Genomic DNA, 56047 nt, shown 5'->3' on the forward strand with positions numbered 1-56047 from the left:
CCGCCACCGGCACGCCCGCCTCCTGCTCGCGCAGGATCCCGATAATCTGTTCTTCCGTGAACCTTGATCGTTTCATTCGTCCGTCCCTTTCCTGGGGCGGACTCTAGTTATTTCTGGAGGAGTTTCAGGGGGGCACGTCAGCTGGAACCTAGCCCATCTTCCAATTCTCTGATCTGCCGACTGATCGTCGATTCCCGGACGCCAAGTTTGGCGGAAGCCTTTCGGAAGCTTCCTTGCTCTGCAGCTGTGACGACATAACGCAGATGCCGAACCTCGATATTGAATTTGGGCGTGACCACAACGCATAGACCGGCGGTTAGATGGTTAAGGCCGCGCGAAAACCTCCGTACATGCCGGTCTAGCCTCCAACATCAGACGATTTTCGAAACTTGAGTTCGTAAAGGTAGGCTCAACGCTTAGGCGATTGAGTGTAAGCATGGGATATTGTTTTTATCCGTATATATAAAAACGCTGTAGGAAATGCGTCGTCTCGTTTGTTCGCGGCATCCTAGCCATCAGTTGTTGATCGTGCGGTGATCAGACCGATCTGGCAGGAGTGGGAAAAGCGCTTTTAGCCGCGAGACAGTTATTTTGAGCCTTTACACCGTCCTTATGCGTGCGCGTAAAAACTCAGCACTACCCTTACATGCAACGCAGTAAATGCCTGCCGGCAATCCAACCTCAAAATGGAGCCGGTATGCATGCTGCACAATCATCCTACTCATAGATCCGGACCCCAATCACGCGGGCCCGTAGTCGACGAACGCGCGCCGATCATCACGGCGCGGCCCCCGATTTGCCGGTCAGTTGGGAGGGGGCAGCCATGACCGCATCGTTCATGACCGGGCTCGCCGGCCTCTGCGCCATCGGTCTTTTCGCCTATCTGTTCTACGCCCTCGTGAAGCCCGAGCGCTTCTGAGCCTGGAACGGACATCCGCAACAACAAACACCAGGTAGCAAACATGGGCGACCTCGCATTCGTAGCCGTGACGCTCGTCTTCTTCGCAATCACTGCAGGGTTCATCGTAGCCCTGGATCGAATTTGAGGACGCTCGCATGACACAAGACATCACTCAATTCATCCTCATCCTTGCAATCATGACCGGCTTGGTCGTGGTTCTGGGCAAATGGATGACACATCTATTCACGAGCCCAGGCCACAACATCCTGGAGCGCGGCACCTATGGTATTCTCGGTGTCGACCCCGAGGAGAAGATGTCCTGGACGCGCTATGGCATGGTGCTGGTGCTCAGCAATGCCGCTATGTTGCTCCTGGGCTACTTCATTCTTCGGATTCAGGATTTCCTCCCCGGCGATACGCTCGCGCGCGCCGCTCAAACGCCCGATCTGGCTTTCAACACGGCAGCGTCCTTCACGACCAACACGAATTGGCAAGCTTACTCCGGCGAGTCGAGTCTCTCGAACTTCTCGCAGATGGCCGCCATCACCTTCCTGATGTCGATCAGCGCCACGACGGGTGTTGCGGCGGCCGGCGGATTCATCCGCGGACTCAGCCGAAAGACGACCGCTGATATCGGCAATTATTGGGTCGACTTCACGCGCGTTCTGTATCGTCTGTTTCTGCCGCTCTGCTTTCTCATGGCTCTCGTCTATGTCTGGCAGGGCATGCCGCAAACGCTGAGCGCGGACGCGATCGTCACGACCCTCGAAGGAGTCAAGCAACAGCTAATCCTCGGACCGGTGGCGAGTTTTGAAACGATCAAGCACATCGGTACAAACGGTGGTGGCTTTTACGGGATGAACGCCGCGCATCCCTTCGAGAATCCGACACCTCTCACCAACACGCTGCATATCCTGAGCATGCTGTTGATCCCGTCGGCCCTCACTTACACCTTCGGTGCCATGATCCTTCGGCGTCGTCAGGGCTGGGCGTTCTTCGGCGCCTTCCTGGTGATGTTCGTCGGCTTCCTGACTCTGGTCTACAGTTCCGAACAGGCTGGCAATCCGATGCTGGCTTCCATGGGGGTCGATCAGGCCCAGACAGCCTTCCAGGGTGGCGGCAATATGGAGGGCAAGGAGCTTCGCTTCGGCATCGCTCAGACCAGCATGTTTGTGACAACGACGACGGCGGCGACGACCGGTTCCGTCGACTCCATGCACTCATCGCTGACACCACTCGGCGGATTCGTTCCCATCGCGCAGATGATGCTGAACAATGTCTTCGGTGGCGACGGCGTGGGTCTCATCAACCTCGTCACCTATGCGATCCTGACTGTGTTCCTGGTCGGCATGATGATCGGGCGGACGCCAGAATTCCTCGGCAAGAAAGTCGAGGCGCGCGAGATGAAGTACGTGATGATTGCGATCCTCGCGCATCCGCTAAGCATCCTAGGCTTCACTGCACTCGCCTGCGTGCTGCCTTCCACGCTCGAAAGCCTTGCCAATATGGGGCCACACGGCTTCAGCGAAGTGCTCTACGCCTACACATCGGGCACGGCTAACAACGGTTCGGCTTTCGCGGGCCTCAACGCCAATACGCCGTTCTTCAACACGACGATTGGTTTCGCGATGCTGATCGGCCGCTTCTTCACCCTCCTGCCGATGCTCGCCGTCGCCGGCGTGATGGCGGCCAAGAAGACGGTGCCCGAAGGACCTGGCACGCTGTCGACCGCAACTCCCCTGTTCACCGGGCTCCTGGTGTTCGTGGTGTTGGTTGTTGGCGGACTGACCTTCCTGCCGGCGCTCGCGCTCGGCCCGATCGTCGAACATCTGCTGATGCTTGCTGGCACGACATTCTGAGGATCCATTCATGCGTAACGAACAAACCATCATCCACTCGCCCGCGCCAGCGTCGCAATCGGCGTTCAAGGGTATCACGCGGCCGGTCCTGGCCTCTTCCGTCTTCTTCATGCTGGTAACTGGCGTCGCCTATCCTTTGGCGACAACCGGTGTCGCCAACATCCTCTTTCCTGATCAGGCCAAAGGGAGCCTGATCGTCAGAGACGGAAACGCGGTCGGCTCGCGCCAGATCGGCCAGTACTTTACCAAGCCGGAGTATCTCCACGGCCGGCCAAGCGCGACGTCAGGAACGGACCCCAGCGATCCGTCGAAGACCGTCGATCAGCCGTACAACGCCGCCCTGAGCGGAGCGAGTAATCAAGGCGCAATCAGCAAGAAGCTGCTCGATGCCGTTGCTGAACGCGCAAAGGCTTATCGGGACGAGAATGGGTTGGCCGCGGATGCTGCGGTGCCCGTCGACGCCGTCACAGCGTCGGCCTCTGGACTTGATCCTGATATTTCTGTCGCCAACGCCCGTCTTCAGGCGCCGCGCCTTGCCAAGGCCCGCGGGCTAACGACCGAACTGATGCTGCAATTCGTGGATCAGCACACCATGGGGCGACAGTTCGGTGCTCTCGGCGACCCCAGGATCAACGTTCTCGAATTCAATCTCGCGCTTGACGCGGCTCATCCAGCCCGCCCTGCCGCTCAATAAGACATAGGTGTCATAATGTCCTTAGTAGAGACAAACGCGCCGCAAGGCGCTGGTGTGGGCGGAACCCTCAAGCCCGTCTCCTGGGCCTCTGTCATTGGCGAAGCGTTCAGAAAGCTGTCGCCGAGCGTCCAGCTGAAAAACCCCGTGATGTTCGTGGTCTATCTTGGCAGTATCGTTACGACGCTGCTGTGGATCCAGGCGTTGACCGGAAAGGGTGAGGCTCCCGCGGCCTTCATTTTTGCGATCGCAGCCTGGCTCTGGTTCACGGTCCTTTTTGCCAATGCCGCAGAGGCGCTCGCTGAGGGACGCGGTAAAGCGCAAGCCGATGCATTGCGGGCAACACGCCAAAGGGTGATTGCCCGCGTCTTGAAAGAGCCAAACCGGCAGAGCGAATCGTGGCCTTCTCCGAGCGACGAACTCGCTCTTGGAACCTACGTTCTGGTCGAAGCCGGCGAGATCATTCCCGCCGACGGTGAAGTGGTTCAGGGTGCTGCCTCGGTCGACGAATCGGCGATCACCGGCGAATCCGCGCCAGTGATCCGCGAGGCGGGCGGGGATTTCTGTTCGGTCACCGGCGGTACGCGCGTTCTCTCCGACTGGATCATCGCGCGCGTCACGGCGAAGCCAGGCGAAGCCTTCCTCGACCGCATGATCGCCATGGTCGAAGGCGCCAAGCGCGGCAAGACCCCCAATGAGATCGCCCTCACGATCCTTTTGGTGGCGCTCACGCTGATCTTCCTTCTTGTTTGCGTGACGTTGCTGCCATTCTCGAGCTTCAGCACAATCATCGCTGGGGGAGGTTCGGTCGTCACGATCACGGTGCTTATCGCACTGCTTGTCTGCCTGATCCCGACCACCATCGGCGCATTGCTGTCGGCGGTTGGCATTGCAGGCATGAGCCGAATGATGAAGGCTAATGTACTCGCGACCTCCGGCCGGGCCATCGAGGCGGCGGGTGACGTCGATGTGCTGCTACTCGACAAGACGGGCACCATCACACTCGGGAACCGGGAGGCTACCAAATTTCTTCCCGCCCCGCGCATCGACGAGCGCGCGCTGGCCGACACCGCCCAGCTTGCGTCGCTTGCCGACGAAACGCCGGAGGGCCGATCGATCGTGGTATTGGCCAAGAACGCTTTCGGCATCCGTGGTCGTGAGCTTCACGGAGCCGAAGCGATTGCATTCAGCGCTCACACGCGGATGAGCGGCATCAATATCGACGGTCGCCAGATTCGCAAGGGCGCAGCCAGCGCGATTCGGGCTTATGTCGAGTCAATGGGCGGCGTGTTCCCCCAGGAGGTCGCAAGAATCGTTGACGAAGTATCCCGGCGAGGCAGCACGCCGTTGGTCGTCAGCGATGGGGTCACCGTCCTCGGCGTCATCGAACTCAAGGATATCATCAAGGGCGGTATCAAGGAGCGCTTCGCAGAACTGCGTGGCATGGGCATCAAGACCGTGATGATCACGGGCGACAATAAGCTGACTGCGGCCGCCATCGCGGCCGAGGCCGGTGTGGACGACTATCTCGCCGAAGCCACGCCCGAGGATAAACTCCGCCTTATCCGCGAGTATCAGGCGGAAGGACGGCTCGTCGCGATGACCGGCGACGGCACCAACGATGCTCCCGCACTGGCGCAGGCTGACGTTGCGGTGGCCATGAATAGCGGTACCCAAGCCGCCAAGGAGGCCGGCAACATGGTCGATCTCGACAGCAACCCCACAAAATTGCTGCGGGTTGTCGAGGTCGGCAAGCAGATGATCATGACCCGCGGCGCCCTGACAACATTCAGCGTCGCCAACGATCTTGCCAAGTATTTCGCCATCATCCCGGCCGCCTTCGTTGCGACCTATCCCCCGCTTGCGGCCCTGAACGTCATGGGCCTCCACAGCCCAGCATCGGCGATCCTGTCCGCGGTGATTTTCAACGCGCTGATCATCGTGGTCCTGATCCCGCTGGCGCTTAAGGGCGTCCAGTACCGGGCTGAACCGGCAGCGCGCCTGCTGAGCCGGAACCTGCTGATCTACGGATTGGGCGGGATTATTGTGCCGTTTATCGGTATAAAGGTGATCGATATGCTCATCACACCCTTCTTTTGACGGGTCACTCGAAAGAGGCAAGAAACTGGCTTGAGGTTAGGCGCTCAATCATGGTGGATCAGCGACCCGATCCCGACGATCTGCTGGAGGTCGTGAAGGATCAAACCCATCGTTCCAAACGCGGACAGCTGAAGATATTCTTCGGTGCCTGCGCCGGGGTGGGCAAGACCTTCGCGATGCTTCAGGCGGCACGCCAACTCCAGGCTGATGGCGTCCCGGTCGGGATCGGGATCGTCGAGACGCATGGTCGCAAGGATACGCAAGAGCTCCTAGAGGGCCTTCCTGTTCTGCCGCGCAAAACCATGAGCGGCAATGGCAGGCCCACCACCGAATTTGATCTCGATGGCGCCTTGGTATCGGGATACAAGCTCCTGGTTGTCGACGAACTGGCTCATACCAATGTCGCCGGCAGCCGCCACGCCAAACGCTGGCAGGACGTCGACGAACTGCTCGATGCAGGCATCGACGTCTATACTGCTCTGAACGTCCAGCACCTCGATAGCCTGAATGATATCGTCGGTGGCATCATCGGGGTTCGGGTGCGGGAGACCGTTCCCGACCGCATCTTTGATGCAGCGACCGACGTCGTCCTCGTCGATCTGCCGCCCGATGACCTGCTGGCGCGCATGAACGCGGGTAAGGTCTATCTGCCAGTCTCGATAGAGCGTGCGCGGCAGAATTTCTTCCGGCGCGGCAACCTGATTGCCCTGCGGGAACTGGCGCTGCGGCGCGTCGCCGATCGGGTCAACGCCGATGTGCGGACCTACCGTGTCTCCCATGCGATCAAGTCCGTCTGGCCGACCCAGGAAATGCTGATGGTGTGCGTCAGCGCCGACCAATCACAGGAGCGGTTGGTGCGCGAAGGCGCACGACTCGCCCAGCGCTTGCAAGCCAAGTGGATCGTTGTCCATGTCGATAGGCCCTATCAGGGCGACGACACCAGCTCGCGAGAGTCACTGTTGAGCATCGCCGCCGTTGCCCAGGCTGCCGGCGCCGAATTTGCCAACGTGCCTGGACAGGATGTCGCCGAAACCCTGCTGGACTACGCGCGCAAGCGCAATGTTACGAAGCTTATTGTCGGAAATCCGCACGGTTGGCGATTCATACCCTTCCGGTCGCGGCTTCAGGAGAGGATCGCCCGCGCAGGCCCGGAAATGGGTGTGATCCTCCTCAACCTGGATGATGTTCCTCGCGCGATCAAACGCAAAATCACGGATCAGCCAGACGGCTATGCTCGCGGGCTTGTCATTGCAACGCTCGCCTGCGGCGTGACAGCGGCGCTCGCGGCCTGGCTGCTCCGGGTCTTCGATCCATCCAACGTCGTCATGTTGTTTCTGATGACAGTGATTTTTGTCGCGATGCGTCTCGGTCGCGTCGCCGGCGCCTGGGCGGCCCTGTTGTCTGTCGCGTGCTTCGATTTCTTCTTCATCGAGCCCAGGTTGTCGTTTGCGGTGACGGATACCCAGTACCTCTTCACCTTTGCCCTGATGCTTGTCGTGGCCGTGGTCATCAGCCAGCTCGCCGCGCGCATGCGCTCCGAAGCCAGGGTTGCTCGTGCTGGTGAACGCCGCGCCTCTGCACTCGCCCGGATCGCGCGTGAGCTGTCCAGCGCCATCAAGCTCGAACAGGTCGTCGCGATCTGTCGAGATGCAATCACGCCCCTGTTCGGCGCGCAGGTGGTTCTCCTCGTACCCAATGAAAAGGAAAGACTCGTTGCGACGCAGGATGCGGGCCTCATCGACCTGTCGGTGGCTCAATGGACCTTTGATCACGCCCAGGAAGCAGGGCTCGGAACGCAGACCTTGAGCGCTGCCGATGCCCTGTACCTCCCGCTGAAGGCATCGATGGCCACCCGGGGCGTGCTCGCCATCCTGCCAAGCGGTTCCCCGATATCCAACGATCCGGATGACCGCCGCCTCCTGGACGCCTGCTGTTCAACCATAGGGCTGGCCCTGGAACGTATCCACTTCGTGGACGTCGCCCAGGACACTCTGGTTCGCATGGAAGGCGAGAAGCTTCGCAACACACTCCTTTCGGCGGTGTCGCATGATCTCAAGACTCCCCTCACTGCGATCCGCGGCCTAGCCGAAACGCTTGAGCACGCACAGGGGCTTCCCGACGAGGATCGCAGCGACCTCGCCAGATCCATCAGAATGCAGGCCGATGAACTCAAACGGCTTGTAAGCAATTTGCTCGACCTGGCACGGATGCAGAGCCAGGGCGTGCGCCTCAACAAAGAATGGCATCCGCTCAGCGAAATCGTCGGCAGCGCACTTGCGCAGTCGACCTCTTTTCTAAAGCCGCGGACCGTGCGGACCAATTTGCCGGTCGATCTGCCGCTCGTCGAGGTCGATGCGACGCTCATCGAGCGCGTCCTGATTAACCTCTTCGACAATGCCGCCAAATATACGCCGCCCACGACAACGCTCATGGTTCGCGGAGGAGCATCGGGCGATTCAATCTATTTGGTGGTCGAAGACGACGGCCCTGGCCTACCCACGGCCAATCCGGAAGGACTTTTCGAGCCGTTCGCAAGGGGGCAAAAGGAATCGTCCATCGCCGGGGTCGGTCTTGGCCTGGCGCTGTGCCGCAGCATCATCTCCGCCCACGGAGGCACTATTCGGGCGCAAGCGCGAAAACCGCACGGTGCGGCTTTCGAGATCCAATTGCCATTAGGTACGCCTCCCGAATTCGAGAGTGAGATAGCGAATGATCAAGCCACGTATCCTGATCGTTGAGGACGAAGCCGATATCCGCCGCTTTGTCCGCATGGCGTTGGAGAAGGAAGGCATGAACGTCTTCGAGACGACCACAGCTGAGGAAGCGCGTCTGAATGCGGGAAGTCGTAAGCCGGACCTCATGATCGTCGACCTCGGCTTACCCGACGGAGACGGCAAGGCATTAATTCGCGAGGTTCGAGGTTGGGTCTCCGCTCCGATCGTCGTGCTCTCAGCCCGAGAGCAGGAAACAGAGAAGGTCGAAGCGCTGGATGCCGGAGCTGATGACTATCTGGTGAAGCCCTTCGGCGTGCCCGAGTTGCTGGCTCGCGTGCGCGCGCAATTGCGCCGCTCGAGCACGGTATCAAATGGAGCAGCCGCTTCTCCGGTTGCGAAGTTCGGCAAAGTCTCGATCAACCTCGCAACCCATGAAATCACTCGGGCAGGCGAGCCTGTGCACCTGACGCCGAATGAATTCCGTCTGCTCACGGCGCTGATCCGGGGACACGGCAAGGTGCTCACCCACAGGCAGCTCCTGATGGATGTCTGGGGACCGGGCTATGCCGAGCGTTCCCATTATATCCGCATCTATATGGCGCAGCTGCGCCAGAAGCTGGAGGAGGACCCGTCACAGCCAGTGCATCTCATCACCGAGCTGCAGGTCGGCTATCGTCTCTCCGGTCTGGAAATTCCAGAGGCTGGTTGACGCTCCACGGTATTGATTGGATCCCCCGATGTCGCGACCTGACAAGCGGGGAAACATTATGAGCGCGAGGGGGTCGTTCGCAAGTATCGACCGAGGACTGTCGTGCTTCAGGGACTCAATTCTGCTGCCATTTGTCCACCCCCCCCCACACACACAAACAATAGCGGATCCAAATCAGTCTCTTCTACGGCCTTTACAAATTTCGATAAAACAGAACGCAACCCTGACATCGACGTCTCTATGTTTCTCGTTGCCAAACTGATTAAAGGCAGGAGAAATATGATGTTTTCACGCCTCGGGCTATTTTACTACATGAACCCTCAGGCCCAACCGCATGATATACCCGAACTCAAAATGCTGGCTCACCTCGGAGTCGTGATTGCTGTCGCAATCGGACTGGCGGCGGCAATAATCCATTTTTCGGCTTGATCCGCAACTCATCGGGGGAGCGCAGCACACACCGCAAATAGAAGCGGAATCCATCGCAGCCGCTCCTGTAGCCTGATCCGCTTTCCTTCTCCCTGTAAGGGCATCGCAACAATGGCAGCCACCCCACGCGGGAGTGGCTTCGAGACCGCATCGTTTGGCCGACATCGAATGGAAACCAGCGCGCGTCCTCCAGCGAAGGGACTTGCGACAAGTCAACCTCCTTGGCCATGAATCCCTCTAGACTTCGCGATGTCATGATTTGAGAATAATCTGTTCATTTCTCGCACGCTCGCCGCCAATCGAGGGAGAAACGCACGGTGTATCGCAGTAACGGCAATTTCGAAGCGTATGCCCGTCCACTCAAGCCGGAGGGAGTCGGCGGCAAGAGGGCGTATTTCGTCGGTGCAGGGCTCGCTTCCTTGGCCGGCGCGGCTTTTCTGGTACGCGATGCCCAGATGCCCGGAGAAAACATCACCATCCTCGAGGAGCTTGGCCTGCCCGGCGGCAGCATGGATGGCATCCTCGACGAGCATAAGGGCTTCATCATCCGGGGCGGCCGTGAGATGGAGGCACATTTCGAGACGCTATGGGATCTATTCCGCTCCATTCCTTCACTCGATACGGCGGATGCGTCCGTCCTCGACGAGATGTACTGGCTTCACAAGAAGGATTCGAGCATCAACCCGTGCCGCGCGAGCGAGGATCGTGGGCAGCCCGTTCCCCATATGACAGAGCTGACGCTGACGCCGAAAGCGGTCGAGGAAATGCTGAAGCTTGTCCTGACGCCGGAAAGCGAACTCGACGACAAGCGCATCGACGAGTGCTTTGGCGATGAATTCTTCGCCTCCAACTTCTGGCTCTACTGGGCCACAATGTTCGCGTTCGAACCGTGGGCGAGCGCCATGGAAATGCGCCGCTATATGCTGCGTTTTGTCCACCACATCGCGACGCTGGCTGATCTCTCCTCGCTGCGTTTCACGCGTTACAACCAATATGAATCGCTGATCAAGCCGCTTGTCGCCTGGCTCGGCAGCAGGGGTGTCCGCTTCCAGTACGAAACGCAGGTCGAAAATATCGAAGTCGAAAAGACCGGCGGCAGCAAGGTGGCCCGACGCCTCGTCATGACCACTGCGGGAGAAAGGAAGACGATCGATCTCACTGAGAACGATGTGGTGTTCGTAACCAATGGGTCGATCACCGAGTCCTCAACCTTCGGCGATAATGATCACCCCGCGCCGATCGAAACCGGTCATGGTGGCGCGTGGACGCTTTGGAAGAACCTCGCCGCGCAGGACGCCGCGTTCGGCCGGCCGGAGAAATTCTGCGAGAACATTCCGAAGGCGAACTGGACAATCTCGGCGACAGTCACGCTGCTCGACGACAGGATCGCGCCCTATATCGAAAAGATGACGGGTCGCGATCCCCGCGACGGCCGCATCGTGACCGGAGGTCCCTGCAACTTCAAGGATTCGAACTGGCTCTACGGCTACACCATGAGTCGCCAGCCGCATTTTAGGACACAAGATACGAGCCAGAAGCTCGTGGTCTGGCTCTACGGCCTGTTCTCCGACAAGCCCGGAAACTTTGTGAAGAAGACGATCCGCGAATGCACTGGCGCCGAGCTGTGCGAGGAGTGGCTCTTTCACATGGGGGTTCCGGTCGAGGAGATTCCGGCGCTGGCGCGGCGGTCCGCGAGCACGATTCCCTGCAACATGCCCTACATCACTTCCTACTTCATGCCGCGCGCGAGGGGAGACCGACCGCTCGTGGTGCCAGACGGCTCGAAGAACCTCGCGTTCATCGGCAATTTCGCCGAGACTGAGAGGGATACGGTATTCACCACCGAATATTCGGTGCGGACCGCGATGGAAGCCGTTTACACGCTTTTCGGTGTTGATCGCGGCGTGCCCGAAGTCTTCGCGTCATCGTTCGATGTGCGCGTGCTGCTGAGCTCGCTCTACTATCTCAACGACCGGAAGAAGCTCCATACGGTTCAGCTTCCGTTCATGACGCGATTGCTCGGCAAGGTGGCGCTGAAAACGATTGAGGGCACCTATGTCGAAGAGTTGCTGAAGGACGCGAAGCTGGTGTGAGCAGTGGGTATGTTCAGGTTCTGAGCCCGATACGGGCTCAACCCCTCCGAAACATAGGCCTAGAGCATACGCTGCAGTGTCTGGTCCTTCAGCTTGAACTGGTGCCAGAGCGCCGCGATCACGTGTCCGGCGATCAACGCCAGAAGCAGGTTCATGACCAACCCGCCATGAACGAGGCGAGCGATCGCCCGGAGTAAATCGCTACGCCCTGTCAGCGAGGGGATGACCACGCCAAAGAACAAAACCGGGTCTCGCTTCGACATCGCGCGCGCGATGCCCGCCAGCGGCAAGACGATGGTGGCGATGTAAAGGAGGATATGGCCGGCCTTGGCGGCCACGCGCGTGGCCGGCGTTCCCTGGGGTGGTGGAGCGGGGTGGTTCAATCGCCAGACGAGACGAGCGATCGAGAAACCAAGGACGAGAAGTCCGAACGACTCATGCGCGGACAAAAGCCAACTGCGCGATGGCGCTTCACATGGCACCGCTTCACGCAACCAGTCCGTAGCGAACATCGCCGTTGACTTCGTTTTGCCGGCCAGACTGCCGGTGGCATCGATCGATGCAGACGGTCGATTGACTTCTACGGCAGCGCGACTGTCTTGGGAGCGAGCGGTCGCGGTTATTTGGACCAGCCCAGCCACCCATCACAAATCGCTGTCGCAGACCACGAGCCCGTTCCGGCCAGCATCCTTGCCGGTGTAAAGAGCCTTATCGGCCAAACGCAAAAGACGATCCCGGATCGCGATCGGGGGAATGTCTTGAGGAATTGTGGTCAGCCCAGCGATGCCTATGCTGACCGTCAATTGATGGAGCGGGTCATCGGCGTTTCGGACTACAAGATCGACAAGGGCACTCTGTATGGCGCGGCCGACGTGCTCTGCGCCCGCGATGGTGGTATTTGGCAGCACGATAACGAATTCGTCGCCGCCATAGCGTGCCGCGCAATCACCCGGCCTCCGGATTGCGGATTGGATAGCTCCCGCTACGACCTTCAGGCCTTCGTCGCCGGCGATATGGCCATGTCGATCATTGTATGGCTTGAAGCTATCCACATCGACAATGGCGACGGCGATCGGATGCTTCTCGCGTCGGCAACGGCGGATTTCGCGCTCGATGAATTTCTCTAACCCAAAGCGATTGACCAATCCAGTCAACGCGTCCGTTTCGGCTAATATCCTGATTTCCTTGTAGGAGGACAATAGGCTGTCGTTGGCTACGGCCAGTGCTGTCTCCAACTTCTTTTGCGCTGAAATGTCGGTGAGCACGGCGGCGATCGCAGAGGACTTTGTCTGCCCACCACGCGAAATGGGGGTCACGGCGAGGAGTAGCGTGCGACCCCTGAAGATGATCTCGCGATCTGGAATCGCCTGCCCGGAATCGAACAGGTGGAAATCTTGACGCACCATCGCAACCAAATCGGCCGGGCAGAAATCCAGCATCGACTTCCCGAAGAATCCATCGGATCGAGCATTGCAAAGATCTGCGTATTTGTGATTCACAGCGATGTAGCGCACCTCTCGATCGAGAAGGCAGGCCGCGACCGGAAATGACAAAAACACTTGTTTCAATTCATCAGCAGATAACCGATAAATCACCTAAGAAAATCTCCGAGTTACTTCTATTGGCCTACCTTTTTGGGCGCGCTGATGGATAGGTTTGGAGTTCGCGAATCGGGCGGGAGATAATCTCTTGGATGTAAATTTGGTGTATAGATTTAAGCCTCGGCACCGCCGTGATGCAAAATACCATGGCTTCACGTGGGTTCGGAAGCTGCGTCACCCTTGCCCCTTGAAGCCGATTGTCGGCCACAAGCCCGGCCGTGAGATCATCTGTATCTTGCAAGGCGGTTTATCGTCGTATCAGTTGGCGCGGAAGAGACAAGCGGGGCTTTAATTGTGGCGGTGGCAGTAGATTGGCCGCCCACTAGTGGTCAGATCGCAACGGATGAATCCCTGCAATGTCGCCAAAAATGGCGAATTCGAGCCAATCCGAAGGGAACCATCCGACTGAATCTGACCACTAGCGATAAAATGCCGACGGCGGTATCCCGAAATGCCGTCGGAACATGGCGGTAAAGGCGCTCTGGCTTGCGTATCCACAATCGAATGCAACATCAATGACGCGCTCGTCACTTGCCAATCTCTGGAGCGCAAACAACAGGCGGGCCTGCTCGCGCCACTGCGCGAAGGTCATGCCCGTTTCCTTGGCAAAAAGCCGGTGAACCGTCTTGGCTGTTACATTCAAGCGCTTGGCCCAGTCCCCGGCTGTCGAGGTGTCGGCGGGGTTCGCCTTGATTTCCTCGCAGATGAGTTTGACGCGCTTCTCAACCGGTAACGGAAGATGTAGCGGCAATACGCCTGACACGCGCACCTCATCCGCAAGCAAACCCATGAGGCGGCCATCCCTCCCTCCCTCCCGGTAATCGAGCGGTATCTGAACAGCCGCGACGATGAGCTCGCGAAGCAGCGGGGAAACCTCGATCACAGAGCTTCTCGTGGGAAAGCGCTGGATCTTCGCGGTGTCGACGAAAATGGTTCTGATCTTGACCTGACCCGACATCTTAACGTCGTGTTCCAGGCCGGCCGCCAGCCATAGTGCCCGGCTCGGCGGCACGACCCAAAATCCCTCCTCCGACCGCACGATCATGACGCCCTCGATCGCGTAGAGGAGTTGGCCGCGCGGATGCGCGTGCCAACCCGTCGTCATGCCATCCGGATAGTCGACCTCCATCGCGACCATTGCGCAACGCGTGTCGTGAAATTTCAGATGCTTGCGGGTGAGGTCGTCCATCATGTCCCAAATTCTACAGTTGTGGTCATATTGGAGCAATACGGACGATGGCGAGAGCGGTAATTTTGCCCTTCAAGACGGGAGTAAGATGATCGGAAATGAAAACCAAACTTGCCTATCTGTATCCATTCCTGGCTATCGTTCTGTGGTCGGGAAACGTCATCGTCTCCAGGATGTCCGCCCACGCTATCGGGCCGGAAGCGATCACCTTCTACCGTCTGCTGCTCGCGGTGCTTCTGATGAGCACGTTCGTAGCCGTACCAGCGTGGCGTAGCCGTGCCGTTATCTGGACCTATCTTGGCCAGCTCGCGATCCTCGGCTTTCTGGCGATGTGCCTGTTTCAGAGCCTCTCGTATCTCGCCGCGGAAACGACGACGGCGACGAACATGGCCGTATTCACGGCGCTGACACCATTGCTGACGGTGGCATTGAGCGCGATTCTATTGAAGGATACGCCCACGGTTGGCGTGGTCGCCGGCGGCATCCTGTCCCTGATCGGTCTCATTTACCTGATCAGCGGCGGTGATCCCGCTGCGATTGCACGAAACGGCGTCCACCTCGGCGATCCCCTGATGTTCGTCGCGGCGGCCGTCTATGCGCTCTACGGTGTATTGTTGAAACGCTGGAATCTGCCAGTCACTGGCTGGCAATCAACATACATGCAGGCGCTCTGCGCGCTCGCGATCATGTTTCCTGCCTTCCTTGCGACGCCTGCGTCCATGCGGTCGTTGAACGCCGAGACCCTGCCGTTGATCGCCTATGCAGGCGGGTTGGCTTCGGTCGTTCTTCCGTTCTTCTGGGTCCGTGGCGTCCACATCCTCGGGCCAAGCCGCTGCGCCCTCTTCATGTATCTGTTGCCCATCCTCGCTGCCATCGGAGCAATCGTTCTGCTGGGAGAGCCTGTCAGGGCATATCATGTCATCGGTGGCGGCATCGCGCTTGTCGGCGTGGCTTGTGCTGAAATGTTCCGCCGTCCCCTGCGTGGCGCGCCTCCCGTCGTCCCCGAGATCGCGGACTAACGAAGATGGAGAGCGTCGCCACCAAACATGACAACCGGGATGTTCTTCTGCGGATCGCGGAGGCGCTGGAGCGTCTCGCGCCTCCGTCCCGCCCATCCGGTCTCGAAGCTATCGCCGAAGGCTATTTGTGGCTGTCTGGCGAAACGCGACTAAAGCCCATCTCACGCATCTCGCGGATCGACGTTGATCTGCTCAAACGGGTGGACAGCCAACGGGAAATCCTGCTCGACAACACAAGGCGCTTTGCACGTGGAGAGCAGGCCAACAACGCCTTGTTATGGGGTGCGCGCGGCACGGGAAAATCATCCCTAGTCAAAGCGGTCCATGCTGCCGTGAACAATGAACTTCCGAAAGCACATGGCCCGATGGCGCTGGTTGAAATCCAGCGTGACGATATAGGAACTCTGCCTGAATTGCTGGCATTGCTGGAAGTGGCCAAGAAACAACGATTTATCCTATTCTGCGATGATCTTTCGTTCGACGCGGGGGAGGCGGCGTACAAGTCGCTAAAGGCGGTTCTTGACGGAGGCCTCGCGGGGCGACCGGAAAACGTCATCTTCTATGCCACGTCCAACCGGCGGCACCTGCTTGCCCGCGACATGATCGAGAACGAGCAAGCCACCGCTATCAACCCCGGTGAAGCGGTGGAAGAGAAAATATCCCTCTCGGATCGTTTTGGCTTGTGGCTCGGGTTTCACAATGTCGACCAGGAAGGCTATCTCGACATGGTTCTGAGCTACGCGGAACACCTTGGACTTGCCTTTGAGATTGACGACTTAGCGCGCCGCGCGCTTGAATGGGCGATGCAACGCGGTTCGCGATCCGGCCGGACAGCTTGGCAATTTATCCAGAGCCTGCCTACGAATCCACGAGTTCAGAAGACAGGCGATCGTTTGGCTCTCCCACCTATCAACGCTGAGGCTGCCGCAACTGATTGAAATGCTGCAGTGCTCGACGTGAACAGTGTGCACTATGAAGCCGCAAGGCGGGCATGCCATGCCTGAACTATCGAGGCAACGAAGTGGCACAGCAAAGTTCCGCGGATTATTAGTAATCCTACTTTGGGTCCGCGATTGAGCCGGCAGCAGTGAGGAATTCGACGAGACTGAACGGTGCCCGCTCGCCAAGGCAGAGATCCACGATTTCGTGCGCATCCGCGGCTGCGGTCGCACTGCGCGCGAACATCGCCGCCTCGTAAGCGGTCAGCGCGTCCTCAATATCGTTCGGGTGGGCGACTATGACTTCGCCAAGTTCTGCCCCGTCGAGCATGGCTAGGTTCGCGCCATCGCCAGCCGGAGGCGACAAATGCGCGGCATCGCCGAGGAGAGTCACACCCGGCTTGCGATCCCACCGGTGACCTGAGGGCAGCGCATTGATCGGCCGAAGAATTGGCGCTGTGTCGCCGCCAGTGATCAATGCGGTAAGCGCTGGAGCCCAACCTTCGAACTCCGCAGCAATCCGCGCCTTTGCGTCATCAGTGTTGCTGAAATCGATGCCCGCGAACCAGGAAGTGGGACGCATCAGTTGGACGTAGGTGTGGATAGTCGCCCCCGCCTCGCGGTGCGCCACGATCCCCTTACCAGGTGCGAGCGCAAACATCCCCCCGACACCTACCGCTTCAGCCGTTGCAGGGAAGCGCTCGTCGACATCGTGCAGGTAAGTCTCGACGAACGTCACACCTGTGTATGCAGGTTTTGCGTCCGAGAGCAGTGGCCGCACCTTTGACCAGGCGCCGTCGGCCCCCACAAGTACGTCAGTCTCTGTCGTTGAGCCATTGGTAAAAATGAGTGCATGGCGTCCGCCGCCAAGCGACTTGACCTCGTCGAGCTTCCATCCCCATCGAATGGTCCCGGGAGGCAGGGAGTTGATGAGAAGCCTCCGCAGGTCGCCCCGCAGCACCTCAGGTCGCCCACCGTCACCTTCGTCGGGTTGATCGAGCAGCACCTTGCCATGTTGGTCGAGCGCGCGAGTAGCCTCGCCACCTTTGTGAATGATCGTGCGGAACTCGTCCATCAGGCCGGCTACCTTGAGTGCGCGTTGTCCGTCGTGCTCATGGATGTCGAGCTGTCCGCCCTGGCTGCGGGCTGACGCGGAGGGCTCCGCCTCATACAGCGTGGCCGGAATTCCGTGCAGGTGGAGTACGCGGGCCAGCGTCAGTCCGCCCAGGCCAGCTCCGACGATGGCGACGGATTTGGACATGATTTTTGCCTCCGAGAGCATTGGAACAGCGTTCCATCTATCATGCCTTGGAACATTGTTCCAGTCGTAATAGGATTGCGTTATGCCCAAGACACCTCGCCAAACCACGCGACGCGCAGATGCGCTTACCAAGATGAAAGTGGTCCACGCCGCGATCGAGATCCTGGACGCTGGCGGAGAGGCCGCCCTGACCTTCCGGACGCTGGCGACGCGCCTAGCCACAGGCAGTGGGGCGCTCTACTGGCATGTCGCCGACCGGAATACCCTCCTTACAGACGCAACTGCAGATGTGCTTGCCCGCACCCTGTCCGACTTGCCCAAAGTAGACGAACCCGCGCCCGCTATCCGCGCCGTTGCGCTTGCGGTATTCGACGCAATCGATGCTCATCCCTGGGTGGGCAGCCATTTGTCCCAGGAGCCGTGGCATCGGGCCATTGGAGAAATCTTCGAACGCATCGGCGAGCAGCTTGAACCGCTGGGCGTTGCGGCCGATGCGGAATTCGACTGCGCTTCCGCGCTCACAAGCTACATTCTCGGCACCGCCAGCCAAAACGCGATCAATGCCACCCGACATCCCGGAGGTGTTGACCGTGAGACGTTCCTGGAATCGGTCGCCGAACGATGGATACAGGACAATCCCGGGCGACGTCCATTCATACGCCGGGTGGCAGCACAACTGCGCGATCATGAAGATCGACGGCAGTTCCTTGCCGGCATTGACCTCATCCTGTCCGGTGCCTGCTTGAGATGAAGTGTGCTCCCGACGTGGTTCAAACGCTGCCGTTCGGCAGCTAATTCATCATCATGCATTCGGCCGGAACCAGAAGCCGCAACAGACAAACGGGCCGCGCTATCGGCTTGCTCGGGTGGGCCACCTGTCCCGTGCGCGAGTACGGGTAGCGGGCTCAGAACTCGCCTCGATCATATTTTACCAAGACAATCTTGGAAGTTTGTCTTGCAAGATTGTCTTTGATTGTGTATGCTCCTCTCATGGCTGCGCACCCAGATCCTACAACAGAAATGGTCGTCTCTGACCTTCGGCTCGCGATCGGGCAGTTTCTGCGACGACTGCGCACCGAGGCCAATCCGAGCGAGCTCAACCTTTCTCAGATGAGCGCGCTGGCGCGTCTCGAACAGGGCGGCCCCACGACGACCGCCGATCTCGCGCGGCTCGAGTCGATGAAGCCCCAGTCAATGGGAAGCGTGTTGGCGAGTCTTGAAAGCGAAGGTCTCGTCAAGCGTCAGCCCCATCCGACGGACGGGCGGCAGGTCCTGTTCGCGCTGACCAAGAAGGGTATCGAGGAAAGACGTCAGCGCCAGAGCGCCAAACATGACTGGCTGATGGCTGCGGTCGGCAAGCTCGACCCGGAAGAACTGCAGATATTGGCCGCAGCGATCCCCTTCATCCGGCGGATCGGGGAATCCTGAATTCCGTTCGAAGCGGCAGCCGATCTGGCGCCGAGGCCAATCAAATCCGAACCAGAATGGAGGCAGAGATGCCTGTGACCAAACTTGACTCCCGAACGGCCCTCATAATCGTCGATCTTCAGAAAGGCATTGCGGCATTTCCTTGTTCGCACCCCGTCGGCGAGGTGGCGAAGAGGGCAGGCGATATGGCGGCGGCATTTCGCGCCCACGACCTTCCCGTCGTGCTTGTCAACGTCACTGGCGTTGCGCCAGGCAGGACAGAGCATGGGCATCCCAGCGGCGCGTTCCCGCCCGATTTCGCAGAGTTGATGCAGGAGCTGAATGTCCAGCCGAGCGATCACCTCGTATCGAAGCGGACCTGGGGTGCCTTCACCGGAACGGATTTGCAGTCCTATCTCGAGTCATCGGGCGCGACGCAGGTTGTCGTCTGCGGTGTGGCAACGAGCATTGGCGTCGAGTCGACTGCACGGCAGGCGCATGAGCTCGGCCTCAATGTCACGCTCGTCGTCGATGCCATGACGGATGTGAGCGCCGAAGCGCACGCCAATAGTCTGGAGCGGATCTTTCCCCGCCTCGGTGAGACCGGAACGGCACAAGAGATCATCGGACTCATCGACTCTGGGCGACAAGTGCATGTCAACGAGGGATGAAGACGAAGCGATCGGGCCGAGCAATGCAGACGGCGGCAGGCTCGACCCTTCGGTCTGGAAGATTTGTGCCGTTGCGTTGTTCGGTGGACTGCTCTCGCAACTCGACGCCACCATCGTCAACGTTTCTCTGTCCAATCTGAGCGCGGACCTGAACACCAGCTTCTCGACGATCCAGTGGGTCACGAGCGGCTACCTTCTCGCGCTCACCCTGATCCTGCCGCTCAACGGATGGCTCGTTGACCGCATCGGCGCAAGGGCGCTGTACCTCTGGTGCTTCGCGGCCTTCACCCTGTCCTCGACCCTGTGTGGTCTTGCATGGTCGGCGGGTTCACTGATCGGATTTCGTGTGCTGCAGGGCATCAGCGGCGGCCTCCTCGCACCCATGGCGCAGATGATGGTCGCACGGGCCGCCGGCAACCAGATGGCGCGTGTTGCGGGCTATATCTCGCTGCCCGTACTCCTGGCGCCGATCCTTGGGCCGGTCCTTGCCGGCGCCATTCTGCAATACGCATCCTGGCGTTGGCTGTTTCTCGTCAATCTTCCGGTGGGTTTGCTCGCTTTCCTACTGGCGGTGCTGTTCCTGCCTCGAGACGGACCGGAGACCACGCGTCGGAACCTGGACTGGCTCGGTCTCGCTCTTCTCTCTCCGGGGCTTGCACTGTTTCTCTATGGTTCGGAACGAACGGATCAGTCCGTGGGCCGTTCGGTTTTCATGGCAGGCATCGTGATGATCGCCGTTTTCCTCTGGTGGGCTCGGCGAAGAGGCGATCATGCGCTGGTCGACCTGCGGCTGTTCGGAAACAAGGTGTTTTCGACTGCTGCCGTCACCCAGTTTTTGTCGAACGGCGCCCTCTTCGCCGGCCAGATGCTCATTCCGGCTTTCCTGATCCAGGCCTGTGACCGCGCTCCAACCGAAATGGGCTGGATGCTTGCCCCGCTCGGGCTCGGAATGATGGTCACCTATCCGCTGATGGGAACGCTAACGGATCGGTTTGGTATCCGGCGCGTGTCCGCCGGAGGCGCGCTGCTGGCGTTCGCCTCCACATTGCCCTTTCTGTATCTCGCGTTGCACGGGTTCGATCTGGCCGTGCTGCTTGCAGCACTATTCTTCCGTGGCATGGGTCAGGGGGCCGTCGGGCTGCCCTCGCTGACCGCGGCTTATGCTTCGGTTCGACGGCGGGACCTACCCATGGCAACGACGTCGGCCAACATCGTGCAACGCCTTGGCGGTCCGACAATGACGACACTCTGTGCGACCCTGCTGTCATGGGAACTGGGATCACACGGTACAGACATCGCGGTTTCGCAGGCCTTTGCGGGAGGGTTCCTGATGCTCTGCATCCTCCACGCTCTGACCTTTCTGGCGGCGGTCAGGTTACCGATCCGGCTGGATGACGTGGCGTCCCGCGATGGCGCTTGAGACGGCTGAGGTCGAGCAACGGGCACCTTTACCGCCGCGTCTTCAATGCCTATGTTCATCACGCGTCGAAAAAGGTGGACCGGCGTGGTGAGCCTCGGTCAACTTTCCTCGTATGAGGAGAGTGTAATTCCAACCCGGTAGGGTCGCGGACCACGGCGAAGGCGGAGGTGTGCCGTTTTCTCGTCGGGTTTCTTGAGCGGAAGTTTCCTTAGCTGTCACGCCGCTATCGCGAAGTCGTCGACGAATTTCGACTCACGTCCTTGACCGTGCTCCGGCACGACAACACAAGGACGCACAACCGTGATACGCACTCCCGTATTGATCATTGGCGGCAGCCTCGTCGGGCTTTCGCAATCGCTTTTTCTTTCATGGCGCGGTGTTCCCGACATCGTCGTCGAGAAACATCGTGGCAGTTCGCTGCATCCCCGCGCCACTGGCTTCACCGAACATACGATAGAATTCTATCGAGCTGTCGGGATCGCCGACCAAATTCTAGAAAACCCACCCGGCGTAAGGCTGCGACGGGCCGCGTGGAGAGTCTGACATCTGCGCGGCGGGAATTTCTACCGAGAAGCCCCTTCGCGAGACTCCGATCGACCTCTGGCGCCGTGCCTTTGCCGTGAACGTGGAAGGCGTCGCGGTGCTGGGCGAAATGGTGAAGCGGAAAACCGGCTCTTAGCTAGAGCGCTAGAGCGCGGGCCTGTTTGGCCTGATCGCTTTTGAGCTTGTCCGCCATCCAGAGCAGCGCGCCGAGGATGGTAGCGCGATGATCGCCGGTCAGATCCACCGGCTTTGACGATGTGACCTCACGCAGGTATTTTATATGAGGCTTCTGCAAATGGCAGGTTGCACCCAATCTCGGTCAACGAAATAGCGTTGGGCATGTCCGAAAAGAACTGAATAAGGCCCATCAGTTGCCCGCCGGAACCGGACAACTCATGTCGCCTTCCTCGCACATGAGATAGCGTTCAAAGTCCTTGAGGCGGGACTGCGTCAGGCCATTCGCGCACAGCGCCGCGACCATTGGCGCCGCGCTTCCTCCGCCAGACGTCCGGAACGCACACTCCGCGTCGCGGAACTTCACCCAGTCCCGCTGCGCCTGAACAAGCAGCTTGATCGTTTCGGGATCATCCTTCAGGCGAGTTTCGATTTGCCTGTACAGCGCGTTGAGCTTCTTGTCATTCGCTTTGAAGGAAGCATCCGCGCACTCATTCATCGTCGCCTGGTCCTGCGGATCGGCACATTTGTCCGCCGCAAGCGCAATGGAAGGCATGGCCAAAGCGACCATGGTGGCGAGAATTGCGAACTTCATGGATTGCCCTCCGTCGAGGCTACAAATTGTTTTGTAAATGAACCATCTATTTCGAGCCCATCACGCTGAAAAAGCTCCCGATCCAGGCAATCTGGAATACCAGCGCGAAAACGACAAACAACAAATGATAGCGTTTGGAAGCCGATAGGAGGGCTCCTATTGTGCCGCTGATGAGCAAAGCCTGTCTCACTGGATAATACCAACCATACGCGCTCAGATAGTAAGCAGGCCCTTTCATCATCGTATCGAAACCATCAATCAGAAATAAAATCAGAAGGAGAGCGTAGAAAACATTCCGTCGCGTCCAGAAATATTCTTTGAGGCCCGTGTGGCTGCCCACATTGTCCGGAAAAATGATGGCCGCTAGCATAACGAACGCAACTGCGTAGCAGATGAGCAGGAGATACTCTTCGAACGTCCATACCTGGATTTTATACAGCGCAAATTCAAACCACCAGAAATAGATGATGGACAGGAATACGAAAAATGCCCAGCCAAGATGGAGCAGGTTTATTCTTTCTTTTCCGGGATGTTGAATGAATTGCGTGACGCCAATCACAAGGCGTGAAACGCTCAGGGCCAGTATCATGCCAATGATGATACGAATATGAACGAAAACCTCGTGGCTTTGATTCAAAGTATCAGTGCCATTCATAGGAATTAGTGTTCCCTCATTTCATGGCGCCATACACCTTCGAGTTGGCATGCGGAAAAATGCTCAAGCGGAGACTTCACGCGCCGCTTTTCCGAGAAACGGCCAGGATCGTGAAGGCGATACACATGATGGCGGCGAAGTAAGGCAAGCCATGCATCGTAAAGTTCATGGAGATGCCAGCCGTGCTGGGGCCGACGAACCAGCACCGTATGGCGCCAACGCACGGAACGGATGACCACAGCCGCCGCGCAGCGAAAAAGACCGTCAAGAATGAGAGCGCTGCCGAGCACGGCGGTGGCGACGATATTATCATCCCACGGCATGTCGATGGCCATGAAGCCGAGAGCGAAAAAGAAGAGAGCCTTGAGGACGGAGGTCGTGGCATTCGGAAATCCAATCGCAGCCAACGCGGATAGCCGAACCACGCCCTCGATGACGAACAGCACGCCAATGATGTCGGTCGTGATAACAACCGCGGTGTTAAAAATATCGGCGATGAAGATGACGCCGAGAACGAGACATAAAACCGAGAGCGCTGCTAAAGTCCACCAGTATGTCCTCAAGGGACGGACGCCCAGCAAGAGAAGAACCAATCGAATCATGAACTGCTTCTTCGAGAGTTGTCACACGATGTGGTGAGCGCTGCGAAAGCGCCCTATGGCTTGGCGCCAACCATGATGTGAATCGCGCCGCCGCTTTGGTGTTGATCCGGAACTTCTTTGGCGACGGCCGTCAATCCTTCGTTCCTCATGGCCCGTAACAGGGCGGCGCCGGCTTGCCGTCGGCCCCCCACTCTGCCTGACGCGAATGAGTGATCTGCACTTCAATCCCTTTGAGCACGATGAGGCCAGACGCGGGTTGTCCTGGCGGAACAAAGCCATGGCCCTGCGCGACTGCCTGTCTCTTCCAACCAGCATCACCGAGCGCCTGTCCGATGGTTTCCATCAAATCGACCGCCTCGGGATCAAGCTCGACCGAAAAATCGAATGGAGTGCCTTGATAGTCCCTGAGGGCATTGGCCAACCGCTGTCGGGATGCGACGCTGAGTGTCCGCGGGCTGTCGGCCCACCATTCCAGACCGCAGCCGATCAGGACCAGGACGGCGAATGTGATCGCCAATCCTTTCTCCCATGCGCCTTTCGTAATTTTCAGAACCAGAAGAGCGACTTCGCCACTTAAGCCGATCAGAAGCAGAATCTCTCCAATTTGCCTCAGTGTGCTGAAGAGCACTGCAGCAAAGGCCGGCGTATTGAGCATTATAGCTCTCCAGAGGCATCGTTCTTTTATGGATTTGAGGATGGATTGTTTATTGCTTTATCAAAAACGCGCTATCGCGGCTTCTGCGCACCGGAGGCGGCTGCTGAGAGCGTGACTCGAAAGGTTGATTTGGCGAACCGCGGCCTCGGATGAGCGTCAGCCCTCCACCGCGATCCTCTTCATCCTCCTCACAGCAGCACCCCTTATCAAAGGCTTTACCCAGAAAACATGAGTTTCGGGTCAAGCTCTTGTATCTCATGCTGCCTCGCTGGCCTCGGCCTGATTCAGATTCCCGCTGATAAGATAGCGATTTCGACGCTCAATCTTCGTCGAGCGCTTCCAGCACCAATTCGGCGGTTATCCCACTGCTATATTGCTGTTGGCCTGTGATGAGGCGGCCATCGCGAATGGCGTAAGGCTCGTTCACGCCCCGGCACAGAAAAGTGGTACCGGCGATTCCGGCCGCTTCGCTCTGAATGGTGTGCTCGTTCAGCGTCATGCCGAAGGCGACGTTTACGGCCTCTTCCTCTTCATCGGTGAAGCCGGTCCATTTCTTGCCCTCGGCCAGGAGCTTGCCGTCGGAAAGCCGGGTCCACAGGAGCAGGCAGGAGCCGTGGCAGATCAGGGTGACGATCTTCCCCTTCTCATAGAAGGACGCGATCAGCGCATGCAGCGCGGTGTCGTCCCTGAAGGTCAGGAGTGGCCCACCGCCGCCGGCGACCCAAACCGCGTCATAGTCGTCGACATTGATCGCACTGATCGGAAGCGTGTTCTTCAACAGCGCTCCGAACTTTGCATGATGGACGAAGCCCAGGCTGATGAGATCGTCGGCATAGGCGCCGCCCGGCGTGCGGGGATCGCTATGCGTGTCAAACATCACCTCGCCGCCCTTGGGCGAGGCCAGGTCCACATGATGTCCGGCTTCGGTGAACATCAGGAAAGCCCGTGTCATCTCCTCGGCGAAGAAGCCGACCGGAAAGCCCTTCAGCTTGGTCGTGTTGGAGACGATGGAAAGGATTCGGCGCGGCTTGCGCTTCGTGCCTATGCGGGTTTCGACTTTCAGGTCCGATGCGGGCATGTTTAAGATCCTCTTAGTTGGTCGTGTGGCTCGACGCGTCGTTGCGCCATGATCAGTGATTTGGCCGGCTATCCCGCGAAGCCGCCTCCATTCAGAAAGGCCTGCTCCTCCGGCGTCGTGATGCGGCCGAGCATCGGATTGCGGTGCGGAAACCGCCCGAAACGGCGGATGATGTCGCGATGTCCCTCGGCGTGATCCAGCCAGGGCTGGCCGAGTTGTCCGTTCAGGCGCACGGAGATGTCCTGATCAGCCATGGCTTCCGAATGCGCGAAAGGCAGGCAGAAGAACAGGCGCATCTCCGGCTCGACATCGTCCATATGCCCTGCTTCGAGCGCCTGACGGGCATAGAGCCGGGCCAACGGATCGGTCGCGTACATGTGGCCGGTGCCACGAAAGGCGTTGCGCGGGAACTGGTCGGTCAGGATCAGGAGAGCGAGCGCGCCGTCGGAGGACGCCATCCAGCCGTCGTGCTTGCGGGCCGCGACGTCCATGTGCAGACCGAGGAAACGCTCGCGGAATGCCTGATCGAAGCCGGTGTCCTTGTCGAACCAGTGCGTGGACGAAGCCGCCCAGAACGCGACGACGGCGCTCGCATCCGCTGGCGTGGCCGGCGTCGACTGCGGAGCTACCGCGGTCACGGGGATACGCATGACGCCCCACCTCAATGCGCCACCTTCGGCCCGGCCCAGTCCGCGCGGCGCTTTCGTAGCAGACGCCCTTCCCAGAAGCTCACCGCCAGCATGAAGATGGTGGTCGACCAGCCGATGGTGAGCAGGTCCATTTGGGATGCGAGCGGAACTAGAGCCGCCAGTACGGCAACGCCGGCGATATGCGAGGTGGGTACGACGCCGTAGACGACCTTCTTGTAGATGGCGCTGCCGAGCAGGTAGATCGCCGGTCCGGCGGACAGGACCAGCGCATAGGAGGTCTTCACGGCATCGTGCGGATGGGCGAGAACGAGATCGTTGCCGACGGCGGTGGCGATGATGCCGGCGACAAGGATAGCGTGGAGATAGTGGAAATAGGCGCCGATGCGTCCCGGATCTTCGGAGCGCGTGATGGTCCCGGTCGCGTCCTCGCTCGACGTCCCGAAATACAGCCACCACATGGCGAGCGTGCCAAGGAAGGTGGCGAGCATCGCGGATAGAATGGCCGCGTCCCAGCTGTCCGATCGAGCCAGCGTCGCCCCGGTGGCGAGCACGGTCTCGCCAAGCGCGACGATCACGAAGAGCTGGCAGCGCTCGGCGAGATGCCCGCCCTCGATGGTCCAGTCGCTGGTTCTGGAGCGGCCGAGGCCCGGAAGAGCAAAGCCGAACATCGGCGAGATGTATTCGCACAGCACCGCGACAGCCCACAGCGCCGCGCGGGACCAGCCTTCCAGGAAGGCGCCTGTGATCCAGAACACAGCCGCGATCGTGACCCATCCGAGCATGCGGCGATAATTGGCTGCGAGAGGATGGTCCTTACCGAGCTCGACGACGATATAAGCTGTCCGCCCCACCTGGATCGCGACATAGGCGAGCGCAAAGACGAGTCCCCTTTCGCCGAAGGCGCCGGGGATGGCGGCGGCCATGACGAGGCCCGCCAGCATCACCGCAAAGAGCAGCGAACGAATGCGCGGGGTCTCGGGATCGAACCAGTTGGTGACCCAGCAGGTATATTGCCAGCCGAGCCACACCGCGAACCACAGGACCAGCGTCTGGAAGACGCCTGTGAGCGTCAGATTGGTCAGAAGCTCGTGGCTAAGCTGGGTGACCGCGAACACATAGACGAGGTCGAAGAACAGCTCGGCGAAGCTGACCCTCGCATGATGGCCGTCGCGGCGGCGCAACAGCGGGTGATGGGCGGTCGCGTGATCAGACATGGCTCATCACCGCGCCAGCCGCCAGACGGCGAGACCGGCCACCACTGCCGGCACAAGGAAAACGACGAGCAGGATCGGCAGCTCGTCGCGCACCGAATAGCCGGCCTTCGTCACGCCCACCCACATATTGACGAGTGAGACGATGAGCCAGGCCGGGATGAAGAGCTTGGCGGCCATGGCGAGATCGGGATCGACGCCGCCCCAGAGCTTGCCGAACAGCAGGAACAGGCCGAGCAGGACGAGACCGCCGCCAATCACCATCGCCATGTGCATCGATCGATCCCCCTCAGGAAAACACGCTCAGGTTCTTCGCGATGTCCTTGCCCGCATAGGGCGGGAAGACATCCAGCTCGACATCGGGATTGCCGATCAGCATGGCCTTGGTGTTGCTGAGCGCGTCGAAGCCGGCCTTGCCGTAATATTTGCCCATGCCGCTGTTGCCGACGCCGCCGAAGGGCAGGCTGTCGATCCAGCAATGCAGGTTGGTCTGGTTGATACAGCCGCCGCCGAAGGAGAGGCTTGCCAGAACCAGATCGATCGTCCCCTGGTCCTTGCTGAAGATATAAGCGGCGAGCGGCTTGGGCTTACGCTTGATGATGTCGATCGTCGCCTTCAGGTCGGAATAGACCAGCACCGGCAGGACGGGGCCGAACACCTCCTGTTGCAGAGCCGGGTCAGCCCAGTCGGAGGGATAGAGGATGGTGGGCTCGACATAGCGCGCCTCGACATCGAAGCGCCCGCCATGCACGACCTTCTCGGGCAGGATGTAGGAGGCGACCCGCTCCGCATCGTGCGCGCTGATCATCCGCGCGAAATCCGGGCTCCGGCTCGCATCGTCGCCATACATCTTCACGATTGACGCCCTGAGCTTGGCGATAAAGCTGTCGGCGACGCTTTCATGCACGCAGACATAGCCCGGCGCGATGCACCATTGGCCGGAGATCGCGTTGTGCCCCCAGGCTATGCGGTCGGCGGCGATGTCGAGATTGGCAGTGGCATCGACAATGGTCGGGTTCTGTCCGCCGAGTTCGAGCAGGACCGGCGTCAGATGCTCGGCGGCGGCGCGCATCACCACCTTGCCGACCGCCGATGAGCCTGTGAAGAAGATGAAGTCGAACGGCAGCTCCAGCAGCGCCGAGATCTGTTCGCGCCCGCCCGTGACGATGCTGACGTTCTCAGGCGCGAAGTAGCGCGGCACCAGATCCGCCAGCAGCGCTGCCGTGCGCGGCGTGGTGTTGGCGGGCTTGAGGATCACCGTGTTGCCGGCGGCGAGCGCGGCGATGGCCGGGTCGAGCAGCAGCAGGATCGGCGCGTTGAACGGCCCGATCACCAGCGTGACGCCGTAGGGCTCCTTGTAGATGGCGCCCCGATTGCCGGTCGCTTCGAGGCCATCCGGAATCTTCACCGGCTCCGGCGCCATCAGCGCCTTCAGGTTCTCGCGGTAATAACGGATCACGCCCATCGGCACTGTGATCTCGAACAGTTGCTCGAAGGGCGGCTTGCCGAAATCCTCGTGAAGCGCCGCGCAGAGCGCATCCTTGTTGTCGGTGAGCATCCGCTCCATGCGGTCGAGCTGGTCGATGCGCCATTCATGGCTCTTGGTTGCATCGCTCAGGAAATGTTCGCGCTGGGCGTCGAGCATGGACTGGAACGGATTGGTCATCGCGACATCCTTTCAATTTCCGACGTGAAGAGAAGCGCCCCGGCAATGGCAGGCCTGCCGGGGCGCCGCAGCTTCACTTCGTGGTGTAGCCGCCGTTGACGAGGATGGTCTGGCCGGTCATCCACCAACCGTCCGACACCATGAAGCGGATGTAGGGGACGATGTCCTCGATGTCGGTCAGGCCGGTCTTGGAGAACTTCGACAGGGCTGCCGCCGTCTTGTGATAGGCGACCGCATCCGCGCCCTCGGCCGGATAGAAGAACGGCGTGTCCATCGGGCCGGGGCCGATCGCCGTCACCGAGATGCCGCGCTCACCAAACTCCTTGGACGCCGCCCGCGTGAAATGCTCGACCGGCGCCTTGGTGCCGGCATAAGCGGCGTAGAAAGGCGTGAAAGCGCCGAGCAGCGAGGTGACCACGGTCAAGACCTTGCCATTGTCGTTGACGTGCTTGCCGGCCTCCTTAAGGAAGAAAAAAGCCGCCTTCGAATTGACCGCGGTCATCTCGTCATATTCGGCTTCCGAGATCTCGACCATCGGCTTCTTCAGCACCTTGCCGACGGTGTTGATGGCGATATCCGGTCGGCCGATCGCCGCGACGGCATCGGTGAACAGCTTCTCGGTCGCGCCAGCCGTCGTCAGGTTCGCCTGGAAGGCCACGGCCTCGGCTCCGGCCGCCTTCACCGCGGCGACAGTTGCGTCGGCATCGGCTTTGCTGGCTGCGCTGTTGTAGTGGATCGCGATCGCCTTTGCGCCGTGCGCGGCGAGATCGCGGGCGATCAGTCCGCCAAGATTCTTCGCCCCGCCGGCGATGATGACGGTTTTGCCTTTGATGCTGTGATCGGTCATGGGGCGGCCTCCTTTTGCCGGCTGCGCGACCTCATCGATGTCGGGGCCGCTTCCTGAAGACGACAATACCGTCTAGGATTGCACGATAAAGACGATCGTTCTGACATCACTTGTCAGAAAATCCGTGCAATTAGGGTGTCGACCACTTGGATCGCATAGACCTGTTCCGCATCTTCTCCCGCGTCGTCGAATGCGCGAGCTTTACCCGTGCCGCCGACACGCTCGGCATTCCTCGATCGTCCGTCTCGGCTGCGGTTCAGGAGCTGGAAGGCCGTGTCGGCGCGCGGCTGCTTCATCGCACCACGCGCAAAGTATCTCCGACCCAGGACGGAGCAGCCTTCTATGCGCGATGCCAGCAGGTTATCGCTGATGTCGAGGACACGGAGAACCTGTTCCGCCAGACGGCGGCACAGCCATCGGGCCGGATCAGGATCGACGTTCCCGGTCGGATCGGGCGGCTCATCATTGCCCCGGCGTTGCCTGAGTTCCTTGACCGCTATCCCCAGATCGACATCGATCTCGGCGTGACCGATCGGGCCGTCAACCTGGTCGAGGACAGCGTCGACTGCGTGCTGCGCGTCGGGCCGCTCAGCGATTCCGGCCTGATCGCGCGGCCGATCGGAAAGCTGCCGCTGATCAATGTTGCAAGCCCTGCCTATCTGAAGCGGAACGGAGCACCACAATCGCCGGATGACCTGGGCGACCATTGGGCCGTCAACTATGCGTCGCCCTCCAGCGGCCGGGTCGAGGATTGGGAGTGGGTCGAAGACGGTGCGGTGCGAACTCTGCCGCTGAGAGGCCGCGTCACCGTCAACAGTGCTGAGGCCTATATCGCCTGTTGTCTCGCCGGCCTCGGCCTGATCCAGATCCCGGCCTATGATGTGCGCCTCCATGTAGAGGCGGGCCAACTGGTCGAGATCATGCCGCGTTATCGTGCGGAATCCATGCCGATGACGTTGCTCTATCCGCATCGGCAGCACCTATCTCGCCGATTACAGGTGTTCGCCGACTGGCTCGAAGAGTTGCTGAGGCGCAAGCTTCAGGAAGAAGCGGTCACTGAGGTAAATGTCGACAGCGCATATGCGGGAATAGAGGGAAATCGGCGGCTAAACGGTTCTTTTAAATTGTAAAATTAGCCAATTTGGCGGACCGTGAACGATGATAACGGGCAATACTCCTACGCTATAGCCCTCTCGTGATGCACGCTGTGGGGACTGTCATCGCACGATCTCCCGCGATGTTAGGATGACCCAGCCGGGTTCGGGCAACATGAATTCACTAAGCGAAAGGTTGAAGAAGTCGGCGAGCACTTCGCTACGTATCCAAACTTCTGCTGATTTCAGGACAGCAAACTCCGGCGAACGAAAGTCATAGCCATTCAATGCTGTTAGCCGAGAAGCCGAGCAGATCGCGTACAGAAGGGTGTCGCGCCAACAGTCGGAGATTGCCAGCAAATGCCTGTCTTCAATGATCTTGGACTTTAGTTTGAACGAAGCGGCATCATTTTGAATCTTGTATTTAATTCGATCCCCGTTGACCCACCAATGTACCAAGACGCGCTGAAGCTGCTCATATCGACGGGATTGAAATATTGTGGGCGCATCAACAAGGTGAGCCGTAAGCGGCGACATCAACCAAATTCTGCGGTCTTCCTCTGACGGAGGCACCAGAAGCCGATCCGGTTCGATCTCCGGATCGAAGCATACATCTATTAGCGCTTGGTACGGTTCGAGGCCGCTTTCGCCGGAAAAGTGGACACGAAGCTTCAAAACTGGATCGATGAGAAAGCCCGGCAGGATTTCGACGAAATTGTCGTGGATTACCATGAGGTCTCCTTTTTCGATTACAGTCCCGCAAGTTGGTAAATATTCCGGCGTCTGCTTGCATATTCCGCCCCGAACCCCGGTTAGCCCCTTTGCCACCGTGTGCGCGTTCGCCTCTGAGATATACTGAGCCAATCGGGAACGGTCTTTCGCAATGCTGCCTTCTTAGCGGGCTATAGCGTGCAATCGGCGGTAGTCGACGGACCGTGAACGATGAAGACGGGCAATACGTTTGCGCTTTGGCCCTCTCCTGAAGCGGGGCCACACGGCGGCAGCCACTGGATTATGTCGCGAAAATCCATACTCTGCGACGGATTGAAAATCAGGCGCGAAATTCTCGCTTTAATCGGGATTTTCGCGACACCCCTCCACGTGATCGCGTTGTTAGACGAGAGGTGACGGAAGCTTCACGCCTGCCCGATACAATCGCTTGGAAGTAGAACGGCGGAGGTCACTGCATGAACCGGTTGGGAAAAGCGTTATTGATCCTAACCGCTTTTGCTGTGGCACTGGTCATGTGGTGGAAATTCAACTATCCGACCCATGCTTGGAAGCAGAAGTTGACGGTGACAGTGACGACTCCTAGGGGCGAGGTTTCCGGTTCTTCTGTCGTCGGTGTCTCCTGGCGCAAGAATCTCTTTTCGGGCGGCTGGGGCGGCGCGCTATTTCATCTAACGCTTCAAGGCGAGGCGACGGCTATTGACCTCGGCGGCGGACAGTTTTTGTTTGCGATCCTGGGCTACCAGCGTAGCGAGGAGCCGAACGATACCGGCATCATCCCACTAAAACTTCTCCGCCAAAGGCTTCCCGGCGAGAGTGTTGATGATTATTGGTCGCCCGATTCGTTCAAGCGGGTCCTGGCGGCGAGAGGTCGCGATCCGACCGTTCTACCGCAAAAGCTCTATCCGCGTTTCCTGCGCTTTCGCGATATCAACGATCCAACGACGGCCGAACTCGTCGATCCAGCCGACTTGGCGAAGAGTTTTGGTCCCGGCGTTGGACTCGCGCGCGTGACAATTGAAATTACCGATGACGCAGTGACGTGGGGCATAAGAAAAATCCTGCCATGGCTATCGCGACAGGTCGGATGGTTTCCGCTCAATGGGGCCGATATACCGCCCATCGGCCCCGCAAATCTGATCGACTTCGATACCCTTAGAAAATGACCTCAGCCATGCGCCGATCAGTAACCTATCCGGCATGGACGGGTTTCGAGTTGGCGTCCGAAATCGCCGCCTGTCGCGGAAATCCTGAATTAACTATTCGAGAAGGCCTCTGAAGCATGGCTCGTTTCTTGGTACCTAAGGACTCAGGACTGTACCACTACGGTTCCGACGCACTCGACGGCGACCCGGACAAGATTGCGTTCGAGGAGCCGGTGCCGGTCGAGTTGCAGTTATATCGTCCACAATCGGGGTTCGCGGGCGGAGCGCCAGTATCGAGTCAGCACATGCCGACAAAATTGCGCTTGAAAGGGCGCAAGAGGAAGATTCCTGATTTCTCCAATCAGTACCATATGTTCCTTGTCAATCAACGTTTCCTCGATGTGATTGAACGGTTTCAGAAGGAAATTCAAACTTTTCCGATTGAGTGCTTTTGGAGCGATGGGTCACCGGCCGGCTCTTACTTTTTCTTCTTTACGACCGTTCTGCTCGATGCTGTTGTCCGCGAGAAAACGACTGTGACGTGGATTACAGCAGGTCGAAGCGGGCTATGGGACCCGCAGCCAGGCGGGACATTCACCTTCGACAAGGCTCGCATGGGCGACACTCACATTTGGATGGACCCACACATGGCATGGAAATGGCCGCTGGTCTCCGAGGAGCTATTCGTGGCCTTGAAGCGGGCAGACATTCGCCTATTCGAGAATATGTCACTGCATCCCGAAATCTAGCGGGCCAACCCAATTAGAGTGTCTGTGCCTGTAGCCGGCGTTTTATTTCCAGCAACCGCTCCAACTCACGATTCAACGGTTCGAACCGTGTGAGTAGCTGTTCCTCCAATTCCTTTTGGCGGGTCGGATCACGCTCGTCTTTCAATGCCTCATTAAATTCGTTCGCAAGCACTGAAATCGCAGTTGCTACCTGAGAAGCAAGTAAGTGGAGCGTATCAATATCCGTTGGGTTACCTGACGCGAGTTCGCTGACCCATTCCAACGTGCCGGTCGCCCGCAAAACCATGCTCTCTCCTCCGATATTTGCTTCAGCGGCAATATAGCTCGCGCTCCTTTCTGATTTCGTAAGTCTTGCCTCTTGAGGCAGTTTGACCCGGAATCCGCTGCCGACGTCGCAAAAATCCTGACTTTTTGCCGGTATGGCGGCGAGCGCTGAAATCGCTCGATGATTCCTTTCGCAAAACTCGCTCGCAAAAGCTGGGGTTTTGCGAGTGACATTCGCGACCGATCGCGACCGATCGTGACCCTGGCGCAAGGCGTCACGGGGACCGCGAACGATGAAGGCGGGCAATTCGTTTACGCCATAGCCCTCTCGTGACTTGCGCCTGTCGGACCTTCGGATGCGCTTGAGACTTTGGGTCGGGGCGCTCAGTGCTTGGCTTCCATCCGTCGCGGAAATCCATATTCTGCGACGGAGCAAATATCAGGCGCAAAACCGATTCAAAACCCGGGACATTTGCGATCGAAATAATGTGTAGGGAAACTTATGGTCGAAATTGGGGTCGTTTGCAGGAGAGGGCGAAATCCTACGCTTGGCCGAAAAGGGCGATAAATCAACGGCCCGCAGCCAGTGCATCACAAACGACGGTTTGCGGTACAAGTCTGAAGTTTCCCGAAAAGAAGGGAATTCCTGTTTCAGAACCCGTGTCGCAATCAACGTTGCTCATACGCATGGTCGTTATCGTAGGATTTCGCCCTCTCCTGCAAACGACCCCAAAAAGACCTTAAAGGTATGGGGCTCAATCCTCGAGCGCGATCAGCTCCGCCACCGTCTGCCGCCGCCGGAGCAGGCGCGACACGTCGCCATCGACCAGCACCTCGGCCGCCAGCGGCCGCGTGTTGTAGTTCGAACTCATCGAGGCGCCGTAGGCCCCGGCGTCGTGGAACACCAGCAGGTCGCCGACTTCGGCCGGCGGCAGCGCGCGGGCTTGCACCACCCCGCCGGCGTCCTGCGTGAACACGTCGCCCGATTCGCACAGCGGGCCGGCGACCACGCTGAGTCGCGGCGCGTCCCGCCCGGCCGCGTCCGCGACGAGGCTGATCGCGTGGTGGCCGCCGTACATCGCGGGGCGCACCAAGTCGTTGAAGCCAGCGTCGCACAGCACGAAGTGGTTGCCGCCCATGTCCTTGACGGCGCGCACCTCGGCCAGCAGCGCGCCGGCCTCGGCGACGAGGAAGCTGCCGGGCTCGATTTCCAGGCGCAGCGGGTGGCCCAGCTCGTCGGCCAGGCGGCGGCGCGCGTCGTCCCACAGGTTGAAGTAGTGGTCGGTGTCGACGACGGCGTCGCCGGCGCGGTAGGGGACGGACAGCCCGCCGCCGGCCGAGATGGCACTGACGTCGTGGCCGCGCGCGACGACCTCGCGCACGTGCTGCACCATCGCATCGCACACCTGCGCCAGGTGGCCGTAGTCCACGCCCGAGCCGATGTGCATGTGCAGGCCCACCAGCCGCAGGCCGTGGCGGGCGACGGCCTCTAGCGCGGCCGGGATGTCGGCCGGCCAGATGCCGTGCTTGCTGTGCTCGCCGCCGGTGTTGGTCTTGCGGCTATGGCCGTGGCCGAAGCCGGGGTTGATGCGCAGCCACACGCGATGGCCGGCGGCGTGCTGGCCCAGGTGCGCGCCGAGCTGATCGAGCATCGCCACCGAGCCGGCGTTGACCGGGATGCCATGCGCGGCCACCAGCGCCAGCGTGGCGCGGTCGATCACGTCGGCGGTGAACACGATGCCGGCGTGTTCGTCGCGGGCATCGTAGCCGGCGTGCAGCGCGCGCTCGATCTCGCCGCCGGAGACCGCGTCCACCTGCACGCCCAGGCCCCGCATCAGCCGCAGCAGGTGCGTGTTGGAGCAGGCCTTCTGCGCGAAGCGCACGGTGTCGAACCGGCGCAGGCGCTCGACGCGGGCGCGGATGGTGCCGGCGTCGTAGACCCACAGCGGCGTCGCGTGCGCGGCGGCCAGCGCACGCAGGCGTTCGGGCGTGAAGGTGGCGGGGGCCGGGTGTTGCAGCGTCGTCATGGCGCCATGGTGCCCGCCGAAGCCATATCCGTCCAATGCTTTGATTTAGCAATCTCTTACGAATCTGATATGGTTGGCGAATGCTCTCTTCGCTAACCCACCGCCACGTCGAGGTCTTCCGCGCGGTGATGACCGCCGGCAGCGTCACCGGTGCGGCCGCGGCGCTGTCCACCTCGCAGCCCACCGTCAGCCGCGAGCTGTCGCGCATGGAGTCGCTGCTGCGCCTGGCGCTGTTCGACCGCGTGCGCGGGCGGCTGCAGCCCACGGCGCAGGCGTATGCGTTGTTCGAGGAGGTGCAGCGCTCCTACGCCGGGCTGGAGCGCGTGGCCGACACCGCGCTGCGGCTGCGCCAGTTCACGCAGGGGCAGTTGTCGCTAGCTTGCCTGCCGGCTTTTGCGCACGCCTTGCTGCCCGGCGCCTGCGCGCGTTTCCAGGCGGCGCACGCGGGCGTCAGCGTGTCGGTCAATCCGTACGAGTCGCCGCTGCTGGAAGAGCGCCTGGCGGCGCAGGGGCATGACCTGGGCGTGGCCGAGCACGACGGCACGCTGGCCGGCGCGCAGGCCTCGCTGCTGCTGGAACTCGACGAGGTGGCGGTGCTGCCTGCCGGCCATCCGCTGGCGGCGCGGCGCCGGCTGGCGGCCTCCGACTTCGCCGGCCATGCGTTCGTCAGCTTCCACCCGCGCGACCGCTACCGGCAAGGGGTGGACAAGGTGTTCGCCGAGGCCGGCGTCGACCGCCGGCTGGCGGTGGAGACCGACAACGCGGTGGCTGTCTGCGCGATGGTGCGCCACGGCTTGGGGCTGGCCATCGTCAACCCGCTGACCGCCCTGGCACTGGCGGGCGAGGGCGCGGGCATCGTGGCGCGGCCGCTGGCATTCCAGATTCCGTTCCGGGTGTTCGCGGTGCGGCCGGCGCATCGGCCGGGCAACCCGCTGGTAGCGCGCTTCCAGGTCGCGCTGGCGGCCGAATGCGCGGCGCTGGGCCAGGCGGTGGCGCGCGCATGGGGCGACGGTTCGCGCCGCGCTTCGCGGCGGCCGGCTTGACGGGCCCGCCGCGAAGAAGGCTTCAGCCGGCCTGGCGCGGGGTGCCGGTCATCACGTCGACCATGTAGACCTAGGACGCGCCGTCCAGCAGCGACAAGCCGGTCATGCCCAGCGTGCGCTCGGCGCTGCCCTGCACCAGTGCACGCAGCACTGCGGGCTGGTTCCGCCGCGCTCATGTGAAGACGCAGAGCTGCTACCGGATGCGCCTGCTTTTGACGCACCGACGCAACCTCAAGCGCAAGTTCCTCGATCTGGAGAACGCCATCCGCCATTCGCTGAAGGCGTTCGGGATCAGGCTCGGCGGCACGGGGCGCGCCAAGTTCGACGCGGCCGTGAGGGAAGCGGTCGCCGACGATCCGTTCACGGCCGACCTGATGGAGGCGATGCTGACGGCGCGCGCGGCGCTGTGGAAGGAATACTGCCGGCCACACGATCTCGTGGTGAAGATGGTGGCGCAAAGCGACGGATGCACTCTGTTGCGCTTGATCGCCTCGTGGTTCCGGGAAATTGCTCAGCACTGCGCACAGGATTGTTGATTGTTGTAGGGTCGGATCAACCAAGCAGCAGTCTCAAAAGAGCGAGCATATCGTCCTGAAGATCACCAGTCTTTTCGGTTCCGAGCGTCGTAAGCCCGATGAGGCCGCCATATAAGAGATGGGCGCTGGTTCTGCTGCGATCTTTTGGAAGGCCGCATTCCTCGAACAACTTGCCAAGGTATGCGATCCGCCGTCCATCCACGGACTTGAGTGCGGCCTCGGCATTGCTGTCGTGGCGCGCCCATTCCCGTATGGCGCCTTCGACGGCCTCTCCGCCATAGTTTGAGCTCCGTTCGCTCGTCGCCGCCATCATCAGCAGCCGCAACCGTTCCGCAGGCGCCTCTCTCGTCGCCTCGATCTCATTGATGATTTCTCGCGTTCCGCGCTCCGCCCAATGCTTCAGCATCTCGGCCTTCAGAGAAGGCACATCCTTGAAATGCCAGTAGAAGGATCCCTTGCTGACCTTGAGGTCGCGCGCTATCGCCTCGGCTCTGATGGCCTGCAGGCCGCCTGAGTTCAATGCGCGAAAAGCCGCCCTGATCCAGTCTTCCCCGGTGAGTGTTTCCTTGGATGCCATCGTCAAACCATACGCCACCGTATTGACTCGGAGCAAGCGATTACGTACATACGCCACCGTATGGAAAGCGATTGGGCACGAAAATGAAGGCAATGAATCTGTGGATACTTTTCTCAAGCATCCTGTCATTCGTCACAGCTGCCGCGCATGTCTTCGCGGGCGGCCCCGAAGTTCACGACACATTGCTGGCTGCTGATCTACCAATCATCCTGAAAACCTACGTCTCAGTCATCTGGCACGCGACGACAGCTATTCTTGTCATTAACAGCATCGCTCTGCTTACCGCGGCGTTTCGCTCCGACATCCGGAAGGCGATAATCTGGATCGTCGTCGGTCAATATGTTGCGTATGCCACGCTGTTCTTTGGCTACGGGCTCGGCTATCTCGGATCGCTGCTCGCGACGCCGCAGTGGAGCGCTTTCGTGCTGATTTCGGCCTTGGCGTTGATTGGGGTGAAAGTCCGCGCATGACAGCGGCGCCCTTACAAGGCCACGAATATTTATTGCTACGGGCCGTCACTTTGAAAGCGAGTGAATAATGGCAACTGCATTAGCATTGTTGATATTTATTACTCTTACAATCGTCGCCGCTCTTCACGCTTACTGGGCTTTCGGCGGCCTATGGCCCGGCCATGATGAACTCTCGCTGACGCGAATGGTTGTGGGGTCCAGGGGCATCACCAAAATGCCGTCACGAGGCCTAACCCTGATTGTAGCCCTCCTTATTTTAGTTGCCGGCCTCATTGCACTCGCGCAGGTCGCGATCCTTCCGGCCTTGCTGCCACCCTTGTTTCAACAGGCCGCAGTCGTTGGACTAGCGATCATCTTACTCGTTCGCGGAATCGCCAGCTTTACGCCCCCGTTGTGGCGCATGCAGGCCGAGGAGCCCTTCGCGACACTAGACCGCAACATCTATGCTCCACTATGCTTGGCTTTAGGGGCAGGCTTCATCACGCTGTTGCTCTTGTGAGTAAGGTCCGTGTTCTGTCTAGTCAGATACCGCAACCTCTCGGGTGCCGTACGCGCGGCAGAAGCGCCAACTCCGCTTCAGGTCGACAGGACAATGCGCCAAGCCCACTAGAATTGATTCCATCAAATAGCGGGACAGCGTTTTCGGCGACAAAAGATCGATTTTTAACCGCACCGTTTTTGTCAGTATGCACCTCGATTTGAACGAGGTGCACGAATGGCAAGATGGAAGAACGCCCGCGCTGTCTGCCATCGGTCACGCCCGATCCTGCGGCGGCTCCGGCTTGTCGTGCGCGTCCGCTGGACGTTCCGCTGCGAACGCCTCTTTCCCCTTTCCGGCCCAGAGCGTTTTGGCGCGCTCGGCGTCGTCGCTCTTGAGCTTGTCGGCCATCCAGATCAGCGCGCCGAGGATAGTGGCGCGGTCGTCGCCGGTCAGGTCCACAACGCCGGATTTGATGACGAGACCGCCAAGCTCGATCAGGTGTTTCGTGCGCTTGCGGCGCTCGACCTGCCATGTGCGCATGTCATGCCGCGCCCGTGCTGCCTGATGCCGGTTGCGCGCCGCCCGGTTGCGTCGGAGCCCCGCCAGCGTTGCGGTCAGGCGTTGATGCAGATCGCCGCGCCCGTCCCTGAAAGAACGCCGCGCCGCGCTTGGCCCATGCCTCCCTCCTTCCGGCCTCTTTGTTTTCGGCAATGGCGACCAGCGCGCCCGCCAGTTCCTCGGTGCTGAGGCTGTCCGCCCCGGTGGCGATCACCAGTTCGCCAAGCTGTTGCACCTTGCGCGTCTTGAGTTCTCTCGCCTTGTCCTCAAGCGCCTTCAGTTCGGAATCGTAGTCGCGTGGTTTACGCATGTATCGTCTCCATCGTCTTCGTCTGTTGCCGATGCAATGAAGATAATTGAGCGCGGCGCGGAATGCTGTAATGTTGCCGGTACGGCCTGACACGGCGCGGGTGGTCCCGAGAAATTCATTTCGAGGGCGCGCTTATACGTCGTTCCGACGTGCGCTTGGCCGTGCCAATTCTTGATCGCGATGGCGATCTATCATCTTCACGTCAAGGTCATCGGCCGCAAGGCCGGGTCGAGCGCGGTGGCGTCCGCCGCCTACCGCTCGGCTTCGCGCCTGCGCGACGAGCGCATCGACCGCAGCCACGACTTTTCCAGCAAGCGCGGCGTCGTCCATTCCGAAATCATGCTGCCGGAGGGAGCGCCCCAGCATCTTGGCGACCGCGAACGGCTGTGGAACGAGGTCGAATCCGTCGAGGTCCGCAAGGACGCCCAGCTTGCCCGCGAGGTGGAGTTCGCCATTCCCCGCGAGATGACGCAGGCGCAAGGCATCGAACTCGCCCGCGACTTCGTGCAGGCCGAGTTTGTCGATCAGGGCATGATCGCCGATGTGAACGTGCATTGGGATATCGGCGAAGACGGAATGCCGAAGCCCCATGCGCATGTCATGCTGACCATGCGCAGCGTGGACGAGAACGGGGTCGGCCAGAAGGTCCGCGACTGGAACCGCACGGAGATGGTCGAGCGCTGGCGCGAGCGGTGGGCCGATCTTGCCAATGAGCGCCTTGCCGAACTCGACATAGACGCCCGCATCGACCATCGCAGCCTTGAAGCGCAGGGCATCGCGCTTGAGCCGCAAAGCCAGATCGGCGCACCGGCGCAGCGGATCGAAGGCGAAGGGATCGAGGCGGCGGATCGCGCCGAGATGCACCGCGAGATTGCGCGGAGCAACGGCGACCGGATCATTGCCGATCCTTCGATTGCGCTGGACGCGATCACGCAGCAGCAATCGACCTTCACGCGCCGCGACCTAGCGAAGTTCGCGCACCGCCACAGCGACGGCATCGATCAGTTCAACGAAGTCACGAGCGCGATCCGCAACGCGCCCGATCTGGTCGAATTGGGCAAGGACGGACGCGGCGAGGATCGGTTCACCACGCGCCAGATGATCGAGGCGGAACAGCGCCTGCATCGCGCGGCGGACGTGATGGCCGAGCGCGAGCGCCATGCCGTTGGAGATGCGGATCGTGACGCCGCTCTTGCCCGCGCCGAACAACGCGGGCTTGTCCTGTCCGGCGAGCAGGCCGACGCACTTGCGCATGTCACGGACGGGCGCGATCTCGGCATGGTCGTCGGCTATGCCGGAACGGGAAAAAGCGCCATGCTCGGCGTGGCGCGCGAAGCTTGGGAGTCCGCCGGCTACGAGGTTCGTGGTGTCGCTCTTTCCGGCATCGCGGCGGAAAATCTCGAAAGCGGATCGGGGATTTCCTCGCGCACCATCGCCAGCATGGAACACGGCTGGAAGAACGGCCGCGACATGCTCACCAGCCGCGATGTGCTTGTCATCGATGAGGCCGGCATGGTCGGCACGCGGCAGTTGGAGCGCGTCCTGTCGCACGCAGCCGATGCCGGCGCGAAAGTCGTGCTGGTCGGCGATCCCCAGCAGTTGCAATCCATCGAAGCCGGCGCGGCGTTCCGTTCGATCCATGATCGTCATGACGGCGTCGAAATTTCTGAGGTCCGCCGCCAGCGTGAGGGCTGGCAGCGCGACGCCACCCGCGATCTTGCCACCGGCAGAACCGGACATGCGATCCATGCCTATGAGCGGCAGGGCATGGTGCATGTCGCGGAATCCCGCGAACAGGCGCGCGGCGATCTGATCGAGCGTTGGGACCGCGAGCGGCAGGCGTCGCCGGACGCCAGCCGTATCATCCTCACCCACACCAATGACGAGGTGCGGGCGCTCAACGAGGCGGCGCGGGAGAAGATGCGCGAGGCTGGCGATCTTGGTGCGGATGCGCGTGTCTCCGTCGAACGCGGTGCGCGCGACTTCGCCGCCGGGGATCGCGTCATGTTCTTGGCTAACGAGCGCGGCCTTGGTGTCAAGAACGGCACGCTCGGAACGCTTGAACATGTCAGCGCGCAGAGCATGGCGGTGCGAACCGACGACGGGCGCTCTGTCGCCTTCGATCTGAAGGACTATAACAAGCTCGACCACGGCTATGCGGCGACGATCCACAAGGCGCAGGGCATGACGGTGGACCGCACCCATGTTCTGGCAACGCCGAGCATGGACGCCCACGGCAGCTATGTCGCACTGTCGCGCCATCGCGACACCATGGACCTGCATTACGGCCGCGACGACTTCGCCAATCAGGACCGGCTTGCCCGCACGCTGTCACGGGATCGGTCGAAGGACATGGCGACCGACTACGAGCGCGCCGACCCGGCGCGGTCTTACGCCGAGCGGCGCGGCATCACCTTCCGCAAGCGCGTCGCCGAGATCGTGCGCAAGGTTGTGCCTGAGAAGGTGCGCGACATGTTCGACGGCCTGCGCCTGTCGCCCCAGAGCGGGCTGACGTCGGAACGGGAACGCAGCGGCCCGGAAACCGTCCGGCGCGAAGCCGATAGGCCGGAACGGAAGGTGGCGCAAGACCCGGAGGCAGCGTTGCGCCGAGCGCGGGGGCAGGCCTTCGTCCGTCACGCCCGCGCGGTGGCCGCGATCTTCGAGGCGCAGGTGGAAGGCGGCAAGGCCAGCCCGCATCAGGTGCAGGAATTGCACGACGCCCGCAGCGCCTTCGACGACCTGCGCCCGCACGGTTCTCGCGATGCCGAGGCCGTGTACAAGAGGAATCCCGAATTTGCGACGGAGGTTGCTTCGGGCGTTACCGACCGCGCCGCTCCCGCTCGGCGCGCCCTGCAACTGGAAACCGAATTGCGCACTGATCCGGGCCGGCGCGCCGACCGCTTCGTGGAGCGCTGGCAGAAGCTCGAACGCGCCAGCGAGCAGCGCTATGCAGCGGGCGACTATTCCGGCCACCGGGCCGCGCGTGCCGAGATGGGCAACATGGCGATGAGCCTGGAGCGCGATGCCCAGGTGGACAGCCTGCTTCAGGGCCGCAAGCGCGAACTCGGAATCAGCATGGACTTCGACAGGGGGATCAGCATGAGCGAGCAGCTTTCCCTCAGTCACGGACTCGGCAGAGGCCGGGGGCTCGGGTTGTAACCCGTCCGATTTATAGCCGATCGCCGCCGTTCCCCCTACGTCGACATTTTACGTCTTGCGCGCCCGCAAATGCCTCCCCTGTCTGGTCTCAGCAGCGATCAGCAACAGCCAGCAGGAGGCCCCGCGACCATGCGTGAACCGGACCGCATCATCCGAATGAAGACCGTCCAAGCCCGCACCGGACTGTCCAAGTCCACCATCTATCGCAAAATGGCCGAGGGCACATTCCCCGCCCGGCACAAGATCAGCATGAACGGCACAGGGTGGAAGGAATCCGATATCAACCGATGGGTCGCCGATCCCGCCGGGTGGCGGTCGCGCGGCGAATTCGACTTCCTTGAATTCTGATGAGGTCTTACGGGCAATCGCTAATCCGGATGGACCTGACTTCCATCGTCATGGCTTTGCCGCCTGGCATTTTCGTTGTCATCGTCCCCTCGGATGCCGTGCCGGAATAGGTGAGGTCGGAAATTGTTTCCGCGCCCGAGCAGGTCATGGCGAAGCGAATCCGTGGGCCATCGATCTCAACGGATTTTGTGACGCATCCGTTTTTGGCATTTTCCGTATCGATGGCGGCCTTGATTTGCCCATGGTCGCCGTTGACGCTCATTGCAGCCTGCGTCGATATGCATTGCCGGCTCGTTTGCGCAGGCATCGGTGATCTAGTGACGGTGCTCTCCCACAGTCCGGGTTGTAAACGCTCTACCGCCATTGCCGAAGAGATCGAGGCATCGATCTGTGAAATCGCAATCAAAGCGATTATGGATAAGAATATCGTACGCATGTTCATGCCTGATCGCTCCGAAAAAAGATCGTATGAATGCGAGAGCCGAACTATCTCGCCAGCTCGACGAGCTTTCCATTGCTGTCCCACTGCTCTTCCCGCGCATCGCCCTGAACGTGATAGCCGGTCGCGTCATAGGTCATGCGGACCGTAAGCTGATATGTGTTTCGGCCAACTTGCCCGAGATAGCCACACTCCAACACGGCTGATTCCTTTGCCGCTTCGTTTGCAACCATGCTGCCAGCGAAGCCGCGTCTTCCCGTCAAAAGCTTTGTGACCCCGGCGGTTTTCGACAAGCGGCCCAAATCGCCCGCGATGCTGGACGCGGGCGGGCATACGCCGACAAGTTCGCCGATGATGACGTTGAATTTGCGCGGGCCAGACAGACGGCGCAACGCGATCTCAATGTGAGTTTCGCCACTTGGCAAAGGATTGCCATCGACCGCGCAGTACCATTCGACCTGCTTCGGATCTTCAACCCCATCCTCCGATCCCGAGGGCACACAACCCAGGACCGTGCGGACAACCGTGCCGCGGAAATCCACGCTGCGGGAGATGGCATCGTTGATTTCGGCAGCGCTCGGTGGCGCATCGCGCTTGGGCGCAGCAGAAGCGCTCGAACCGCTTGCGATGAGTATAGCCGCTACGACAGGAAAAACATTCATGCAGAGCCCCTCTCTGATCGATCCTGGCGGATGGCGGATATCTCGTTTGGTGTTATGTGGTTCAATCGCTGTCGCTCAGGTATTTTGCGCGGCCGGCAAACTGCGGCGGCAATCCCTTTTCCTTCAGCCAGCCGTCCCAACTGGTGACGTCGTCGGCGCAGAATCCAGGCTGTCCGTCAGCCGGCGTGTCGAAGACCCAGGCGTTGTTCTTTCGGACAAAAGTGGCTTCGATGACGAGGTCCCGACCATCGACCTCGCAGGGAAAGTTGATGACCAGGGGCACACCGCCCGGCCGCTGCGGATGAAGCCACGCAAACGCATAATTGCCGCTTACGCTGATCGTCCTGACGTCGAACTCTATAGGCTTGCCGAAGACGCTTTCCATCGGCTTGCGCATAAGATCGAGAATCCGGGTCCGGTCCGGCGATCCGCGCGGCGGTGTGGTGAATGTCGCAAATCCACCGGCATCGGCGGAATAGACCCCGCCGATGAAAACGAACAACCCGGCGGCGACTGCGGTACGCAAACGTTGCCATTCCAATCCGCGATCTGATCGAGACGACATCATCGGCGCACCAGCTCAACGCGCCGGTTCTTTGCGCGCCCCGCCTCCGCATCGTTCAACGCCACGGGTGCGGACATTCCGGCTCCGAACGGAATCAGCCTCGATTTTGCGATGCCATAGCTCCGCATAAGACTGGTTGCCACGCTGGCGGCCCGGCGTTGGGACAGGCTGACATTGTAGTCGAACTCGCCCTGATTGTCGGTGTGGCCGGCAACGATCAGGACCAGTCCGGGGTCGCTCTTCAGAAGCTTGGCGATTTCGGCCAGTGTCGGCGCGGATTCTGCTTTCAGGTCGGACTTGTCGGTGTCGAAATAGATGCCGTAGAGGGCGACGTGCCCGCTTACGTCGAGGCTGGTCTTCATTGCGGTTGCATCGAGGAATACGATCTTGTCGTCTTCGATCGGCTTCACCTCGGCGATACGCATGGCAACGACCGGCTCGGTGCCCTTGCCGCTCAGGATAGAGACATAGACATCGCCCTGCGGGCGCTTCAGCACGGCGAGGCGATAAACGACATGGTCGCCATAGTAGAAATTGCGGCGCGTATCGTCGATCAGCGAGCCAAAGCGATAAAGGCTGGAGCTGCCTGAAATGCAGTCGCGGTCAACGCAGGAGAACAGCGTTTCAAAGCCTTTGTCCTTGAGGCTTTTGGCGAAGTTCGCATCGATTTCGAGCGCGGAGCGGTCATGCGGGGCTTTGTAGACGATACGAAAGGACCGGCCCTCAAGCCGCAGGCGCTTGTCCTCGGGGATCGTCGTGTCATCGAATTTTGCCGGCAGCGCGCCATTCAGCAAATCGACGCGATCGAAATCCGACTTCTGATAGACGAATATCTCGGAGCCTTCGTAGCGCCCGACCAGAGGGTAGTCCGACGATCCCGCGACATCGGCCGCGTGAGCCTGCGCTCCGGCGGCAAGGACGTAGAACGCGATGACACAACCATAAACAAACAGACGCGCGCGCTTCATGTATTCAAAGTTCTCCAAATAGTTTTTGGAAGCATAGTCGCCGCCAAGAGGAAAACTATTCCCCGCCGGGGGAGCTTCCTGGCAAAAATGGATGTATGGTGGACGGGCAGGAAGGCGGGCGACGATGGCGATCGGTTCAAGGCGGGAATGGCACAATATCGACCTGATCTGCCGGGCGGGACTGGATATCGCCACGCTGACACCACTGCTATGCCGTCATATCCGGAACTTCGTCGGCGCGGCGGCCGCAGCCATGTTCTGGATGGACGAAAACGGCATGCCGATCGGTCTTCACCATGAAGACAGCCCCGACAGCGTCCGGAATTTGTTCGTTAACGAGTTCGAGCGCCTGTTTACCGGCCCGTCCGAGATCAATGTCGCAATGCTGGCGCGGAGCGGCGGTGGGAAGAAGAGCATTCTGCTTTCGCCGCCGCCGGACTATTTTCGCTCCAATACCTTTAACCTACTCATTCGTCCCAGCGGTCATCATCACGCGCTCGACCTTCGCGTCAGGGTCGATGGCAAGGTTCGTGTCATCGTCCTGCTGTTTCGCGAGGAAGCCAATGCGTTCGCTGCCGTGGATGCCGAACGGCTGAAGATGGTTGAACCCTGCCTGCTCAATGCCGTGACCGCCTCCGAGGTCTCCGGTTGGCGAACGAAGGGAGAGAGAGGTCAGTTGATCGTCGATACCGGAGGAGAGGCTGTACTGTTCCACAACGATGCGGCGGTAAACCTCTTGAAGGAATGCCCGCTTGTTGGACAGGGGATCAATTTGACGGGGGAGATTCTGCGCGCGCCCGGCTTCGTTCGCGGTCTATGTTCGCGTCCGGCGGAATCATGGCCACGGCAGGCCAGTGTTTTCATCCCGTCCGGCCGTTTGACGGCAACCGCGACACCGATGCACGCTAACGCTGACGTTGCATTTCCAGCCCGGGCGGTTCTGGTGACACTGGAGCGGCAAGTTGCCGTTTGCCTCGATGTCATCATGAGCCTGATGCAGACGACATTGTCGCCGATCCAGCGGAAAATCAGCCTTGCCGCTTCTGGCGGTAGCCGGAGGGGCGATATTTCAATGCAAATGGGAATAAGCGGCGAAGCCCTGAAAAAACATCTGGCGGCGATCTATTCGACGTTCAACGTCAATTCGTGGGAAGCGCTTCGGCAAACGATCCAGGCCGAATGCAACTGATCCAATACTCAGTGGTATCGTGCAAAGCAGGGAGGTGCTGAGAAGGTGCAGCCCTCTCCTGTCACGAAGATTCGAGCAGGCCGGCGCTCGATGGCACGCCCTTCGGGACGGGCTCTATTCCGCAGCGGCTTTGCCGCCGCTCCACGGAACCCCGTGCCGGGTTTCCGCCGTTCCGGTCACGATCCTTCGTGTGGTCGGCCGTTGGCCGGGAATGATGCGCTTTTGCGCGACTCCCTCGTATAGCGGGGACCAGGGCTTCGCCCTTTCTTCCCCAAACAGGCTTCCGCCCACCTTCCTCCACGCCGCTTTGCGCCGTTCCGTGCAGGCGGTTCCCCGCGAAGCCTGTTTTCCCCTTCCAACCCACCGCTCGCGCGGCTCCGGGAAGCAGGCAATGCCTGCTTCCCCGTTCCATTCAAGGAAGGCGGCGATCCGGTCCCGGATCGAAAAAGCTGGTATTCGCGCTCGACTGTGGTAAGTTACATGTAACTGGATATGGAGATTTGTCATGGTTGCTGTATCGAAGCCCAAGCCTGTCAGGCAGAAGGTGCGCGAGCATCGCGAGCGGTTGCGCGCGCAGGGGCTGCGGCCGATCCAGATTTGGGTGCCGGACGTGCGTTCGCCTTCATTCCAGACGCAGGCCCATCGCCAGTCGCAGGCGGTTGCCGCGAGTGCGCACGCGCATGAGGATCAAGCCTTCATCGACGCCGTATCCGATTGGGGCGACGAGTGAGGCGCGGCGAGGTCTGGACCGTTTCCGGGGGGCAGGACTATGCGGGCAAGCCGCGTCCCGCTGTCATCGTGCAGGACGACAGTTTCGACGCCACCGACTCGATCACGATTTGCGCCTTCACCACCGACCCCACCGACGCGCCCTTGTTCCGTCTTGTCGTGGAGCCGAACGAGCGCAACGGCCTGCGTTCCGCCTGTCGGCTGATGGTGGACAAGATCACCACCGTTCCCAAGGCGAAGCTGGGCGCGCAGGTCGGGCGGCTCGATGACGAGGACATGGTGCGACTCAATCAGGCCATGACCGTGTTTCTCGGCATGGCGGTGACGCCGAGAGCCGGAAGGGGGAAGCAGCCATGATGTGCGGGGCTGTGTTCCGGCGTTGCGGCAAAGGACGGCCATCGGCGGCACATAGGCTATTCGAGATTCTGAGCGTGCCCGCGATCTTTGGCGCATGTCCAAGACGCGCGCTTTTCGTAGCCCCAAACGTCGCGGGCGCGCAAAGACCGGCGCGCTCCCGAGCGACCTTTACGCCTATGCCGAGGCCAAGCCGTCGCCCCGCATCGGGCGTCCGCCCAAGCTTGAACCCGAGACATGGACCGTCACCGACGACTGGCCCGATCCGCTGCCGGTCACAGAGACCGAAATCGACCTGTTCGAGGCGTGGTTCGGCGATTTTTTCGATGAACTGTTCGGGCCGTCCTCATGATCTGACAAGGAGACACATGCCATGACCGTGCCGCTGCGCGCCGCCCTCTATCTGCGCGTCTCGACAGCGCGGCAGGCCGAGCATGATGTCTCCATCCCCGACCAGCGCAAACAGGGCGAAGCCTATTGCGCCTCGCGCGGCTACACGCTGGCCGAAACCTATGTCGAGGCCGGCGCGTCGGCCACCAACGACCGTAGGCCGGAATTCCAGCGCATGATCGAGGCGGGCACATCGAAGCCCGCGCCGTTCGATGTCGTCGTGGTCCATTCGTTCAGCCGCTTCTTCCGCGATCACTTTGAGCTTGAGTTCTACGTCAGGAAGCTCGCCAAGAATGGCGTCAAGCTTCTCTCCATCACGCAAGAAATGGGGGATGACCCCATGCACGTCATGATGCGGCAGATCATGGCGCTGTTCGATGAGTATCAGTCGAAGGAAAACGCCAAGCACGTCCTGCGGGCGCAGAAGGAGAATGCGCGGCAAGGCTTCTGGAACGGCGCGTTGCCGCCGATCGGCTATCGCATCATCGCCGCCGAGACACGCGGGGCCAAGGTCAAGAAGAAGCTGGAAATCGACCCGCTGCACGCCGACACCATCCGGCTCATCTTCCGCCTTGCGCTGGACGGTAACAACGGCTCCGGCCCGATGGGCGTCAAGGCCATCGTCACCCATCTCAACGCTCGGCGCATCTTCACCCGCGACGGCGGGCGCTGGGGCATCGGTCAGGTTCACCGCATCCTGACCCGTCGCACCTATATTGGCGAGCATGAGTTCAACAAGCGCACCAAGGCCAAGGAGCTAAAGCCGCAAAGCGAGGTCGTGGTGGTCGAGGTGCCGCCGCTGATCGACCGCGAGACCTTCGACACGGTTCAGGCGCGGCTCAAGGCCCGCAACCCCAAGGTCATGCCCGCCCGTGTCGTCAGCGGTCCCACGCTGCTCACCGGCATCTGCTATTGCGCCAAGTGCGGCGGGGCCATGACCATCCGCACCGGCAAGAGCGGGCGCTATCGCTATTACGCCTGCTCGATCAAGGCGCGGCAGGGCGAGACGGGATGCGAGGGCCGCTCGATCCCGATGGAGAAGCTCGACGGCGTGGTGATCGACCACATCGAGCGTGAGTTCCTTGACCCCTCGCGGCTGGAAACCGTGCTGTCCGCCGTTCTCGACCGCCGGCAGGAGCGTGGCGAGCGCCGCCGCGAGCACATCGCCGAACTGAACAAGCGCGCGGCCGAGACGGAACTACGCCTGAAACGGCTCTACGACGCCATAGAGGCGGGCCTGACCGATCTGGACGATCCGGCGCTGAAAGACCGCATCGACGGCCTGCGCGCTCTCCGCGACCAAGCCAAGGTCGATTCCGAACGGGCGCAGGCCATGCTTGAAAGCTCCACCAATCAGGCGATCACGCCGCAGATGGTGGAACGATTCGCCACCACCGCACGCAAGCGGATGCGTATCGACGGCGGCGGCTATCGGCGGGATCACCTGCGCGCTTTCGCCCAGCGCGTCGAGGTCGCCGAGCGCGAAGTGGTCATCAAGGGATCGAAAGGCGAGTTGCTTCGCACGCTGGTCGCCATCGGAAGCGGAAAATCGGCGGAAACTGGCGTGCCCAGTTCTGTTCTGAAATGGCGGGGCGAGAGGGATTCGAACTCGTCTTACATTGAGCGACTATGCTGCTAGCCTTGGAATGGTCTTCTCCACCAATCGCAAGAATCGGGTGTTGCGAGCCCCCGCAACCATCTTCACTTGCATGGCAATTTCGGGAACGTCGGCCGCTCCTGCGGGGCGGCCCTCGACTGACCGCAAGTTATGATGGTTGCGCCCTCCCGCAACCATCTTTGCCGGCACGGGGCGCAAGGAATGATGAAATCCTGCCCTGGATTTGAACTTGCAGCTTCTCCGTTCGGTCCAAGGCGGCCGTATTTTCGCAATCTCGGCTGGGCTGACTGTGATGCCCAGAGCAGACACTGGCGTTTACTCAGCGAGCAGGATCGCCGTGGATAACTCGTCCGTGTGCTTGCGCGCGAGATCGGGGACTGCGGCATCACCGTCATGCCCGGTGCGGTTTTGACTCCTGCGCCGACAAACGCAGTCGAGGCGGTCGTTGCGGCCGAGGAGGCGAAAACGCCGCTCGCCCGCGTAAGTGAGCCTCTGGATATCACGAACGTCGTGGCCTTGTTGGCTTGCGATAACGCCCGACGGATTACCGGCCAGATCTTGGCGCCGGTGGCGGAATGTTCTGAAGGCCGCGCACGGGCCTCATGTTCCGGCCTGTGCAACTATCTCTTAGGGGGGGGGGTGGCGCACCCGACACGATTCGAACGTGTGGCCTTCGCCTTCGGAGGGCGACGCTCTATCCAGCTGAGCTACGGGTGCATTCTGCTTACGCAGTGCTTACGCGAAATTCCGGCGAGTGTGAAGCGATCTCCGTCATTCCCGCAAGTCTCTGAACTTTAAACCTCTTTTTGTCTGCCATTTCGCGCCCACTGGCTTGACACGAGCCTTCGGAGGGCAACGCTCTATCCAGCTGAGCTACGGGTGCGTGGCGCAGGAGCGGGTCCCTTTTAACGGAAGGCTTGCGGCGCGGCAACAGGGGATGGAGCCGTGTCCACGGCGGCTTGCGGTGAATGCCCGTGCCTTGCGGGAGAACGGATGGTCCGGTTCGGCGGGCGTGTGGGGCAGGCCCCCGGGGCGCTTCAGGCTGCTGCGGAGGGGCGCACGCCGGAGCCATCAGCCCGCGTCCTCCAGCGCCTCCGATTCGGCCTGGAGCGCAGCGAGGAGGGTCATGAAGCGCTCGCCTTGGACCAGCACGTGAGCCCTGAGGCGCTCGGCGGCGCGGGGGCCGTCGCCGGCGAAGAGCGCATCAACGATGCCCTGGTGCTCGGCGAAAGACGCCTCCACCCGCCGCGGCACTTTCAGCTGAAGGCGGCGATAGGGCTGGAGGGCGCGCTGCAATCTCAGCGCCTCCCCCGCCAGAACCCGGTTGCCGGTGGCGGCATAGATGGCGCCGTGGAAACGGGCATTGGCGGGATAATAGGCCTCCTCGTCACCGGCAGCGGCGGCGATGCGGCAGGTCTCGTGTGCCTCCGAGATCGCCTCCCGGTCGGAGGGCCCCATGCGCTGCACGGCGAGCCGGCCGCAGGAGGCTTCGATTTCGGCCATCAGCTCGAAGGATTCGATCAGTTCGCGCGGGCCGAGCAGCACCACGAAGGCGCCGCGGCGGGGTCGGATTTCCACCAGGCCCGATGACGAGAGCTGGATCAGCGCCTCGCGGATGGGCGTGCGCGAAACGCCGAACCGCTCGGCGAGGCCCACCTCGTCGAGCCGCTGCCCGGGCTTCAGCCGGCCGGCGACGATATCGTCCTCCAGCGCCTCCCTGAGCCTCGGCGTCTGCTCTCCCCGCACGACGGCGCTCCTTGCGATCTCCCCGTCATCAGAAAGCCGAGTCCGATCATTCAATGCAAGAGAGAAAATCTTGCATACATGATCGTTGACAAAAAATGCAGTCCGATCTCTATTGGCCACAGACGCCGCGGGGATCCTGAAAGATGCCACATCTCGATACCGGAGCGCCATTTTCGCCCCATACCGAAGACAGGATCACCCGAAAGAGAATGCCCCGACCCGTCCCCATGGGCTTGCCTTCGCGGAACGGGCACCGTCCCATGATGGCAGGGACATCCGGCAGCGGGGCTGGTGGAGTGCGGCGATGAGTTCGAATACGTCCTTCTTCGGCGATCTTCTCACCACCATCGCGGATCGCGGCCGCGCCCTGCTCGACCGCAACACACGCACGTCCGGCGCCACCAAGGCGGCGACGCTGGTGGAGCGGTGCGAGCAGCTTCTCTCCGGTCGCGGCGAAGCCTCGGGCGTGGCCCTCGCCACCGACATCCTCGATCGTTACGCCCGCATGAAGACCGGCGAGCGCATCGCCTTCTTCGAGGCGCTGGCCGAGACCTTCGGGCCGGACCGCGCCCGTCTTGATGCCGCCATCGCCAGCTATGGCCGCACGGGGTCGGATGCGGCGATGGCCGAACTCCACCTCGCCAGCGAGCCGCGCCGGCAGGAGCTGTTCCGCCGCTTCAACATGGCCGCCGGCGCGACGCTCTCCCTCGTCCGCATGCGCGAGCATCTGATGGACGCCATGGTCCACCGGCGCGACCTCGCCGCCGTGGATCGCGATTTCGGCCACCTGTTCTCGTCCTGGTTCAACCGGGGGTTCCTCGTGCTGCGACGCATCGACTGGTCGACGCCCGCCAACGTGCTGGAGAAGATCATCCGCTACGAGGCGGTGCACGCCATCCGCGACTGGAACGACCTGCGCGCCCGCGTCGACAGCCCGGACCGGCGTTGCTACGCCTTCTTCCATCCGGCACTGGTGGACGAGCCGCTGATCTTCGTGGAAGTGGCGCTCACCAAGGACATTCCCGGCGCCATCGCCCCGGTGCTGGACCAGTCGCGCGAGCTGCTGGAGCCGGAGAAGGCCACCACGGCCGTCTTCTATTCCATCTCCAACTGCCAGCGCGGGCTCGGTGGCGTCTCCTTCGGCAATTTCCTCATCAAGCAGGTGGTGGAGGAGATTTCCCGCGAGATCCCCTCGCTCACCACCTTCGTCACCCTCTCCCCGGTCCCCGGCTTCCGCGCCTGGCTGGACGGCGAGCGCAAGGCCGAGACGCCGGCCGCCGTCACCGCCGCCGACAAGGAGACGCTCAAGGCGCTCGACACGCCGGACTGGGCCGAGAAGGCGGACGTGCGGGAGGCCCTGACACCGGTGCTGAACGCCGCCGCTGCCTATTACTTCCTCGTCGCCCGCACCGCCAAGGGCAAGCCGGTGGACCCGGTGGCCCGCTTCCACCTCGGCAACGGCGCACGGCTGGAGAAGATCAACCCCATGGGCGACCTCTCGCCCAAGGGCATCGCCCAGGCGGCGGGGCTCATGGTGAACTACCGCTATGTCCTCACCGACATCGAGAAGAACCACGAGGCCTTCGCCGGCAAGGGCGAGGTGGTCGCGAGCCCGGCGGTGAAGAAGCTGCTGCGGGCGGATGCGGGCGCCCGTGCGCTTGTTCCAGTGTCCTGACCTACCGGTGTCCTGAACTGCCGGTTTCCTGAACTGCCCGTGTCCTGAGCTGCCCGCCGCGCCACAGGCACTGTCGCCAACGAGACGAAGACATGAGCGAGAACCACCTCTTCAGCGCCATCCGCGCCGCCATCCCGGCGATGGACAAGCCCCTCGCCCGCCTCATCGACGGGACGGTGGAGACCTATGGCGACGCCCTCGCCCTTTCCGCCCGCCTCGCCAACCTTCTGGTCGCGCGCGGCGTGAAACCCGGCGACCGGGTGGCGGTGCAGGTGGAGAAATCCTGGCCCGCGCTCGCGCTCTATCTCGGTGCGATCCGCGCGGGCGCGGTCTACCTGCCGCTCAACACGGCCTATACGCTGAACGAAGTCGAGTATTTCCTCTCCGACGCCGAGCCCACCGTGTTCGTGTGCCGGCCGGAGATCGAACAGGACGCGCGGGCGCTGGCCGCCCGGCTCGGCGTCGGCGCGGTGGAGACGCTGGGCACCGACGGCAAGGGGTCGCTGACCGAGGCCGCCGCGGGCTTCCCCGACACGTTCGCGGATGTGGCGCGCGGGCCGGACGATCTCGGCGGCATCCTCTATACCTCGGGCACCACGGGCCGCGCCAAGGGCGCCATGCTCACCCACGACAACCTGCTCTCCAACACCAGTGCGCTGAAGGACTACTGGCGCTTCACAGCGGACGACGTGCTGCTGCATGCGCTGCCCATCTTCCACACCCATGGCCTGTTCGTGGCCACGAACATCGTGCTCCTGTCCGGCGCGAGCATGGAGTTCCGCTCCAAATTCGACCCGAAGGAGGCCATCGCGCTGATGGCGGCGGGCAAGGTGACGACGCTCATGGGCGTGCCCACCTTCTACACCCGCCTCATCGACCAGCCCGGCCTCACCCGCGAGGCGACGAAGGGCATGCGCCTGTTCGTCTCCGGCTCCGCGCCGCTGCTGGCGGAGACGCATCGCGCCTTCGAGGAGCGCACCGGCCACGCCATCCTCGAGCGCTACGGCATGACCGAGACGGGGATGAACACTTCCAACCCCTATGACGGCGCGCGCATCGCCGGCACGGTAGGCTATGCCCTGCCCGGCATCAGCGTGCGCGTCACCGATCCCGAGACCGGCGCGGTGCTCCCCACCGGCGAGATTGGCATGATCGAGGTTCAGGGGCCGAACGTGTTCAAGGGCTACTGGCGGATGCCGGAGAAAACGGCCTCCGAATTCCGCGACGGCTTCTTCATCACCGGCGACCTCGGCAAGATCGACGAGACCGGCTACGTCCACATCGTCGGCCGCGGCAAGGATCTCGTCATCACCGGCGGCTTCAACGTCTATCCCAAGGAAGTGGAAGGCGAGATCGACGCCATCCCCGGCGTCGTGGAAAGCGCGGTCATCGGCGTGCCCCACCCGGATTTCGGCGAGGGCGTGACCGCCGTCGTCGTCGCCCAGAAGGACGCGACGCTGACGGAGGATGCCATCCACCGCGCCCTCGAAAATCGTCTTGCCAAGTTCAAGCAGCCGAAGCGCGTCTTCTTCGTCTCCGAGCTGCCGCGCAACACCATGGGCAAGGTGCAGAAGAATCTCCTTCGGGACACCTACAAGGACATCTATCGTAACGTCGCCTGACCCAAGGGACCGTGCCGCCGGCAACGCCAATCAGCCGCCGGCCAGTCCCCGCCAAGTATCTGGTGCCTCAAGAGTTATGAAATCGACCTGCCGGACCCCGGATCAACCGGGGCCGGCCAAATGAAACGGGAAGAAACGCCACAGGCCCACAGCCACCGGGCCAAGGGAGGAAACGCATGTCCAACGACCATTCCCTCATCCATCGCCCGGTTTCCCGCCGCCTCGTGCTCGCCGGCGCTCTGGCCGCGCCCGCCGTGCTGCGCTTCACCGGCACCGCTCATGCGGCGACGACCCTCAAGATCTCCCACCAGTTCCCCTCCTCGTCCGGCGAGGAGGGCGACTTCCGCGACCGGCTCGTGCGCCGTTTCGCAGCGGAGGTGACGAAGCGCACCAACGGAGAGCTGGCCTTCGAGGTCTATCCCGGCTCGTCCCTGATGAAGACGAACGCCCAGTTCTCGGCCCTGCGCAAGGGCGCGCTGGACCTCTCGCTCTATCCCATCTCCTATGCGGGCGGCGAGGCGCCGGAGTGCAACATCGGCCTCATGCCCGGCCTCGTCGTGTCCTACGACCAGGGCCTCGCCTGGCGCACCAAGCCGGTGGGGCAGGCGTTCTCGGAATATCTCGAAGGCAAGGGCGTCAAGATCCTCACCTGGGTCTGGCAGGCGGGCGGCGTCGCCAGCCGCGAGAAGCCGCTGATTGCGCCCGAGGATGCCAAGGGCATGAAGATCCGCGGCGGCTCGCGCGAGATGGACATGGTGCTGCAGGCCGCCGGCGCCGCCGTGCTGTCGCTGCCGTCCAACGAGCTTTACGTCGCCATGCAGACGGGGGCCTGCGACGCCGGCATCACCTCCTCCACCTCCCTCATCTCCTTCCGTCTGGAAGAGCTGGCGAAGCAGCTCACCACCGGCCGCGGCAAGTCCTA

At 61.2% G+C, this 56047-nt stretch carries 57 protein-coding genes, 1 tRNA gene and 3 pseudogenes (1 of these 61 cut by a window edge); 33 read left to right on the forward strand and 28 right to left on the reverse strand.

Annotated elements, in window-relative coordinates; genetic code table 11:
• Window positions 1-137: 137 nt before the first annotated feature.
• Window positions 138-299, reverse strand: coding sequence for a LysR family transcriptional regulator (locus tag ACE3QW_RS10975; protein WP_374251534.1), 162 nt, complete (start codon window positions 297-299; stop codon window positions 138-140).
• Between the two features lie 524 nt (window positions 300-823).
• On the opposite strand from ACE3QW_RS10975, the gene kdpF reads away from it, so the two are divergent.
• The 8 genes from kdpF (at window position 824) to ACE3QW_RS11015 (ending at window position 11496) form a co-directional block, all read left to right on the forward strand.
• Window positions 824-919, forward strand: coding sequence for a K(+)-transporting ATPase subunit F (gene kdpF / locus ACE3QW_RS10980; RefSeq protein ID WP_374251535.1), 96 nt, complete (start codon window positions 824-826; stop codon window positions 917-919).
• A 137-nt stretch (window positions 920-1056) separates the two neighbouring features.
• The gene (gene kdpA / locus ACE3QW_RS10985; protein WP_374251536.1) at window positions 1057-2760 is read left to right on the forward strand and encodes a potassium-transporting ATPase subunit KdpA; all 1704 of its coding nucleotides are present in this window, start codon (window positions 1057-1059) and stop codon (window positions 2758-2760) included.
• Between the two features lie 10 nt (window positions 2761-2770).
• Window positions 2771-3454 (forward strand): potassium-transporting ATPase subunit KdpC, encoded by a 684-nt coding sequence (gene kdpC, locus ACE3QW_RS10990; protein ID WP_374251537.1) that lies wholly within the window; start codon window positions 2771-2773, stop codon window positions 3452-3454.
• Window positions 3455-3469: 15 nt separating this feature from the next.
• The gene (kdpB, locus tag ACE3QW_RS10995; RefSeq protein WP_374251538.1) at window positions 3470-5551 is read left to right on the forward strand and encodes a potassium-transporting ATPase subunit KdpB; all 2082 of its coding nucleotides are present in this window, start codon (window positions 3470-3472) and stop codon (window positions 5549-5551) included.
• Window positions 5552-5601: 50 nt separating this feature from the next.
• On the forward strand, window positions 5602-8289 hold the full coding sequence (locus tag ACE3QW_RS11000) for a DUF4118 domain-containing protein (protein ID WP_374251539.1): 2688 nt from the start codon (window positions 5602-5604) through the stop codon (window positions 8287-8289).
• On the forward strand, window positions 8261-8974 hold the full coding sequence (locus ACE3QW_RS11005) for a response regulator (RefSeq protein ID WP_374251540.1): 714 nt from the start codon (window positions 8261-8263) through the stop codon (window positions 8972-8974). Before ACE3QW_RS11000 ends, ACE3QW_RS11005 begins: the two co-directional genes overlap by 29 nt.
• A 102-nt stretch (window positions 8975-9076) precedes the next feature.
• Window positions 9077-9403 (forward strand): hypothetical protein, encoded by a 327-nt coding sequence (locus tag ACE3QW_RS11010; RefSeq protein ID WP_374251541.1) that lies wholly within the window; start codon window positions 9077-9079, stop codon window positions 9401-9403.
• Window positions 9404-9720: 317 nt separating this feature from the next.
• Complete coding sequence (locus tag ACE3QW_RS11015) at window positions 9721-11496, forward strand: oleate hydratase (protein WP_374251542.1); 1776 nt, start codon at window positions 9721-9723, stop codon at window positions 11494-11496.
• A 59-nt stretch (window positions 11497-11555) separates the two neighbouring features.
• Here ACE3QW_RS11015 and ACE3QW_RS11020 read toward each other — a convergent pair whose 3' ends face one another.
• The 3 genes from ACE3QW_RS11020 to ACE3QW_RS11030 form a co-directional block, all read right to left on the reverse strand.
• On the reverse strand, window positions 11556-12008 hold the full coding sequence (locus tag ACE3QW_RS11020; protein ID WP_374251543.1) for a cytochrome b: 453 nt from the start codon (window positions 12006-12008) through the stop codon (window positions 11556-11558).
• Window positions 12009-12140: 132 nt separating this feature from the next.
• The gene (locus ACE3QW_RS11025) at window positions 12141-13091 is read right to left on the reverse strand and encodes a GGDEF domain-containing protein (RefSeq protein WP_374251544.1); all 951 of its coding nucleotides are present in this window, start codon (window positions 13089-13091) and stop codon (window positions 12141-12143) included.
• Between the two features lie 424 nt (window positions 13092-13515).
• Window positions 13516-14289: a helix-turn-helix transcriptional regulator gene (locus tag ACE3QW_RS11030; RefSeq protein WP_374251545.1), complete on the reverse strand. Its 774-nt coding sequence runs from the start codon at window positions 14287-14289 to the stop codon at window positions 13516-13518.
• 95 nt (window positions 14290-14384) lie between these two features.
• Here ACE3QW_RS11030 and ACE3QW_RS11035 point away from each other — a divergent pair, with 95 nt between their 5' ends.
• Both ACE3QW_RS11035 and ACE3QW_RS11040 read left to right on the forward strand, forming a co-directional pair.
• Window positions 14385-15305, forward strand: coding sequence for a DMT family transporter (locus ACE3QW_RS11035; RefSeq protein WP_374251546.1), 921 nt, complete (start codon window positions 14385-14387; stop codon window positions 15303-15305).
• 5 nt (window positions 15306-15310) lie between these two features.
• Window positions 15311-16243, forward strand: a complete 933-nt coding sequence (locus ACE3QW_RS11040; RefSeq protein WP_374251547.1) for an ATP-binding protein — start codon at window positions 15311-15313, stop codon at window positions 16241-16243.
• A 118-nt stretch (window positions 16244-16361) separates the two neighbouring features.
• Here ACE3QW_RS11040 and ACE3QW_RS11045 read toward each other — a convergent pair whose 3' ends face one another.
• On the reverse strand, window positions 16362-17504 hold the full coding sequence (locus ACE3QW_RS11045) for an FAD-dependent oxidoreductase (protein WP_374251548.1): 1143 nt from the start codon (window positions 17502-17504) through the stop codon (window positions 16362-16364).
• Window positions 17505-17586: 82 nt separating this feature from the next.
• On the opposite strand from ACE3QW_RS11045, the gene ACE3QW_RS11050 reads away from it, so the two are divergent.
• The 5 genes from ACE3QW_RS11050 (at window position 17587) to ACE3QW_RS11070 (ending at window position 21545) form a co-directional block, all read left to right on the forward strand.
• The gene (locus tag ACE3QW_RS11050; RefSeq protein ID WP_374251549.1) at window positions 17587-18255 is read left to right on the forward strand and encodes a TetR/AcrR family transcriptional regulator; all 669 of its coding nucleotides are present in this window, start codon (window positions 17587-17589) and stop codon (window positions 18253-18255) included.
• 269 nt (window positions 18256-18524) lie between these two features.
• On the forward strand, window positions 18525-18932 hold the full coding sequence (locus ACE3QW_RS11055) for a MarR family winged helix-turn-helix transcriptional regulator (protein WP_374251550.1): 408 nt from the start codon (window positions 18525-18527) through the stop codon (window positions 18930-18932).
• 68 nt (window positions 18933-19000) lie between these two features.
• Window positions 19001-19582, forward strand: coding sequence for an isochorismatase family protein (locus tag ACE3QW_RS11060; protein WP_374251551.1), 582 nt, complete (start codon window positions 19001-19003; stop codon window positions 19580-19582).
• Window positions 19566-21002 (forward strand): DHA2 family efflux MFS transporter permease subunit, encoded by a 1437-nt coding sequence (locus tag ACE3QW_RS11065; RefSeq protein WP_374251552.1) that lies wholly within the window; start codon window positions 19566-19568, stop codon window positions 21000-21002. Before ACE3QW_RS11060 ends, ACE3QW_RS11065 begins: the two co-directional genes overlap by 17 nt.
• A 300-nt stretch (window positions 21003-21302) precedes the next feature.
• The gene (locus ACE3QW_RS11070) at window positions 21303-21545 is read left to right on the forward strand and encodes an FAD-dependent monooxygenase (RefSeq protein WP_374251553.1); all 243 of its coding nucleotides are present in this window, start codon (window positions 21303-21305) and stop codon (window positions 21543-21545) included.
• A gap of 136 nt (window positions 21546-21681) precedes the next feature.
• Here the strand turns inward: ACE3QW_RS11070 and traD are convergent.
• The 11 genes and pseudogenes from traD to ACE3QW_RS11125 form a co-directional block, all read right to left on the reverse strand.
• Window positions 21682-21789 (reverse strand): annotated as a pseudogene (gene traD / locus ACE3QW_RS11075) (conjugal transfer protein TraD); the annotation flags it as partial.
• Between the two features lie 123 nt (window positions 21790-21912).
• The gene (locus tag ACE3QW_RS11080; RefSeq protein ID WP_374251554.1) at window positions 21913-22314 is read right to left on the reverse strand and encodes a lysozyme inhibitor LprI family protein; all 402 of its coding nucleotides are present in this window, start codon (window positions 22312-22314) and stop codon (window positions 21913-21915) included.
• 46 nt (window positions 22315-22360) lie between these two features.
• Window positions 22361-22969, reverse strand: a complete 609-nt coding sequence (locus ACE3QW_RS11085; RefSeq protein ID WP_374251555.1) for a hypothetical protein — start codon at window positions 22967-22969, stop codon at window positions 22361-22363.
• A 5-nt stretch (window positions 22970-22974) separates the two neighbouring features.
• The gene (locus ACE3QW_RS11090) at window positions 22975-23571 is read right to left on the reverse strand and encodes an HdeD family acid-resistance protein (protein WP_374251556.1); all 597 of its coding nucleotides are present in this window, start codon (window positions 23569-23571) and stop codon (window positions 22975-22977) included.
• A 145-nt stretch (window positions 23572-23716) separates the two neighbouring features.
• Window positions 23717-24226, reverse strand: coding sequence for a hypothetical protein (locus ACE3QW_RS11095; protein ID WP_374251557.1), 510 nt, complete (start codon window positions 24224-24226; stop codon window positions 23717-23719).
• A gap of 319 nt (window positions 24227-24545) precedes the next feature.
• On the reverse strand, window positions 24546-25304 hold the full coding sequence (locus ACE3QW_RS11100) for a type 1 glutamine amidotransferase domain-containing protein (protein WP_374251558.1): 759 nt from the start codon (window positions 25302-25304) through the stop codon (window positions 24546-24548).
• 68 nt (window positions 25305-25372) lie between these two features.
• The gene (locus ACE3QW_RS11105; RefSeq protein WP_374251559.1) at window positions 25373-25954 is read right to left on the reverse strand and encodes a DUF924 family protein; all 582 of its coding nucleotides are present in this window, start codon (window positions 25952-25954) and stop codon (window positions 25373-25375) included.
• An 11-nt stretch (window positions 25955-25965) separates the two neighbouring features.
• A complete protein-coding gene (locus ACE3QW_RS11110; protein WP_374251560.1) occupies window positions 25966-27168 on the reverse strand; it encodes a low temperature requirement protein A in 1203 nt (400 codons plus the stop codon).
• 6 nt (window positions 27169-27174) lie between these two features.
• The gene (locus ACE3QW_RS11115) at window positions 27175-27435 is read right to left on the reverse strand and encodes a hypothetical protein (protein ID WP_374251561.1); all 261 of its coding nucleotides are present in this window, start codon (window positions 27433-27435) and stop codon (window positions 27175-27177) included.
• Between the two features lie 19 nt (window positions 27436-27454).
• On the reverse strand, window positions 27455-28831 hold the full coding sequence (locus tag ACE3QW_RS11120) for an aldehyde dehydrogenase family protein (RefSeq protein WP_374251562.1): 1377 nt from the start codon (window positions 28829-28831) through the stop codon (window positions 27455-27457).
• Window positions 28832-28904: 73 nt separating this feature from the next.
• On the reverse strand, window positions 28905-29678 hold the full coding sequence (locus ACE3QW_RS11125; protein WP_374251563.1) for an SDR family oxidoreductase: 774 nt from the start codon (window positions 29676-29678) through the stop codon (window positions 28905-28907).
• 146 nt (window positions 29679-29824) lie between these two features.
• Here ACE3QW_RS11125 and ACE3QW_RS11130 point away from each other — a divergent pair, with 146 nt between their 5' ends.
• Entirely contained in the window at window positions 29825-30808 is a 984-nt protein-coding gene (locus ACE3QW_RS11130; protein WP_374251564.1) for a LysR family transcriptional regulator, read from the forward strand.
• Between the two features lie 87 nt (window positions 30809-30895).
• Here ACE3QW_RS11130 and ACE3QW_RS11135 read toward each other — a convergent pair whose 3' ends face one another.
• Entirely contained in the window at window positions 30896-31504 is a 609-nt protein-coding gene (locus tag ACE3QW_RS11135) for a hypothetical protein (RefSeq protein ID WP_374251565.1), read from the reverse strand.
• Between the two features lie 455 nt (window positions 31505-31959).
• Here ACE3QW_RS11135 and ACE3QW_RS11140 point away from each other — a divergent pair, with 455 nt between their 5' ends.
• Complete coding sequence (locus ACE3QW_RS11140; protein WP_374251566.1) at window positions 31960-32667, forward strand: hypothetical protein; 708 nt, start codon at window positions 31960-31962, stop codon at window positions 32665-32667.
• Between the two features lie 116 nt (window positions 32668-32783).
• Window positions 32784-33395 (forward strand): imm11 family protein, encoded by a 612-nt coding sequence (locus ACE3QW_RS11145; protein WP_374251567.1) that lies wholly within the window; start codon window positions 32784-32786, stop codon window positions 33393-33395.
• 13 nt (window positions 33396-33408) lie between these two features.
• On the opposite strand, the gene ACE3QW_RS11150 is transcribed toward ACE3QW_RS11145, so the two are convergent.
• Together ACE3QW_RS11150 and lysA are read right to left on the reverse strand one after the other, a co-directional pair.
• On the reverse strand, window positions 33409-33966 hold the full coding sequence (locus tag ACE3QW_RS11150; RefSeq protein WP_374251568.1) for a hypothetical protein: 558 nt from the start codon (window positions 33964-33966) through the stop codon (window positions 33409-33411).
• Window positions 33967-34414: 448 nt separating this feature from the next.
• Window positions 34415-35686 (reverse strand): diaminopimelate decarboxylase, encoded by a 1272-nt coding sequence (gene lysA, locus ACE3QW_RS11155; protein WP_374251569.1) that lies wholly within the window; start codon window positions 35684-35686, stop codon window positions 34415-34417.
• Window positions 35687-35766: 80 nt separating this feature from the next.
• On the opposite strand from lysA, the gene ACE3QW_RS11160 reads away from it, so the two are divergent.
• Both ACE3QW_RS11160 and ACE3QW_RS11165 read left to right on the forward strand, forming a co-directional pair.
• Window positions 35767-36729: a LysR family transcriptional regulator gene (locus ACE3QW_RS11160; RefSeq protein WP_374251570.1), complete on the forward strand. Its 963-nt coding sequence runs from the start codon at window positions 35767-35769 to the stop codon at window positions 36727-36729.
• Between the two features lie 155 nt (window positions 36730-36884).
• Window positions 36885-37199 (forward strand): annotated as a pseudogene (locus ACE3QW_RS11165) (IS110 family transposase); the annotation flags it as partial.
• 82 nt (window positions 37200-37281) lie between these two features.
• Here ACE3QW_RS11165 and ACE3QW_RS11170 read toward each other — a convergent pair.
• Window positions 37282-37842, reverse strand: coding sequence for a TetR/AcrR family transcriptional regulator (locus tag ACE3QW_RS11170; protein WP_374251571.1), 561 nt, complete (start codon window positions 37840-37842; stop codon window positions 37282-37284).
• A 71-nt stretch (window positions 37843-37913) separates the two neighbouring features.
• Here ACE3QW_RS11170 and ACE3QW_RS11175 point away from each other — a divergent pair, with 71 nt between their 5' ends.
• Window positions 37914-38312 carry a hypothetical protein gene (locus tag ACE3QW_RS11175; RefSeq protein WP_374251572.1) on the forward strand — a complete coding sequence of 133 codons (399 nt, stop codon included), beginning with the start codon at window positions 37914-37916 and terminating at the stop codon, window positions 38310-38312.
• Between the two features lie 67 nt (window positions 38313-38379).
• Window positions 38380-38811 carry a DUF3995 domain-containing protein gene (locus ACE3QW_RS11180; RefSeq protein WP_374251573.1) on the forward strand — a complete coding sequence of 144 codons (432 nt, stop codon included), beginning with the start codon at window positions 38380-38382 and terminating at the stop codon, window positions 38809-38811.
• 255 nt (window positions 38812-39066) lie between these two features.
• Here the strand turns inward: ACE3QW_RS11180 and ACE3QW_RS11185 are convergent, their stop codons facing one another.
• Window positions 39067-39333: a conjugal transfer protein TraD gene (locus tag ACE3QW_RS11185; protein WP_374251574.1), complete on the reverse strand. Its 267-nt coding sequence runs from the start codon at window positions 39331-39333 to the stop codon at window positions 39067-39069.
• Window position 39334: 1 nt separating this feature from the next.
• The gene (locus tag ACE3QW_RS11190) at window positions 39335-39661 is read right to left on the reverse strand and encodes a conjugal transfer protein TraD (RefSeq protein ID WP_374251575.1); all 327 of its coding nucleotides are present in this window, start codon (window positions 39659-39661) and stop codon (window positions 39335-39337) included.
• A gap of 180 nt (window positions 39662-39841) precedes the next feature.
• Here ACE3QW_RS11190 and traA point away from each other — a divergent pair, with 180 nt between their 5' ends.
• Together traA and ACE3QW_RS11200 are read left to right on the forward strand one after the other, a co-directional pair.
• Complete coding sequence (gene traA / locus ACE3QW_RS11195; protein WP_374251576.1) at window positions 39842-42820, forward strand: Ti-type conjugative transfer relaxase TraA; 2979 nt, start codon at window positions 39842-39844, stop codon at window positions 42818-42820.
• A 129-nt stretch (window positions 42821-42949) separates the two neighbouring features.
• The gene (locus ACE3QW_RS11200; RefSeq protein WP_374251577.1) at window positions 42950-43168 is read left to right on the forward strand and encodes a helix-turn-helix transcriptional regulator; all 219 of its coding nucleotides are present in this window, start codon (window positions 42950-42952) and stop codon (window positions 43166-43168) included.
• A 7-nt stretch (window positions 43169-43175) separates the two neighbouring features.
• Here the strand turns inward: ACE3QW_RS11200 and ACE3QW_RS11205 are convergent, their stop codons facing one another.
• The 4 genes from ACE3QW_RS11205 to ACE3QW_RS11220 all read right to left on the reverse strand — a co-directional run bounded on the left by ACE3QW_RS11205 (window position 43176) and on the right by ACE3QW_RS11220 (window position 45802).
• Window positions 43176-43610, reverse strand: a complete 435-nt coding sequence (locus tag ACE3QW_RS11205) for a DUF3617 domain-containing protein (protein ID WP_374251578.1) — start codon at window positions 43608-43610, stop codon at window positions 43176-43178.
• 44 nt (window positions 43611-43654) lie between these two features.
• On the reverse strand, window positions 43655-44269 hold the full coding sequence (locus ACE3QW_RS11210) for a hypothetical protein (protein ID WP_374251579.1): 615 nt from the start codon (window positions 44267-44269) through the stop codon (window positions 43655-43657).
• Between the two features lie 61 nt (window positions 44270-44330).
• The gene (locus tag ACE3QW_RS11215; RefSeq protein ID WP_374251580.1) at window positions 44331-44795 is read right to left on the reverse strand and encodes a hypothetical protein; all 465 of its coding nucleotides are present in this window, start codon (window positions 44793-44795) and stop codon (window positions 44331-44333) included.
• Between the two features lie 38 nt (window positions 44796-44833).
• Window positions 44834-45802 carry an OmpA family protein gene (locus ACE3QW_RS11220; RefSeq protein WP_374251581.1) on the reverse strand — a complete coding sequence of 323 codons (969 nt, stop codon included), beginning with the start codon at window positions 45800-45802 and terminating at the stop codon, window positions 44834-44836.
• 124 nt (window positions 45803-45926) lie between these two features.
• On the opposite strand from ACE3QW_RS11220, the gene ACE3QW_RS11225 reads away from it, so the two are divergent.
• From ACE3QW_RS11225 to ACE3QW_RS11250, 6 genes and pseudogenes are all read left to right on the forward strand, one after another.
• Entirely contained in the window at window positions 45927-46991 is a 1065-nt protein-coding gene (locus tag ACE3QW_RS11225) for a hypothetical protein (RefSeq protein WP_374251582.1), read from the forward strand.
• 505 nt (window positions 46992-47496) lie between these two features.
• Complete coding sequence (locus tag ACE3QW_RS11230; protein WP_374251583.1) at window positions 47497-47721, forward strand: antitoxin MazE family protein; 225 nt, start codon at window positions 47497-47499, stop codon at window positions 47719-47721.
• Window positions 47718-48077, forward strand: coding sequence for a type II toxin-antitoxin system PemK/MazF family toxin (locus tag ACE3QW_RS11235; RefSeq protein WP_374251584.1), 360 nt, complete (start codon window positions 47718-47720; stop codon window positions 48075-48077). Before ACE3QW_RS11230 ends, ACE3QW_RS11235 begins: the two co-directional genes overlap by 4 nt.
• Window positions 48078-48171: 94 nt before the next feature.
• Window positions 48172-48426: a hypothetical protein gene (locus tag ACE3QW_RS11240; RefSeq protein WP_374251585.1), complete on the forward strand. Its 255-nt coding sequence runs from the start codon at window positions 48172-48174 to the stop codon at window positions 48424-48426.
• Between the two features lie 21 nt (window positions 48427-48447).
• The gene (locus ACE3QW_RS11245) at window positions 48448-50103 is read left to right on the forward strand and encodes a recombinase family protein (RefSeq protein ID WP_374251586.1); all 1656 of its coding nucleotides are present in this window, start codon (window positions 48448-48450) and stop codon (window positions 50101-50103) included.
• A 333-nt stretch (window positions 50104-50436) separates the two neighbouring features.
• Window positions 50437-50631: pseudogene (locus ACE3QW_RS11250) on the forward strand (SDR family oxidoreductase); the annotation flags it as partial.
• Between the two features lie 91 nt (window positions 50632-50722).
• Here the strand turns inward: ACE3QW_RS11250 and ACE3QW_RS11255 are convergent.
• Both ACE3QW_RS11255 and ACE3QW_RS11260 read right to left on the reverse strand, forming a co-directional pair.
• Window positions 50723-50799, reverse strand: a tRNA-Arg gene (locus ACE3QW_RS11255).
• Between the two features lie 354 nt (window positions 50800-51153).
• The gene (locus ACE3QW_RS11260) at window positions 51154-51828 is read right to left on the reverse strand and encodes a GntR family transcriptional regulator (protein ID WP_374251587.1); all 675 of its coding nucleotides are present in this window, start codon (window positions 51826-51828) and stop codon (window positions 51154-51156) included.
• 304 nt (window positions 51829-52132) lie between these two features.
• Between ACE3QW_RS11260 and ACE3QW_RS11265 the strand changes: the two genes are divergently transcribed.
• The 3 genes from ACE3QW_RS11265 to dctP all read left to right on the forward strand — a co-directional run.
• A complete protein-coding gene (locus ACE3QW_RS11265; protein WP_374251588.1) occupies window positions 52133-53503 on the forward strand; it encodes a malonyl-CoA decarboxylase in 1371 nt (456 codons plus the stop codon).
• 92 nt (window positions 53504-53595) lie between these two features.
• Window positions 53596-55125: a malonyl-CoA synthase gene (locus ACE3QW_RS11270; RefSeq protein WP_374251589.1), complete on the forward strand. Its 1530-nt coding sequence runs from the start codon at window positions 53596-53598 to the stop codon at window positions 55123-55125.
• Window positions 55126-55301: 176 nt separating this feature from the next.
• Window positions 55302-56047: the 5' portion of a TRAP transporter substrate-binding protein DctP gene (gene dctP / locus ACE3QW_RS11275; RefSeq protein WP_029555238.1), read on the forward strand. It continues 304 nt past the right edge of the window; the window shows 746 of its 1050 coding nt (coding positions 1-746); its start codon is at window positions 55302-55304; its stop codon lies beyond the right edge, outside the window.

The sequence above is a fragment of the Xanthobacter sp. genome (genome assembly GCF_041911315.1).
In the GTDB taxonomy this organism is placed as follows: domain Bacteria; phylum Pseudomonadota; class Alphaproteobacteria; order Rhizobiales; family Xanthobacteraceae; genus Xanthobacter; species Xanthobacter aminoxidans.

Bases quoted from the DNA above. Each gene is read 5' to 3' on its own strand.
- kdpF (WP_374251535.1), top strand. From the start codon at position 824: ATGACCGCATCGTTCATGACCGGGCTCGCCGGCCTCTGCGCCATCGGT.
- kdpA (WP_374251536.1), top strand. From the start codon at position 1,057: ATGACACAAGACATCACTCAATTCATCCTCATCCTTGCAATCATGACC.
- kdpC (WP_374251537.1), top strand. From the start codon at position 2,771: ATGCGTAACGAACAAACCATCATCCACTCGCCCGCGCCAGCGTCGCAA.
- kdpB (WP_374251538.1), top strand. From the start codon at position 3,470: ATGTCCTTAGTAGAGACAAACGCGCCGCAAGGCGCTGGTGTGGGCGGA.
- ACE3QW_RS11000 (WP_374251539.1), top strand. From the start codon at position 5,602: ATGGTGGATCAGCGACCCGATCCCGACGATCTGCTGGAGGTCGTGAAG.
- ACE3QW_RS11005 (WP_374251540.1), top strand. From the start codon at position 8,261: ATGATCAAGCCACGTATCCTGATCGTTGAGGACGAAGCCGATATCCGC.
- ACE3QW_RS11020 (WP_374251543.1), bottom strand. From the start codon at position 12,008: ATGTTCGCTACGGACTGGTTGCGTGAAGCGGTGCCATGTGAAGCGCCA.
- ACE3QW_RS11030 (WP_374251545.1), bottom strand. From the start codon at position 14,289: ATGATGGACGACCTCACCCGCAAGCATCTGAAATTTCACGACACGCGT.
- ACE3QW_RS11035 (WP_374251546.1), top strand. From the start codon at position 14,385: ATGAAAACCAAACTTGCCTATCTGTATCCATTCCTGGCTATCGTTCTG.
- ACE3QW_RS11040 (WP_374251547.1), top strand. From the start codon at position 15,311: ATGGAGAGCGTCGCCACCAAACATGACAACCGGGATGTTCTTCTGCGG.
- ACE3QW_RS11045 (WP_374251548.1), bottom strand. From the start codon at position 17,504: ATGTCCAAATCCGTCGCCATCGTCGGAGCTGGCCTGGGCGGACTGACG.
- ACE3QW_RS11050 (WP_374251549.1), top strand. From the start codon at position 17,587: ATGCCCAAGACACCTCGCCAAACCACGCGACGCGCAGATGCGCTTACC.
- ACE3QW_RS11055 (WP_374251550.1), top strand. From the start codon at position 18,525: ATGGTCGTCTCTGACCTTCGGCTCGCGATCGGGCAGTTTCTGCGACGA.
- ACE3QW_RS11060 (WP_374251551.1), top strand. From the start codon at position 19,001: ATGCCTGTGACCAAACTTGACTCCCGAACGGCCCTCATAATCGTCGAT.
- ACE3QW_RS11065 (WP_374251552.1), top strand. From the start codon at position 19,566: ATGTCAACGAGGGATGAAGACGAAGCGATCGGGCCGAGCAATGCAGAC.
- ACE3QW_RS11080 (WP_374251554.1), bottom strand. From the start codon at position 22,314: ATGAAGTTCGCAATTCTCGCCACCATGGTCGCTTTGGCCATGCCTTCC.
- ACE3QW_RS11085 (WP_374251555.1), bottom strand. From the start codon at position 22,969: ATGAATGGCACTGATACTTTGAATCAAAGCCACGAGGTTTTCGTTCAT.
- ACE3QW_RS11090 (WP_374251556.1), bottom strand. From the start codon at position 23,571: ATGATTCGATTGGTTCTTCTCTTGCTGGGCGTCCGTCCCTTGAGGACA.
- ACE3QW_RS11095 (WP_374251557.1), bottom strand. From the start codon at position 24,226: ATGCTCAATACGCCGGCCTTTGCTGCAGTGCTCTTCAGCACACTGAGG.
- ACE3QW_RS11100 (WP_374251558.1), bottom strand. From the start codon at position 25,304: ATGCCCGCATCGGACCTGAAAGTCGAAACCCGCATAGGCACGAAGCGC.
- ACE3QW_RS11105 (WP_374251559.1), bottom strand. From the start codon at position 25,954: ATGCGTATCCCCGTGACCGCGGTAGCTCCGCAGTCGACGCCGGCCACG.
- ACE3QW_RS11110 (WP_374251560.1), bottom strand. From the start codon at position 27,168: ATGTCTGATCACGCGACCGCCCATCACCCGCTGTTGCGCCGCCGCGAC.
- ACE3QW_RS11115 (WP_374251561.1), bottom strand. From the start codon at position 27,435: ATGGCGATGGTGATTGGCGGCGGTCTCGTCCTGCTCGGCCTGTTCCTG.
- ACE3QW_RS11120 (WP_374251562.1), bottom strand. From the start codon at position 28,831: ATGACCAATCCGTTCCAGTCCATGCTCGACGCCCAGCGCGAACATTTC.
- ACE3QW_RS11125 (WP_374251563.1), bottom strand. From the start codon at position 29,678: ATGACCGATCACAGCATCAAAGGCAAAACCGTCATCATCGCCGGCGGG.
- ACE3QW_RS11135 (WP_374251565.1), bottom strand. From the start codon at position 31,504: ATGGTAATCCACGACAATTTCGTCGAAATCCTGCCGGGCTTTCTCATC.
- ACE3QW_RS11140 (WP_374251566.1), top strand. From the start codon at position 31,960: ATGAACCGGTTGGGAAAAGCGTTATTGATCCTAACCGCTTTTGCTGTG.
- ACE3QW_RS11145 (WP_374251567.1), top strand. From the start codon at position 32,784: ATGGCTCGTTTCTTGGTACCTAAGGACTCAGGACTGTACCACTACGGT.
- lysA (WP_374251569.1), bottom strand. From the start codon at position 35,686: ATGACGACGCTGCAACACCCGGCCCCCGCCACCTTCACGCCCGAACGC.
- ACE3QW_RS11160 (WP_374251570.1), top strand. From the start codon at position 35,767: ATGCTCTCTTCGCTAACCCACCGCCACGTCGAGGTCTTCCGCGCGGTG.
- ACE3QW_RS11170 (WP_374251571.1), bottom strand. From the start codon at position 37,842: ATGGCATCCAAGGAAACACTCACCGGGGAAGACTGGATCAGGGCGGCT.
- ACE3QW_RS11180 (WP_374251573.1), top strand. From the start codon at position 38,380: ATGGCAACTGCATTAGCATTGTTGATATTTATTACTCTTACAATCGTC.
- ACE3QW_RS11185 (WP_374251574.1), bottom strand. From the start codon at position 39,333: ATGCGCACATGGCAGGTCGAGCGCCGCAAGCGCACGAAACACCTGATC.
- ACE3QW_RS11190 (WP_374251575.1), bottom strand. From the start codon at position 39,661: ATGCGTAAACCACGCGACTACGATTCCGAACTGAAGGCGCTTGAGGAC.
- traA (WP_374251576.1), top strand. From the start codon at position 39,842: ATGGCGATCTATCATCTTCACGTCAAGGTCATCGGCCGCAAGGCCGGG.
- ACE3QW_RS11200 (WP_374251577.1), top strand. From the start codon at position 42,950: ATGCGTGAACCGGACCGCATCATCCGAATGAAGACCGTCCAAGCCCGC.
- ACE3QW_RS11205 (WP_374251578.1), bottom strand. From the start codon at position 43,610: ATGAACATGCGTACGATATTCTTATCCATAATCGCTTTGATTGCGATT.
- ACE3QW_RS11210 (WP_374251579.1), bottom strand. From the start codon at position 44,269: ATGAATGTTTTTCCTGTCGTAGCGGCTATACTCATCGCAAGCGGTTCG.
- ACE3QW_RS11220 (WP_374251581.1), bottom strand. From the start codon at position 45,802: ATGAAGCGCGCGCGTCTGTTTGTTTATGGTTGTGTCATCGCGTTCTAC.
- ACE3QW_RS11225 (WP_374251582.1), top strand. From the start codon at position 45,927: ATGGCGATCGGTTCAAGGCGGGAATGGCACAATATCGACCTGATCTGC.
- ACE3QW_RS11230 (WP_374251583.1), top strand. From the start codon at position 47,497: ATGGTTGCTGTATCGAAGCCCAAGCCTGTCAGGCAGAAGGTGCGCGAG.
- ACE3QW_RS11240 (WP_374251585.1), top strand. From the start codon at position 48,172: ATGTCCAAGACGCGCGCTTTTCGTAGCCCCAAACGTCGCGGGCGCGCA.
- ACE3QW_RS11245 (WP_374251586.1), top strand. From the start codon at position 48,448: ATGACCGTGCCGCTGCGCGCCGCCCTCTATCTGCGCGTCTCGACAGCG.
- ACE3QW_RS11265 (WP_374251588.1), top strand. From the start codon at position 52,133: ATGAGTTCGAATACGTCCTTCTTCGGCGATCTTCTCACCACCATCGCG.
- ACE3QW_RS11270 (WP_374251589.1), top strand. From the start codon at position 53,596: ATGAGCGAGAACCACCTCTTCAGCGCCATCCGCGCCGCCATCCCGGCG.